The following is a 57,671-nucleotide window of genomic DNA, read 5'->3' as shown; positions in this document are numbered from 1 at the left end:
AAACTCATCTATATTTTCCTTTGGTATAGACATTCCGGCTGCCATTGGATGCCCACCAAACTTTCCTAATAAATCTTTACATTTAAGCAACTCTTCAAACATATTGTATTCTTCAATAGATCTTCCAGATCCTTTAGCTCCATCATGTGCCTTTGTTAAAATAATTGTAGGAAGATTATATTTTTCTCTAACTCTTCCTGCTATTATTCCAGCAATACTTTCATGAACATCTTCTAAATATACAACTAACACCTTATCCTTAGCCATATTATTTTTTTCTATTATTTCAAGTGCTTCCTCTAATCCTTCTTTAGTTAGCTCTTGTCTTTCTTTATTTAAATCATTAAGCTTTTCTGCTAATTCCTTAGCTTCAATTTCATTATCACTTAGAAGCATTTTCAATGCCCACTCCGCTTGTTCAAGTCTCCCTGAAGCATTAATACTTGGCCCTATAACAAAGCCTAAAGTATAAACTGTTATAGTCTTATCTTCTAATCCCGTTTCCTTAAATAAAGCTTTTAATCCAATATTATTTGTTGAATTTATTCTTTTTAAACCTTCTTTAACTATTATTCTATTTTCAGATGTTAAATCAACAACATCACAAACAGTAGCTATTGCAACATATTGAAGCAAATCATAAAGTTCTTCTTTATTTATATTAAATTTTTCGTAAAGACATTCAACAAATTTATAAGCTACAGTAGCTCCACAAATTTTATCAAACTTATATTTGCATTCCTCCTGCTTAGGATTTAAAACAAAATCAGCATTAGGGACAACATATTTTCTTTCACCATTTTCTTCAACAAAAGGAACATCATGATGATCTGTAATTATTACCTTTAATCCCAATTCCTTAGCAAGCTTAGTTTGCTCTATTGCAGCTATACCATTATCACAGGTAATTATAATATCAACATTATCTTCACTAGCTTTTTTAATTATACTTTCATTTATTCCATATCCTTCTTTAATTCTATCTGGAATATGGAAAGTAACATTTCCACCACATTTTTTTATAGCAGTATAAAGAACATAGGTACTAATAACACCATCCACGTCATAATCTCCCACTATAAGAATCTTTTCACTAGAAATTATGCTATTTTGCATTAATTCAACAGCACCATTCATTCCTAGCATATCCTTAGGATTATTAAACTCACTTATATTTCCTCCTAAAAATTCCTTTGCTATATCTATATTATAAATTCCTCTATTAACTAATAATCTTGCAACCACTTGACTTATACCAAGCTGATTTGCAAAGCTTAAAGTATCAAACTTAACGTTTCTAACCATCCACTTTTCCAAATAACCACCCCGTTCGTTTAGTTAGTAATTAATAGTTAACAATTAATATAAATCAAAAATAAAGTCAGCTTAAGCTGACTTTATTTTTTCATTAACTACTAACTACTAAAATAGCATTGCGTTTTTTATCTGATCTACTTTATCTGGTGCTACATGCTTTAATATTTCAAATGCAAATGGTATTGCAGCTGCTGGACCTCTTCCAGTAATAACATTTCCATCAACAACTACAAGTTCCTCTTTATAATTACATCCTACTAATTGATCGTCAAACCCAGGATAGCATGTTGCATTCTTTCCATTAACTATTCCAAGCTTTCCTAAAGTAATTGGACCTGCACATATTGCAGCAACAATCTTACCCTCATCATAAAACTTCTTTACAAGTTCATTAACTTTTTCATCATCTCTTAAGTTTACTGATCCTGGCATACCACCTGGTAATACAACAACATCATAATCATAAGCTTCTTCATTTAAAACTTTATCTGCCTTTATTGTTACTGAATGAGATGTTGTCACCTCTAAACTCTTTGTTCCAAAAGTACTACAAGCAACACCTGCTCTTCTTAAAATATCAACTGTTGTTAATGCTTCAATAGTTTCAAAACCTTCTGCTAATAAAACTGCAACCTTCACTTTTAACACTCCCTTTTATTTATTACATTTATAAGCAAATAACGCTTCTGTTATTTCGTCATCTAAATTAATAACCATAATATTAGTTCCTCTTCCAGCTCTATTTTGAACTCGAATATCTCTTATTTCTACTACCTTTTTTTCTTTATTTTTTGTTAATAAGGTAATTTCTTCATTTCTATTATCATCTATAGCTATTTCATCCATAGTATTACTTAATAATTTAAGTATATTTCCTGAAAGTACTTGATCATCTTCTTTTAAGCTTATTCCTGTTACTCCTGAGGCAACTCTTCCCATAGCATTTACACTTTCACTAAGGAATCTAATTGCCATTCCTTTTTTACTTATAATTACTATTTCTCCATCATTGGCTTCTATGCATACTGAAATTAATTCATCATTTTCATATTTAAATTTATACGCTTGGCATGATGAGTAATTTCCATCATATTCTTTCAATGAAGTCTTTTTTATCATTCCCTTTTTACTAAAGAAATAAACCATATCTTTTTCATTAAAAGTCTTAATTGAATAAACATCTATTATCTTTTCTTTTTTTGAATATCCATCAATTATATTTTCTATTGCAATTTCTTCCTTAATAACATTAGAAATTAAAAATGCTGGTATCTTATAAACATTTCCCTTATCAGTAAACATTAATAATGTACTTAAAGTATCTGTATTAACTTTTAATCTATCATTAGCCTTTGCTCTTGCAAATCCCTTTAATATACCCTTTGCTGTTACTCCAACGCTAAATGTTATAAATTCAAATTCATTTACATATTCTACATTTACTATTTCATCACTTTCAATTAAGTTAAATAATTGAGTTCCTAAAATATTTCTTTGTGTATCTTCTATCTTAGGTAATTCTAAACTAAACTTTAATCCTAATTTAGTTTTTACTTCTAAGAATTGCTTATCCTCTTCGCTATCTAATAAAATTATGTTTAATACATATTCATTCTCTTTTAATTTTAATGCTTGAATTTTACTATAACTAGTTTGGAACTTATCTAAAGAACTCTTCTTTATTATACCTCTATTAGTTATAAATTGAACACTCTTACTTCCATCTAACACACCTATAGAAAATGCCTCTACTATATTTTCATCATCTAGATTTAAAGTTTTTATTATAGAATCTACTCTTTCGCCCTTTTCCTTCCACTTTCCTTCTGGAATATTTATGCCTTTAATTTGATACATATTCCCTTTATCAGTAAATAAAAGAATATTTTCTGTAGTATTAGATTTAAATAAGAATTTAAGCTCGTCACCTTCTCTATACTCTATATCTTCAGCTTTTGCATTTGATCTTTGATAATTTTTAAATGGTATTCTTTTTATAAATCCATCTTTAGATAATGTAATCATAACATCTTCAACAACAATAAGTTCATCTAAATCAATTTTAGCTTCACTATCGTCTTCTACTAGCATAGTTCTTCTTGGATTTCTAAATCTATCAGTAATCTCTTTTAATTCAGATTTTACAACTCTTAATAGCTCTTTTTCCTCAGATAATATTTTTCTTAATTTCTTTATAGTTTTTTCAAGCTCTGCATATTCCTTTTGGAACACTTTAATTTCTAGCCCTGTTAATCTATAAAGCATAAGCTCTAATATTGCCTCTGCTTGAATTTCTGTAAATCCAAACTTTTCAATTAAGTTTATACCTGCATCTTTTTTAGATTTTGACTCCCTAATAGTCTTAATTATCTCATCTAAAACATCAATTGCTTTAATAAAACCTTCAACTATATGGAATCTTTTTTCTGCCATGGCAAGTTCTTTTATAGTTCTCTTTGTAACTATATCCTTTTGATGGTTAACATAATGCATTATTATAGTCTTTAATCCCATAGTTTGCGGTTTACCATTTGCAAGTGCTACCATATTAAAACTTATATTACATTGTAAATCCGTTTTCTTAAATAAGTACTTTAATATCTTATCTGCAGTATCATAATCTGCAGCCTTTTTAAGTTCAACAACAGCTCTAATACCACTTCTATCTGATTCATCTCTAATATCAGTAATTGCTTCTAAAGCCTTTTGATATCTCTTATCACCAGTCATTTCTGATATTGTTTGAAGTATTTTTGATTTATTTCTTCTATAAGGGAATTCAGTAATTACTATTCCATATCTACCATTTTCAAGTTTTTCTATATTAGTTTTTGCTCTTAAAGTAACTTTTCCTTCCCCTGTTTCATAAGCAGACAATAAAGAATTTTTACCTATAAGTACACCACCTGTAGGTAAATCTGGTGCCTTAATATACTCCATAAGTTCTTTAGTTGTTATTTCGGGATTATCTATATAAGCAAGCACCCCATCAGTAACTTCTCCTAGATTATGAGGTGGTATATTAGTCGCAAGCCCAACAGCAATACCAAATGTTCCATTTACTAAAAGGTTTGGATATCTTGCTGGCAATACCTTAGGTTCCATTTCACTATCTGAATAGTTTGGAACCATATCAACAGTATCCTTATCTATATCTCTAAGCATTTCCATAGCTATTTTTGATAGTCTAGCCTCTGTATAACGCATAGCAGCTGCTCCATCACCGTCCATAGACCCAAAATTTCCATGTCCATCAAATAAAGGTTCCCTAGTGGAGAAATCTTGTGCCATAAGTACCATTGCATCATAAACTGATGAATCACCATGTGGATGGAATTTACCAAGTACATCTCCAACTATTCTTGCACTTTTATAATAAGGTCTATCTGGAAATGCCTTTAAAAGATATGCTCCATAAAGTATTCTTCTATGAACAGGTTTTAATCCATCCCTTACATCTGGAAGAGCTCTGTCCTTTGCAACTTCAACCGCATATGGAAGGTAATTGTCTGGCATAGCCTCTTCAAGAGGTATTCTTAATATATTATTATCTCTTGGAATGTCGTGTCCCTTCTTAGCCATAATTTAACTCCTTTCTTTTCCTAAAATTCTGCATACTTATACATATAATTTTTTCTTGGTTCAACAACATCACCCATTAAAAGTGATACCATTTTTTCTGCTTTAGCTGCATCTTCAATAGTAACTTGGAAAAGAGTTCTTGTTTCTGGATTTAAAGTTGTATCCCAAAGTTGATCAGGATTCATTTCCCCAAGACCTTTATATCTTTGAATTAATGCTCCTTTTCCTATTTCTTTCTTTACTTTTTCTAACTCTTCATCACTATAGGCATATTTTGATACTTCTTTACCCTTTACAAGTTTATAAACTTTATATAAAGGTGGTTGTGCTAAATAAAGATGACCATTTGCAATTAACGGTCTCATATATCTATAAATATAAGTCATCCATAAAGTTCTAATATGGAATCCATCAACATCTGCATCACTCATTATTATAATTTTATCGTACTTTAAATCTTCTTCTTTATAATTATCTAAAGTTCCTGTTCCTATTGCTGTATTGAATATTTTAAGTTCTTCAGATGCTAGTACATTTTCAAGCTTTTGCTTTTCTGTATTCATTATTTTACCTTTTGAAGGCATTATAGTTTGGAATCTTCTATCTCTAGCTTGTTTTGCAGAACCACCGGCAGAATCTCCCTCAACTACAATAAATTCATTTACAGTATTATCTTTTAATGTACAAACTGCTACTTTACCAGCAAGTGGAGCAGTTCCTTTTCCTATCTTTTTCTTTTCAGCTTCATTTATTTTTTTAATTTTTTCTCTTCTTTGAGCTGCAGCAAGTGCATTATTTATAAGACTTGTAGCAACTTCCTTATTATCTTCAATCCATTCACAAAGCCTAGTATACGCTAAATCATTCATCATAGTATATGCTTCTGAACTTCCTAGCTTAGTCTTAGTTTGACCTTCAAATACAGCATTAGTAATCTTAATTCTAACTATAGCTGTCATTCCCTCTCTTAAGTCATCACCTTCAAACTCTTTATCCTTTTCCTTAACAAGCCCTAACTTCTTTGACCATTCTTTAAATGCCCTTGTCATACCTGTTTTAAATCCTGATTCATGAGTTCCAGCTTCAGTAGTAGGAATATTATTAACATAACTTGCAATATATTCAGTAGTGGAGTCTGTAAATTGCATGCAGACTTCTCCATACATTGAAATATTATTTATTTCTCTTTCACCTTCAAAAAGAATTGGTGTAGCATGAATTGCAGTTTTACTTTCATTCAAATAATCTATAAAATCAAGCAAACCTCTTTCAGAATAATATTCTTTTCTTACTTCTTCATCTTTTCTTTTATCTATAAGTTCAAGGTGTATTCCTTTATTTTGGAATGCAAGCTCTTGTAATCTTTCATCTATAATATCAAATTTAAAATCTGTTGTAGAAAAAATTTCTCCATCAGGTTTAAACGTAACTCTAGTTCCTGTATTTTTTGTTTTTCCTACAATCTCTAATTTACTTACTGCAGTTCCAGGCATATCTCTTTTTAATTCTTTATCATAAGCATATTCAAATCTTTGCTTATATACATTTCCATTTTGATGAACTTCAACTTCAAGCCATTTTGAAAGTGCATTAACAACTGCAGCTCCAACTCCGTGAAGACCTCCTGATGTTTTATAGTTCTTATTATCAAACTTACCACCAGTATGTAATTCGGTAAATACCATTTCAACCCCTGATTTTTTCTTAACAGGATGAATTCCTGTTGGTATTCCTCTACCATTATCTATAACAGTAACACTCTTATCTTTATTTATAATGATTGTAGCTTTATCTCCAAATCCATTAGATATTTCATCTATTGAATTGTCTAATATCTCCCATATGCAATGATGTAATCCCTTTGTCCCTGTAGAACCTATGTACATCCCTGGTCTAACTCTAACTGGTTCAAGTTTTTCTAATGATGTCAAATCAGTTACATCATATTTACTATTAACTTCATTATTCATATAAACCTCCAAAATTATAACCTATTCACATTTAAGTAATAATTTAGATATAATTATACAATTTCATAATATCAAAATCAAACTAATGTTCTTTATTAACTTTTTAATTCTATCACAATTTTTAAATTATTAAAAATTTCTATCTTTTACGGTATTTAATTATAATCTATTTTATAATAATAAGTCATCTAAAAAATTTTTCATGTATATATATATATAAATAATTATTTAATTATTTATATATTATCCTCATTATTTAAATTTACAAATTATTTTACTTACAATACTTCATTTTATTATATATTTTAAAATAAATTAGTAAACTTAAATTTCTAAACTACCTAATATACTTAAAAGAAAAAATCAAATTACTTTGTAATTATATAAACTACAAAGCAATTTGATTTTTATAATAAAATCTACTTTTCTAAGTCTTAGCTTCTCTTAATAGCTTTAGTTATAAAACTATACTATACCTTGTGCCATCATAGCATCAGCAACCTTTTTAAATCCTGCTATATTAGCTCCCATTAAAATATTTCCTTCATGTCCATATTCTTTTGCAGCTATTGCTGAATTATTATAAATATTAATCATAATATTTTTAAGTTTAGCATCTACTTCTTCAAAACTCCAAGACATTCTCATACTATTTTGAGACATTTCTAAAGCTGAACAAGCAACTCCACCAGCATTAGCAGCCTTAGCTGGTCCAAATAATACTCCATTTCCTTGGAATACTTCTATAGCTTCTAATGTAGATGGCATATTTGCACCTTCAGCCACGACTTTAGTTCCATTTTCAACTAAAATCTTAGCTGACTTTTCATCTATTTCACCTTGAGTTGCACAAGGAAGTGCTACATCACATTTTATTGTCCAAATATCTCTGCATCCTTCAAAATATTTAGCAGTAGGAACATAGTTTAAGTAATCCTTAATTCTTCCTCTTTTAACTTCCTTAATTTCTTTTACAGCTTCAAGATTAACTCCATTTTCATCATAAATATATCCATTTGAATCGCTTAATGCAACAACTTTAGCTCCTAATTCTGTTGCTTTTTGAGTTGCATATATAGCAACATTTCCTGAACCAGAAATTACAACAGTTTTTCCTGCTAAAGAAAGTCCATTATCTTTCATCATTTCTTCAGTAAAGTACACTAATCCATATCCTGTTGCTTCAGTTCTTGTTAAACTTCCACCATAAGATAATCCTTTTCCTGTTAAAACACCTTGATCATTAGCATTTCTAATTTTCTTATAATATCCATACATATATCCAATTTCTCTACCACCAACACCAATATCTCCTGCTGGTACGTCTGTGTCTAACCCTATATGCTTACATAATTCAGCCATAAAACTTTGACAGAATCTCATTACTTCTCTATCTGATTTTCCTTTTGGATCAAAATCTGAACCACCTTTTCCCCCACCAATAGGTAGTCCTGTTAATGAATTCTTAAATATTTGCTCGAATCCTAAAAATTTAATTATGCTTGAATTAACTGTTGGATGGAATCTTAATCCACCTTTATAAGGACCTATAGCACTGTTAAATTGAATTCTATATCCTCTATTAACTTGTACTTTTCCTTCATCATCTATCCAAGGAACTCTAAACATAATTTGTCTTTCAGGTTCTACAATTCTTTCTAATAATCCTTCTGAAATATATTCTGGATGCTTATCAAAAACTGGTGCTAATGAAAGTGCAACTTCTTTTACAGCGTCTAAGAATTCCTTCTCGTTATTGTTTCTCTTTTCTACTTGCTCTAAAACACTTAAAACATATTCTTTTCCTGTCATAAGTTTTTCCCCCTTAATTTTTATTACCATTTATAATTAATATTTTTTTGGATTTTTTCTACATATAAATGTATTATTTATATGATTTTTTTCTTATATTAATAAATTTATATTAATATATTTATTAATATAGTAATCCTAATTAATATAATAATCCTATTTTTATAATTTTAAAAGATAATTTTAAAAAAAATATAAAAAAGTTGTGCAATATTATTAAGCACAACTTTTTCAAACTATTTCTCATTCATTATAAAATTATTTTCTATTAATTCATTAATTAATAGGAATATGTTCTTTGTAGAATCATTTTTATCAAAAGACTTGCAAGCTTCCTTCATATCCTCTAGTTTTTCACCGTCTTTTAATAATTCTACAATAGCTTCTCTACAGCTATTTCCATCTTTAATTCTTACAGCCATATTATGCTTTAATAAAAACTCTGCATTTTCTTCCTCTTGCCCTGGAATCGCATCAAAAACTGCCATTGGAATATTACAAGCTAATGCTTCTGTAACTGTTAATCCTCCTGGTTTTGTAATTATTATGTCTGATGCTTGCATAAATTTATTAATTTCATCTGTAAAATATATAAGCTTTGTTTTTTTAGGGCTATTACCTATTACTTCTTCAAAATGCTTATATAGCTTTTGATTTCTTCCTGTAACTAATATTATTTGAAAATCTAAATCTATATCGATTATATTTTCATAAACCTCAAAAACATTTGATACTCCAAAACTTCCTGCCATCATTAATATTGTTGGTAAGTTTTTATTAAGACCTAATTCTTCAATTACTAATTGTTTTTCTTTCTCTTCAAAAAACACTTCATCTACAGGTATTCCATAAGGATAAATACATCTTGCATCTACTCCCTCTGAAGCCATTTTAGCAACCATATCATCATTAGCCACAATATATGCATCTACCTTATCATTTATCCATGCCTTATGTGGTGCATAATCAGTCATTATACATATTAATGGTATATTTATTTCTCTTTTAGACTTTAATCTTGATACCATTTCAGTTGGAAATGGATGTGTTGTTATAATAACGTCTGGCTTAAAATCATCTATTAACGGTAATAACTTATTTGCAAATATATTGTTAAGTCTAGTTACAAAGTTAGCTAACTTATGATCCTTATTAGTTAAATCATATAGCTTTCCATATAATCTAGGAGTCTTAGTTGCTAAATAAACATATCCACTTGTTACTGTTTTATTTAATATTGGACTTATATACAATAAACTATCTACTATTTTAACATTTATATCTTTATTTTTTTGGGTCATATAACCCTCTATCGCTTTAGATGCCCTCATATGTCCGCCACCAGTCGATGCTGACAAAATAAGAATATTCATTTAAGGTCCCCCTAACAATATAATTTCTATAATCAATTTACTATTATATCACATAATTTTAAATATTAAAAAACCATTCTCCCTAAAAAAGAAACTACAGTTATACCACAAGTAAATCCTAAAAGCATTCCAAAAATTACATCCGTTGGATAATGTACTTTTAAATATACTCTTGAAAATGCAATTAATGTTGCAATTGGACTTACTATTAATCCTAACTTCCCATTCATTTGTAAAAATACTGCTAAAGCAGCAAAGGATGATGCTGTATGCCCTGATGGAAAAGAGTATGTTATAGGTTTATTTATCAATAACTTTTCTTCTTTATCTTGAAATGGTCTGCTTCTTCTAACTATATGTTTTATTATTCCTTCACCAATTATTGTAGTTAGTGCCACTGCTAAAATAACACCTATACCAATAATTCTATATTCAACCTTTAAGAACATTAAACTTGATATAACAAACCATATTACTCCTAAATTCCCCATCATAGTTATAATTGGCATCATTTTATCAAATGTTCTATTTTGACATTTTTCACTTATGTACTTTAAGCCCTTATTATCTATTGCTTTAAAAAATTTCACCATCCCAATATCTCCTTATTTTTATTTTACCCCTTTTAATATTTCACATACTTTAATATACAGCTTCATTATACTCTTATTATATAATAAATTTATTATATAAAGTTAATTCTTTGTTAACATTTAGCTTATATTTTTCTTAATCTTTTCTTAAGAAAATGCAAATAAGGAGTAGAAATAATAAAATATTATTTCTATTCCTTATTAATATTCATTAATCTCTTTATTTAAATTTTCAATAAATTTGATTTTTTTACTTTTTATATAGTATAAATAAATAGGAATATTTGCAATTACTCCCATTAAACTACCGCATATTATATCCCACATTGTGTCATGCAAACTATTATTTTGAGAGGCAAATCCAAATAATTGGTCTGTTGAAAATTCCCATATTTCCCATACTGCTGCACCTGCAATAGAAAATATGATTGAAAATAATATAGGCATATATCTTTTAAATGAGCCTTCAGTTGCTCCATTACTTACATGTACAAACAATATATATCCTATCATTCCAAGAATAAGGCCTGATAGTAAATGTAATATTTTATCATACATAGGTATAATTAAATAAAAATCAAATACATTCCCTAAATACATTGCTCCAAATATAAAAGAATATATTAAATAAAAACTTATTCTTGTCTTTCTTAAGAAAGTTTTTTTATACACACCATACATTATCCATAAAGTAATCGCCATTAAGCCTATTCTAAAAAGCTTTTCTCCACCTCTAAACATAAAATCGTATATTGCAGTAATAATTAATATTACCATTGATATTAAATTTAAACCAAGTGCTTTATCCTTTAATAAACTCATTAGCATTACTCCTTTATAAATTAATATATTTTTCTATCCTTTAACATCAAAGCAGAAATTCCACCAAATATTAATCCTCCTATATGAGCACCATTATCTATATTACTTAGTGTAACTCCTATAAATATATTTATGAGTAAAACTTTTAATAAATTAATTATATATTCTTTACCAACTTTATTTTTATGTTTTATACCAAATATGATCATTGCTCCTAAAAGTCCAAATATAGCTCCTGATGCACCTACGCTTATTGAATCTGAATTGAAAAGGTAGCTAAAAATACTTCCCCCTAAAGCTGAAATTAAATATATTACTATATATTTAACTTTTCCATATACATACTCTACTTCTGATCCAATAATTTTAAGAGCATACATATTAAATGCTATATGAGCTAATCCTCCATGTAAGAAAGCACATGTTATTAATCTCCATGGTTGTCCATTATTTATTAAAACATTAACCTTTGCCCCTAATTGCACTAAAGTATATGAATCAATATTCTGTATATTCTTAGAAATAAAAGCTGTAACTATAAAAATTAATATATTTATACATATTAATATGTATGTTATTATACTTTCCTTATACTTTAATTTTTCTTTGCTTTTCTTTTCCATACTATAATTAAGTATAGAAACAAGTGGTTTACAGCTACTATCACTGTAAACTACTTGTTTTTCTTTTTCTGAATAAATTACTTTATTATAGTTTTGATTTATTAAAGATTCATACTTATCTGTTGCATATATAACTATGTTTAAAGCTATTCTTTTTGAATACATCTTTTCTAAAAAGCTCATAGCTTCATAATATATAAAATCACTTTTATAACTATTAGATACTACAACTGCATAAATAAAATCTTTATTTTCCATTATAGCTATCCACTTCTTTTCTTTTAAAGAATCGCTATAATAATCCTTTATATAAAATCCACCCTGCTTTGTTAGCTCTCCAAATAACACATTTTCTAATTTATTCATTCTTAAATTTCTTTCTCTAACATATCTAATAATTCATTAAATCTATCAATAGTTGATTCTAAAGGTTTAGGTGTAGTCATATCTACTCCTGCTTTCTTTAATATTTCTATTGGATAATCACTTCCACCGCTCTTTAAGAATCCAACATACTTTTCAACAGCATTTGGTTCATTATCTAATATGCTCTTTGCAAAAGCAGATGCTGCTGCATACCCTGTTGCATATTGATATACATAGAAGTCACTATAGAAATGAGGTATTCTTGACCATTCAACATCTATTTCGGAGTCTACTACCATATCTGGACCAAAATACTTAACATTTAATTCATGCCATTTTTCATTATAATCTTCTGCAGTTAATGGAATTCCTTTTTCAAAACTTTCATGAGTATAAAGTTCAAACTCTGCGAACATTAATTGTCTAAATACAGTAGTTCTTATTTGCTCTAACTCTTGATTTATTAAATATAATTTTTTCTTTTTATCAGTTTCTTTATTTATTAAGTAATGAATTAATAAAGCTTCATTAGTAGTTGAAGCAACTTCTGCACAGAATAATGTATAACCTGCATAATAATAGCTTTGTTCTTTTCTTGAATAATAAGAATGAATTGAGTGACCCATTTCGTGAACTAAAGTTGATACATCATTAAGTTCATAATTATAATTTAATAAAACATAAGGTTTTGTATCATATCCACCCCATGAATATGCTCCACCACGTTTTCCTTTATTAATATATTTATCTATCCATCCACCATTAATTCCTTCTTGGAATATATCTAAATACTCCTTTCCTAAAGGTTGTAATCCTTCAACTGCCATTTTAACTGCATCATCAAATTCTACTCTTTCTTTAGGAATTTCAATTACAGGAACATATAAATCATACATATGCATTTCATCAAGTCCTAATAATCTTTTCTTTAATGATACATATCTATGAAGTGATGAAAGATTGTCATCTATAGTTTTTATAGCATTAGTATATACTTCTAAAGGAATATCATTTGGTTTTAATGATGCTTCTAATGCACTATTATAATTTCTTACTCTAGCACCAAAGTTAAATACCTTTATTGAGCTAGAAAGAGTTGTTGCTAATGTATTTTCAAAAGCTTTATATTCTTTAAATAATCCTTTAAATGCTTCTTTTCTAACTTCTCTATTCTTTGATTTAATAAATGAAGAATAATTTCCTTCTGTTAATTCAACTTCTTCACCATCTTCATCTTTTATATTACCAAACTTCATATCTGCATTTGTCATAATATTATGTATAGATGAAGGTGCATCTAAACAATCTGAAGCTGCTGCAAGTAATTCCTCTTCTTTTTTATCTAATACATGAGGTTTTTCTTTTAAAACATTTTCTAATAAGAACTTATATGGTTCAAGACCTTTTAATTCTTCCATTTGTTTTTCTACTGTTCCATCAGGAAGTGCTAAAATTTCTGGTACAACATATGCTGTATAAGTAGCATATTCAGCCATATAAGCATCTATTTTATTCATCATTGCTTGATATTTTGTATTACTTGTATCTTCATCACATCTTAAATGCGCATAAACATAAATCTTTTCTGCTTTTCTTGATATTCTTTCATTTTCTTCGAAATATCTTATTAAAGTTTCTCCATCTCCAAGCTTACCTTCAAAGTCTTTAAGCTTTGGAGCTTCTTCTTGTAATTCCTTATATTCTTTTTCCCAAGCTTCATCACTAGAGTATACTTCATTAACACTCCACTTGTCTTGATTTTGTATTTCCTCTCTTTTCTTTAAAACCTTACTTTCCATAGCTCAACTTCAGCCTATCTATATAGGCATCTCCTTTCTATTCTTATTTATAATCTTCTTCTTTTCCTTCAATATCATTAAAGGCTTTTTCCATAGCTTCTTCTATTAACTCTATAGCAAGAGATAATTTTTCTTCAATATATTGATGATCATCTTTATAAGTAAAATTAATTAAAAATGTTGGATTATATTCATCATCTACTTCTTCAATTTCAAATCCTTCATTTTCAAATAACTCTGCATTAAATACATCATATATTGCAGAGTATTCCCATTCTTCAACGTCTTTATTTGTATCAAATTTTATATAAACATTATCACCTTTTACATAAAATCCTTTTATATGTTCTGCTCCCTCTGAAACCTTAAAGCTTCCAAGTTCCTTTGATACAAATCCTGTTTCATTGTCTCTTTCCATTAATATTAAGCTTGAATAATCCATAATAATATTCTCCTTTTCTTCTTATCCGTATTTTTTATTCATAAGTTTATGAATTTAATCATTAAACATAATTATAAAAATCTATTATTTTGCTAAAAATGTTTATTTAAAGTTTGTAAAAATATTAATCCTATTCTAAAGGATGTTTTATATTAATTATATTGTTAGTATTACAAATATACAATATTTTCTTTACTTATTTACATAATATGGTAATATATAATTATAAGCGAGATTCTAAATATTGATTTAGCTAAAGTAATTTCTTTGTGGAGGTTAACATATGAACACTGTCCATGCAGTAAAAAAACAAAATTTAATTAAAATGAAACATAAAAAAAGGAAGATACAAAGAAATAGAAAAATTATCGCAATAGCTATTTTATTATTAACATTATTTATTATAGGAACCTCCATAAAAAATATGTATGTATATTTTAGATGTTCAAGTTTTATTTATTCCGTTGATTATTATTTTACTCACTGGGATGATAAAAATTTAAGATTAATAAATGTTGAATCTATATCTGTTTTATCTAAGATTGATAATAGTATAGAAGTTGAAGCCTATGGATTTGGATATGAGAAGCCTTATAAAAAAACCTATTTAATAGGTACTTTTACTGAAGATGACAAGGGTAGATGGCGTATGGAATCGGTTAAATTTAAAGAAGCAGAAGCTAAATCTGATGATACAGTTAATGACTTAAGTACGAATTGAAATAAACTGCAAAGCAGTTTATTTAGTGAAGAGTGAAGAAGTAAGAGTGAAAAGTTAAGTAAATAATTCAGCTTAGCTGAATTAAAAAAATATATATTTTAAGAAACTGCCATAGCAGTTTCAACCTTAACTCTTCACTCTTAACTCTTCACTCTTACCTTAAATAAAAGTGTTTCGCACTTTTATTCGCTTATGATAGTAATAAGTTATCAAATGCTCTACTAAGGTGCCATGTATGATAATTATTTCCTTGTAGTGAGTGGTTCTCTATAAACTCATCTAAGTCTACTTCAACTTCATTGAACTCATCTAACTCAAGCTTTACAATATCATCTTTAGTAAATTCAATACTTGTAATTTCACCAGTCGAAACACTTTCACTTCCATAATAAAAAGTTACACCTAATTCTATTAATGTATCATAATACTCAATTAATTTTTCAATTTTATCTTTAGTCATATTTTCTCCTTATATTATTCCTTTTAAAAATATTATACTAAAAATAGTTCCATTTCCAAGTTCACTTTCTACAGTTATACTTCCACCATTAGCCTCTATAATTTTTTTACTAAGTGATAAGCCTATTCCTATACTCTTTGGATTTATAGAATTTTTACCCTTATAAAATCTTTTAAATATATTTTTTAGTTCAGATTTTTCAATTCCTTCTCCGTTATCACTTATTGTAATAGTAAGAGAAAGTGGAGTCTCATCTAAGTTTATTTTTATTTCTCCATTATTGTTAGTATGCTCAATAGCATTTTTCACTATATTACTTATACTTTCTGCAATCCATTTTTTATCATGAGTGTAATACCCATCACTATTAAGCTCTAACCTTATACTTTGATTTTTTTCATTTGCACTTACTTTTAATGGTGCTATAGCATATTTTATAGTTTCACTAAGTGGTATTAACTCTTTATGGTAGCTTATAGCATTACTTTCTATTCTTGCATATTTAAGTAATGTTGTAATAAGCCAGTCCATTCTATCCAACTGTTCTGATGTTAATTCTATAAACTTACTTTTTGTTTCACTATCCATATTTTCATGATTTTTTAATATATCATTATAAGATATTAACGCTGAAAGTGGCGTTTTTAATTGATGAGATATATCATTAATTATATCTTTTAAATGTACTTTTTCATCTTTAAGATCCTTTAATGCATTTTCAAGTCTTTCTCCCATATAAGTAAACTTATTATAAAACACATAAAAATCACCTTCTTCAAACTTAAGCTCTGTAGAATTAAATTTTCCTTCTACCATTTCATCGGCTCTTTCACCTAATTTTTTTATAGTATTAAATATTGGTGAAATAATCTTTAAAATAAATGCCATAACTACAACAAAAAATAATATCCATAATAATATTATTATCACCTTAAATTTCTTATAGCTTTCACTAAGAATTGGATTTTTTATATTACTTAAGTTTTCGTTATAATAATATTTGTCTAAAATATTACTTCCTATTTCATAATACTCTTCTATATTTCCTTTAGTTATAATAGGTACTATCTCTTCTTCTAACTCTGGATTATTTTCTACAATTGCTCCAACTAAAGCTATATTTTGATTAATATATTTTAAGTTTATGTTATTAAACCAATTATTAGTTATTAAAATAACCCCCAATAAAAATACTAAGAAAGTTATGAAGCTAGTTATTATAATAAGCTTTACTTCCTTATTCTTTAATAACCTCATTTTTATGCCTCCCTAACTTCTTTTGCCCATCTATAACCTATTCCCCTTACTGTTTCTATATATGTAGGAGTTTTTATATCATCTTCAACTTTTTCTCTTAATCTTTTTATATAAACAGTTAATGAATTTCCATCAACAAAATTTCCATCAGTATCCCATAATCTTTCTAATAATAAATTTCTTTCTAATACATTTCCATTATTCTTAATTAAAAGTAATAATAGCTTGTATTCAATAGTAGTAAGCTCTATTACTTTGTCATTCTTATATACTTTATATTTTAATAATTCAACAGTAATATCTCCGCTTATTATTTTATTTTTATTTTCTTCTTTTTTAGGTACTACACCTTTTCTTCTTAAAACTGCATTAATTCTAGATACTAATTCTTTAACTCTTATAGGCTTAGTTATATAATCATCTCCCCCCATATCTAATCCCATAACTACATTCCCCTCTTCATCACAAGCAGTCATAAAAATTATAGGAATTTCACTACTTTCTCTTATGATTTTACAAAATTCATATCCAGTTCCATCTGGTAGCATAACATCTAATAATATTATATTAAACTCATTATTTTTATATTGTGCTCTTGCCTCACTTAAATTTTTAGCATGAATTACATCAAACCCTTCTTGCTTTAATGTATATTCCATTCCTAATGCTAATGGTAAATCATCCTCTACAAATAATATTTTTATCATATTTACTATTTCCCCTTTATTCTAAAATAGGAGCAGAAAGTTATTCTGCTCCTATCTTTTTATACTCAATTGAATAATTTACTAATCTTTCCTAATTAATCACTATATATATTATAACCTATTAATTTCACTTTATAAATAAGTTACTACTCAACATTTCTTATAGTTTCTACTAAGCTCATCTTTTTAAGTTTATTTAATGGAATTAATGATGCTATAAGAACTACCAATAAATTAATTATAAAACCTATAATAAAAGGTTGCCAGTAAATTTTGTTTGACATTGTAAAACCATATGATACCATTTTAACAACTAATAAAACTAATGGAATTGAAAGAACTCCTGCTAATATAGATGAAAATATACCATGTAATATACCTTCAAGTAAAACCATCTTAGTAAGCTGCCCTTCACTCATTCCAATTGTTCCTAACGTTCCAAATTCTTTCTTTTTAAGAAGTATATTAAGAGAAATAGTGTTTACAACATTAACTACTCCTATTAAGGTTATCATTACTATAAACCCATAAATAAATACATTTATTACATTCCACATTTCTTCATCACTTTGATTATCTTTATTTATATCACTAAATGTTATTTCATTATTTTCTGCTATATTATTAATCTTTTCTGCTGTTTTCTCAATAGACTTTTCATCATTTACATCTTTATATCTAAATCCAATAGTAGTGCTATAATCATTTTCATCATAAAAGTTATTAAAACTATTAAAATTCATTATTATTTTAAATGTAGTACTAAAGTCATAATCAAATGGACTTCTATTTATTATTTTCTTAACTTTAAATTCTATAAAATCATTACTTGTTTTATCTTTTTCTAAATTTTCATTTACCTCATCTAAATTTTCTACCGCATGTACCTCAATAGAACTCCTAGCTACTTTAATAGTGTCTCCTTCTTTTAAATTAGTAAAATCAATATTTTCTAACTGCCCCTCTGCATTATAATTTGCCAGACTATTAACTATAACTACTTCGTCACTTTCTAAATTTCCATCAATCCCTAACTCATTTAATGCTTCATCACTATATCCTTCAATTTCTGCATTTTCTATTAAACTATTATCTAAAGTATTATACCTATAGTTCTTATATTTATCAGTTACTACATCTCCATCCAAATATAAATAAGGTATATATTTATTTGAAATTTTATATACATAATCAATACCATCTATTGATTTAACTTCATATTCAATCTTATCAATATTTTTATAAGGGTATAGATTTCCGTGTGCTAAACTATTCTTTTTTATATAATCTAACTCATCTATTCTTTTCATATTTAATGTAGTAAATGTAATAAACATAATAAGTGAAATACTTAATGAAAGTATTGTTACTGTAAATCTTTTCGAATTTTTTCTTATATTTTTATAAGCTATCCATCCTTCTATTCCAAATATTTTTCTTATAATATTTCCTTTATAATACTTATTTTTTTCTTCTCCATTGTTTCCTTTAATAACACTTATAGGTGAAACTTTTCCTGCTTTCCTTGCTGGCCCAAAAGTTGCTAAAAATATCGTTAATACTCCTAATATTATTGTAAATAATATTATACTTGGATAAAATTTAACAACTAATTGTCCTCCTCCAAACATATTTGATATTTTACTATCTAATATCTTAACAGTTATCCAAACACCCAAAAATCCAAATATAGTACCAAATGGTATTGAAGTTAAACACATTAATAAGCCTTCTCTTATAACAATATTACTTACTTGCCTTGGAGTTGCCCCTACACTTCTAAGTATTCCAAACTGTGTCATTCTTTCAGTTACTGATATGTTTATAGCATTATAAATTAAAAATATAGTCGCTAATACAATTATAGCTAGTACAAAAATGACCATACCTTTAATTGCTGTATTTATACCAACATATGAACTTTCACCTTTTAAAGATAATAAGTCATTATTTATAGAAATATGATTAAATTCCCTATCTAAATTAAAATTATCAAATTTTTCATTAACTAAGTCTGTTTTATTTTTATTATTAACTACTGTAAAAAATACATTATACTCCTTATTATCTTCAAGATTATCTAAAAGTGTTTCTCCTGAAAATACTGAATTACCAGTTTCATATTGCTCTTTAATAAAGCCTACAACTTTATATTCCTTATAATTATCAGTTAATACTTCATTTGCATCTTTATCATATTGAACTTCTCTTAATCTTACAGTATCTCCTATACTAATTCCTAAACCTTCTTTTGCATTATTATTTAAAATAAGCTCTTTACTACTCTTAGGATACTCTCCTTCTGTTAATTTTGTTGTAGTTATATCATTTGAATAAGTTGTATCTTGCTCTGTTATATAAATACTATTTTCGCCTTTTCCTTCTAATGTTAACTTTCCTAAAACTACATTGGCAATTGTACCTACCTTTTCTAGATCAACATCATTTCTTAGTATCTTTACTACCTCTGCATTGACACTTGAAAATCCAAATTCATAATCCCCATTATTATCTATAGCTCTATCATACATGTAATCATTAAAACTTAATCCTAGAAATCCAACTCCACTAATAAGTGATAATGAAAGAATTATACCTATAATAGTAAATAATGTTCTTTTCTTATTTTTCTTTAAATATTTTAAAGTAATATCACTATAGCTTCTCATTATTTAATCACCTCATAAGTAGTGATTTGCCCATCTTCAATAGTAACAACTCTATCTGCCGATTTTGCTATATTAACATCATGTGTAATTAAAATTAATGTTTGATTATATTTTTTAGCACAATATTTTAATAACTCTAATACTTCCTTTGAATTTTTAGAATCAAGATTACCTGTTGGCTCATCTGCTAATATAATAGAAGGCTTATTAGCTAATGCTCTTCCTATTGAAACTCTTTGTTGTTGTCCCCCTGATAATTCTGATGGATGATGATTTCTTCTCTCTTCTAAACCTAATAGCTTTAAAAGCTCATTCATATATTTTTTATCTATTTTATTTCCATCAAGTAATACTGGCATTTCAATATTTTCTTCTGCTGTTAATACTGGTATTAAATTAAAGAATTGAAATACAAATCCTAACTTTCTTCTTCTTAAAATAGATAATTCCTTTTCTTTTAATTTATAAATACTTTCACCTTTTATAATTACTTCTCCTGAACTAGGCTTATCTACCCCACCTAATAAATGTAATAATGTACTTTTACCAGAACCTGATGGTCCAACTATTGCTACAAATTCACCTTGCTCAATATTTAAATTTATATTCTTTAAGGCTTCTACCTTTGTTTCTCCACTACCATATACTTTACATAAATTCTTAACTTCTATAAGTGCCATCTTACTCGTCCTCCACTTGATTTTCTATTATAACCATAGTATAAAATTCGAATATTACATTAATATAAATTAAATTATTACAATTTATTAATATTAAACATAATAAAAGTGAAGTAGATTTTCTTCTTCCACTTCACTTAATTCATATTAATATATTAAAATTTTTAATTTTAACTAATACCCAATATTATTTATGCTAATTTGTAGTCATTACCCTGTTCGTTATATATCTCTAATTCATTTATGGATTTTCCTTCTATATATAATTCATACCATAAACAAAACATAAATACAGTCCAAACCTTTCGTGAATTATCCTTTTTACCTTGAATATGCTCATCTAATAAATTTAATGCATATTTTTTATTTATTAATTTATCAACATTTGCATTAGTAATTATTGTTCTAACATACTTTCCTAAATCATTCTTTAACCATACTCTTATAGGAGTTGGAAAACCTAATTTTTTCTTTTCTTTCATATAAGGTGGTACTATATCTTTAAATGCTTCCCTTAATAAAACCTTTGTATTATGTTTGCTTACCTTTTGATCTAATGTTAAGCTTTTAGCACATTGTAAAACTTCTTTATCTAAAAATGGTACTCTTAGCTCTAAGGAATGTGCCATAGACATTTTATCTGCCTTTAATAAAATATCACCTTCTAGCCATGTATTAATATCTATGTATTGCATTGTTGTAACATTATCATAATTATTTATATTACATTCTTCATATAAATCTGTTAAAATACTATTAAAAGTATTGTTCTCATCATAATTGCACATTATATTTTTTACTTCTTCATCGCTAAATATTTTAGCATTTCCTATGTATCTATCCTTTAACTTAGTAGTTCCTCTTAACAAATAACTTTTTCCTCTTATATCAGGAAGTAATTTAGCTAACTTATTAATCCTATCTTTTATATTATCTGACAAATATGAAAAAGGCTTAAGACTATAATATTCCTTATAAATATTATATCCACCAAATAATTCATCCGATCCTTCTCCTGATAAAACTACTTTCACATGTTTTCTAGCTTCTTGTGATAATAAATAAATTCCAACACAAGACGGATCCGCTAATGGATCATCCATATAATAAGCAACCCTTGGAAGGGCTCTTATATAATCATGTTCTGATACATTTACTGCTATATTTTCTACACCTAAATAATCTGCAGTTTTCTTTGCTACAGATAATTCATTGTATCCCTCTACATCAAATCCAATAGAAAAGGTCTTAATTTTAGGATTAATTTTTGCTGCTAATGCTGTAACAATAGTAGAATCTATTCCACCTGAAAGAAATGTTCCAACTTCAACATTTGCTATCATATGATGCTTTACTGAATCATCTATAATATTATAAATATCCTTTTCAGTTATATCTTTATTATTAAATTTTAAATTATAATATCTATTAAATTCTATATCTCCATTTTTTATTGTAAAATATGTTCCATTAGGAATCTCTTTAATTTCATTAATAATAGTGTTGTATTTTGGTGTGTATTGAAATGATAAATAATTTTGTAATGCAACTTCATTTACATTTAATTTATCAACTAAACTTACTAATGACTTATACTCAGATGAAAAAGCTATAAACTCACTATTATTAATGTAATATAGAGGTTTTATTCCAAAATGATCTCTAGCTCCAAATACTATATCTTTAACTTCATCATATATAATAAATGTAAACATACCTCTTAACTTATCTAAGCATTTTTCTCCATAATTAATATAAGCTGTTAAAAGAACTTCAGTATCTGAATTTGTACTAAATTCATTATTATTAAGTAATTCTTCTCTTAATTCTTTATGATTATATATTTCACCATTAAATATAATAGTTCTTTTTTCTTTTTCTAATGGCTGTTTACCATACTCTAAATCTATTATACTTAATCTATTAAATCCAAATGCAATATTATCTTTTATAAAATATTCCGTATCATCTGGGCCTCTATGAATTATTTTTTCTGTTAATTGTCTTATAAGTATTTCATCTGCTTCTTTATTTTTATAATATATCGATATATGACCACACATTTTATAACCCCCTACACGCATTAAGTTTTTCAAATTATTTTTAAGGTACTTAAACTATTTCTTTTTTATTCTTCCCATTTTTTTCATATTTAAAATTATACACTGCAAAAATTTTTTTTGTTTAAATTTATGTATTCTTAATGCTATTTTAAGACAGTAGTAATAAAACCTTTTAAATAAAAAAAGTGAAGTAATCCTAAGTTACTTCACTTTTTATTATTTACATTTAATTGATTTATAAATATAAAATCCAATACTTCCAAATAACACAAACATGGATATAGGTAAAAATGCCATTGATAACCCCTTACCACTATTCATTGCTGCTCCTATACTAATTTGAATATAAAAAAATATAGATAATGTCTCTATATTAACAATTCTAATAAATATTGATGCCATTAAATATTGCTTTTCTTTATTTCTTGGATTTATTTCAACAGGATAATTATATATATTAGGAAACTTAGCTAAAATCGCTATTCCTATATAAGTTATTACTGCTATAGGTAGTAAAATAAATAATGTATTTTTAGAGCCATATGCATCAATTTCACCTTTAAAATTATAATGAGTTGGCACAACTTCTGGTGCCTTCCCCCAATATATAAAAGTCATAACAACTAATGATATAACTAAAATCATTCCTATTATATCAAGAGATTTATTTATTTTTGAATATTTATCTAAGCTTTTCCATTTCCCCATTATTACTCACCGCCATTAATATTATATCTACTATTATATTCCTTATTTATAAATAAAAAAAGCTGAGCTTACATTTCTGTAGCCCAACTTACATAACTTTACCTATATACTTTTTCTATGTCTTTTATTGAATATAAGAAATATATTAAACTTACTATAAATAATAATGAAAATAATATTATTACTGGTATAAATCCTTCTATTGAATTTAATCCCGTATCTATATTTGATTTAACTATAAAAAATACTGTACCTGCAATTAACCCACCATTTATTAATAATTGAACAATAAAAATAATATACCACTTTATTTCTTTAGCAAAGCAAATTATCATAGAACCTATAATTTGCATATCAATTATCATCATAAATATAGATAAAATTATTATTTTAGATATATTAAATAAAACTAAACCCTCTAATGAAGATATTGAAAAACTAGATGCCATTGTTGTTATGGAATGACTCATTGCCCTATACTCATATAAAACACTTACAAAGCTACCTATTACAATCCACATTGGATATGCTAAAAGCCACATCTTTATACCTTTCCATGCTAATTGCTTGTTGCTAAAAGGCAAATGATTAACTTTAATCTTTCCACTAAATGACTTTTCACTTGTAGGAAAAATATATCCAAAGCTCATTAAAGGTATAAAGCATACAAACATAGTTCCCATCATTACTAATCTATCAACTATTTCATAATTTACTTCCCAAAATATTTTTCCATTTATATTTCTAATAAATAAAAATATTATTGCTAAAAATACCATTGGTATAAAAGAAAATAAAAAAAAACTTCTATTTGTTCTTAACCAATCCTTCTTAAACTTGAACATTTTCATACACCTCTTTATATAAATCTACAACTGATTTACCATCAACTCTTAAATCCTCAACTAGCTTATTAACAACAATTTCTCCACCTTTTAAAAGTAAAACTCTATCTAGCATCCTTTCAATATCAGATACTAAGTGACTTGAAATAATTATAGTACTATCTATATTAAAATTATCTAATATCATACTTATAACTTCTTCTCTTGCAATTAAATCTATAGCTGCTAAAGGTTCATCCATAATATATAACTGCCCCTCAATTGCCAATGCTAATGATAAGTGATATTTTTCATTTTCACCTTTTGATAATGTCTTTACTTTTCTTTTAAGATCAATTTCAAAGTGCTTTAACATCTCCAAACACTTTTCTTCATTGAAAGTCTTAAAATATTCATTATAATATTCAATTCCATCTCTAACTTTCCAGCTTGGAGGAATTATTGATGTATCATTCATATATCCTATAACTTCTTTATTTTTATAAGTGAACTCTTCTCCATTAAAGAAATACTCTCCACTATCAAAAGTTATTTGCCCTCCAAGTATTTTTAAAAGTGTACTTTTTCCTTCTGCATTAGGAGCTAAAAGCCCTATTATTTCACCCTTGTTTATTTCTAAATTTAAATTTTTAAATATTTTTTTATCTTTGTATTCTTTATTTAAATTAACTAATTTAATCATAAAATCCCCACCCTAATTTATTTTTACATCTTCTATATTTTTAAATATATAAAAACACTGTATTACTATAATTATGATACAAATTAAAGACGTTCCATTCTCTACTCTTGTAACTTTTGATATTAACATACCAATAAACATAAATATAAACATTGAAATAAAAATTATAATAACATACCAAATAATTTTGTTTTCTGTATTCAACTTACTTTTTCTTATTAACATATCTGCTATAATTACATTAAATAATGTAAAAACTGACCCACATATCTTATATAAAATCCCAATAATATCGTTTAACATATTACCCGTCCCCAATGTTATCCATCCAAATCCACAGGTAATAACAATATATAATATAAATGAAACTACTCCCACATAAACTATATTTTTAAGTTTATCTATATTTGAAATTGGTATAATATTTATAAGATTAACTTTTTTATAATAACTCTTATTATATTCTTTAAAAATTGTTACACTTATTATAATAGGAATTAGTTGTTGTAATAAGCTATATATAAAAGCAAATGGTACAAGTAAACTTTCCGATATACTTCCTACTGAAAATTCAAAATATCCATCTAAAGTAAAATCAATTATACCTATCTTATATGCTATAAAATTTATTAACCCAACTGCTAGATATACTCCAATTACTGCTAAACTTGAATCAACATACTCTCTTAAACAGCTTACCCTTCTATAAACCTTATTCATTTTTATTCCCCCACTGATTTTAATATTTTTATTGCTTCCTCTTTTTCTATACCTATAGATTCCATATCCTGTATAAATTTTTTAGCTAGTTCTTTTCCCATATCAATTTTCAAGTTATTCATAGAATTATCACCCTCACTTATAAATGATCCCATTCCTCTTCTTGTGTAAGTTATTCCTAATCTTTCAAGCTCCCCATAAGACCTTTGCAGCGTATTAGGATTTACTCCTAAGTCTTTAGACATTTCTCTAACTGACGGTAACTTTTCTCCTGGAACAAGATCTCCTGTTGCTATATTTTTCTTAACTAACTCAACAATTTGAAGATATATTGGCTCTTTATTATTAAACTCAAAATTATTAATATTTAATGTCATTTTCAACCTCCGTTCTACTGCACTATTTAAATAGTACAGTATTACAATTTATTTGTAAAGTATTTCCTAAAAAATATAATAAAAAAATAAATAAGCTAATTAAAGCTTTCTATTTCTGCTTTAATTAGCCTATTTATCAAAAGAGCCTAACTACTCTATTTATACGCATCTAAAATTTTAATAAATTCTTTATTATTTTTCAAAAAACTTAATTCATTATCACTGCTACTTTTAAGCATATTAATAAGATTTAAAGCATCCTTATCCCTATTTTCTTCTAATGCAATTTCCATCATGCTAGTTAAACTTATAAATATTTCACTTGTAACTGATAGTAACTTTCCTTCATATATTTCTGAAGCTTTCTATTTTAATAAGCTCACCAGATAACTGTTGTGGAGTTAATACTTTAACTAAAAAAACAGAAAACTTAATTGCTCTTTATAATAAGGGATATAAAGATGCTGAAGCCTTAATCCCCTTTATTAATTCCAACACATAACTAAAATTTTCTCCACAACTAATAATAGAAAAACCCTCTGTTTTTCAACAAAGGGTTTTTTCTGCAAACTGATAAAAATATTGATTTGCAGTATTTTTCTATAACGTTATGTCTGACGTAGTAAATCTTATAACTTTCGAAAGATCATTAAGTGACATTTCTACTTGGTATCCAATTTTCCCAGCACTAAAAATAATAGTTTCACACTCTTCAGCGGAAATATCTATTACAGTTTTAAAAAGCTTTTTCATTCCAATTGGTGAGCAACCACCATGAATATATCCAGTCAAAGGTAATAATTCCTTTGATTTTATCATTTCTATAGATTTTTCACCAACTGTTTTTGCAGCCTTCTTTAAATCTAACTCTTTTTCAACTGGTATTACAAATACATAATTGCTTTTGCTTTTACCTATAGTAACTAAAGTTTTAAAAACACATTTAGGATCTTGACCCAACGCTTCTGCAACTTCAGTTCCACTAATAGCTCCTGTTCCTACATAGCTATGTGTTTGATGTTTTATTTTCTTTTGATCTAGAATTCTCATTACATTTGTTTTTTCATCCATACCTAATCATCCTCTTATTAGTTAATTGATATGATTATTATAACACAAAAAAACTTTACTTTATTTATGATAAGGTTCTCCGTATCAGTATAAAGTGAGGTTTTTTATATAAAAATAAGAACTCTGTATTGCGAGTTCTTATCTCCTTATGTCTTATTGATAGTTTAATTTTTATACATCACTTTATATAATCTATAATATGGCAATCAATAATAGTATCTCAACTATGATAATAAGTGCTACTCCAGTGCACCTATTTCAAAAGTTTTTAATTCACCAACTTTTTCTTTTCTATAATTATAAATGTTACCTGAAAATGTTCCAACGTAAAATCCTCTCACTCTATTTCCATTATTCCATGATGCACTTCCTCCATAGCATAGCTCCCCTTGAATTATCTCTTCTAAATCTTCATCTAATCCAATTCCAACAGAGCTATATACTCCAAACCTCGATTTTAGTATAGAGTCTATTTCTTCTCTAGTATATCCATTTACATTACTACTATCTATACTGCTCTTTTCCTCATATTCCTTTAACGTTTTTTCAAGCTCTTTAATATTGAAATCATAATCTGATAATACTCCTAGCTTATACCCTTCAAACGCTTTAATGTGTTCTAAACATTCCTTAGCCTTATCAATGTCATAGTCAAATAAGTATTGATTATACATACTTATTAGCTCTGAAAGACTTATTTTAAGTTCATCAACATACTGTGTTAATTCACTAGTTACCAAAGTTGATTCAGTTTTTTTGTCATCAAATATCTTGAAATACTCAAAAAGTGTGTACATGCCATTAATAGCATCATCGAAACTTAAAAACCCAAAATTTTCTTCCATATTTAGAGAATCAATTTTACCTTTAATGTTTCTAAAAGCTTTTACTTGCTCATACAACTTATCAGCTTCTTTATCCTTCTTTTCATCCATTGCTAGTTTTAATATTCCTTCAGCTTTTTCATATTCTTTTGAAGCAAATGCTATTTTTGCCTCTTCCATTACTCTGCTGTCATCTTTTTTACCCCCACAGCCTATAAGTATTAAAGAACATAAAGTTACGCCTAGTATTTTGACTATTTTCTTCATAATTTTGCTTCCCCCTCTTTCCATATATTAGACTTTTATTATAAGGTATTTGAGCTTTTAACTATTAACTTGTTTTAATATTCATTTACTATTTTCATTTTTATAAAATTATCATAATTTGTGCTTTTCTATGATAATCATTGGATTTATGTGGAATTGAGTTCAATAGACTTTTTTACATACTCTTTCCACAACTTATAAATCCTAACCATAATGCTAGAATCATCATTATCCAATATTGTTATTTATTATATTTTTCATTATTATTTTACAATACATCTTATTATTTTTCTACATTTTTATTTAATTTCCACCTTTTTCATCAATTTTATGAATTAAATCAAAAAATATATCTTATATTACAATATCTAAATTCAATACACTCATTCCAATATTTCTTAACATAAAAGAAGAAGGAGCATCCTTTATAGATACTCCTTCTTCCTTATTTATATAGTCAACCAAGCTATCATTTATTTTTAGTTTTATTGAATCTATTTCTCTTGCTTCATTTATAGTTATCTCTGATATTATCATATGAAGCAATTTCTTCTGTTGCTCTCTAGTTGCACTTTCTGTTAGAACTTTACTGAAATTCTCTAATATACTCTTTATGAATCCATAAGGTATTTCTTCACTTACATCATCCGAAAGTGTAACTAGCAATGGTTCTTTTTCCTCTTGAAGACTTTTTGCTCTTTTATTTAGCTCATCTTTTCTCTCCTTGAACTCTTCCTTAGATATTAGTTCTTCTTCATATGCTTCGAAAAGTTTAGTTTTCTTTCTATCTATCTTTTCAAGCTCTTTATCTATTCTTTCTAGCTCCTTCTTAGCTGGGTTTATCTTTTTATGTCTCTCTTTATTAATGTTATTCACTATAGTTTTAACCATTTTCTCATTAGAAAGTAATTCTGAAATCTTAGTGAATACATACTCATTAGCTTTATCAACTCTTATTGTATTAGAATTACACACACTTGTGCCTTTATTCTTCCATGCCCCACAACAGTAGTAAGCTATTCTCTTCTTAGTGCCATCAGCTAACTTATTAGTAGTTCTTGAAATCACCATACCAGCTCCACACTTAGGACATCTTAGTATTCCTGTTAGTGGATATTCACCATCATATATTCTTGAAGGCTTACCTTTCTTACTTTCCATGATTGCTTGTACCTTATCCCATAACCCCTCATCTATTATTGCTTCATGTATTCCATCTGTTATTATTGGATTTGGATTTATTGCTCTTCTTCTCTTTTCTGACCAATCCTGTCTAACATTATATCTTATCTTTCCTATGTATACTGGGTTAGTTAAAATATCTCTTATAGAGCCTACAGAAAAATCATTTCCTTTCTTAGTCTTATAACCTAACTTATTAAGTTTATTGGTAATTGCCTTATATCCCTTTCCATTAGAATATTCATTAAATATTAATCTCACAGATTCTGCTTCCTTTTCATTAATTATAAGTTGTGTATCTTTTCTTTTCTTGTTTTCTGTACCTTCAATTGGAACTATGTCATATCCTAAAACCCTATTTCCACCCCATCTTCCATCTCTGGCACGTGCTAAGCATCCCATTTTTACATTCTGAGAAATAGTATTTCTCTCTAGCTCTGCTACTGCTCCCATCATATGCAATGAGAATTTCCCCATAGGTGTCTCTGTCTCAAATTGCTCTGAATAAGACCTAAATGCTATCCTTCTTCTATTTAAAATATCTATAATTTCTAATAGATTTAACATATCTCTCGCAATTCTGCTTATCTTCCACGTTATTACAATATTAAATTTTTCTTCCTGTGCATCTTTTAACAATTCTTGCATAGCTGGTCTACCTTTTATACTCTTTCCGCTTATACCTCTATCAGAATAGCACTTATAAATTTCATAATTCATTTTCTTACACCATTCGGTTAATAGTCTTTCTTGCTCATCTATACTGTAGCCCTCTTCAGCTTGTTCTGACGTAGATACCCTGGAATATATTGCCACCAGATTTTTCTTAGTTCTTTTTGAATCATTCATGAAACTATCAAACTTCATTATTGTATACCTCCATTATTACTTATCATTATCTATCAAATTTATAATATATACTTATCCCATTAGTTTATAATGGAAAATATCGTTATTATTGAAATAACAATAACAACGGTATTTTCCATAATTAATTAATCTCTCCAAGTGTAGAAGTTACATAGTAATTTAAAATTATCTATTTTAACATTACTTAATTTATTTCTTATACTATTTACCATAATTCTAATATGTTCTTGGATTTCACTCACTGTTCTTATGAATGTAGTTTCACCTGTAAAATAATCCATACTAATTTTCTTTTCGGTTATCTTAACATTACTTATACCTGAATTGAATTCTTTATCTAATTCATCTAGTGATACTTCTTCTGCAATAGCTTCAGTTGGAATTATTATTGTATATGTATCTATTGCCATCTCACTTTCCCATTTTCCATTTTCATTAATATCCATATCAAAATTTATTAATACCTTTTCTTTAATTATTTCATTTATCATGTTTATCTTCTCCTTTTACATTGGTTATTTATTTTTTCATTTTCCCAGTACCCCTTAAATTTTCAATATCTACTAAAAATTTAATTAATGTAAGTTAAATAATTGATAATTTATTAATATATACTTATCATCTTATTTTATAACGGAAAATATCATTATATTGTCATTTCAATAACTAGACATTTTCCGTCATTAATTAACTATACAGCTTGTACTTACTTACTCTAATCATTTACCTCTATCTCTCCAGTATTATTAAAATTTTCTACTGTAAATCTAGGGTTAATTATCACCTCTGAGTTATTAAATTCAACTGGTAAATCATCACCTAGACATCCTGTATCAAATATCCATTCATCAAACCCTATGCTATCTACATAATCTAAAAATTCTTCAATTAATTTAATAAAATTATTAGAATCAAGAATAATTTGACACCTCATTGTCCACCACTCTATTATAAGTCCACGACTAGTCTTAAATATTGCTCTTGGTACTATAGATAACTTTTTAAGTTTATCAACTAATTCTTTTATATTTTCATTAGGTATTTGTATTGATAGTCTAAATAGAAGTTGTTCTCCAGTATACATATGCTTTCCTTCTCCTTTCTCTATCACTTCTTTAGCTATTTTCATTTCTCTTTCTTTCATATTAATTTCTCCTTTTTCTTCTTTTTTTGTTATGCTATTATTGTTTTTTACTATGTAACTTACTGCCTTTTAAACTTATCTATATTATCTATACTCATCGTTTTTGATAAGTGATTAATTATTATTTCTGAAATTAAATCTATTATTTCATTACTCTTATTATTGGAACTCATTACTTTCCTCCTCAGTTGTATATTTTTAATAATGATACTCTTTCATCCAATTTATAAACCATTCACTGTCCATTATTTCTTCCTGTTCTCTTGGTTTTACATCTTCTGCTATAACTTCTCCATATATTAAATTTTCCATATTGCTATTTCTTACTTTATTATCTAAACTCATTTACTATTCTCCTCTTATGTTTATTTCACTAAGCATTGTGCTATATTAGCTCAATGCTTAGTAATTAATACACTTATAAATTTTTCTAATTACATCTACTCTACTGTTATTATTGCGACAACATTCTCTTCATATTTAACATATTCAACATCCAAAAATGTAATAGAAGTCTTATTACTGAAATCTAACTTATATAAATCTGTTATTTCCTTAACTATTCCTGCTGAATAAATAACTCCCTTAGATTTTAAAACTTTTATATTTATGTAATTATAATTATTGGGTAGTTGTTCACCTATAGCAATTTTATCCTCTGAAAATGACATTACTACCCTTTCTGGCTTATTTAACTTCTCCATTATTTCATTAGACACTATTATTCTTTTTCCAGTCTTAGAATTTATTATTGACATTACTCCTGCTTCAGCAATACCTTTTTTTATAGATTTACTTTCTGATGGTTTAAATGAATCTAAATCTATACTTTCTTTAATCTCATAATCATCTTCAAATAATTCATTATTACTACTTACCATTTTATTATCCTCCTTATTTTTAGGTCTTAGCTTTGGTGCTGGTCTCCTTGCTCTTAATGCTGGTACACCTGTCTTTTTTCCTATAACCATTTCTGACATTTCTATTCCTCCTTTTAAATTAAGATGACTTAGTAAAATCTAAGCCACCTTATAAATGTTAAATTCCGATAAATTCCTCATATTCATTACCAAATGTAACTTCATTTTCATTTACTTCTACCTCTTGTGTATTATTAAAGTTACTTGCTATCTCTGCTCTTCTCTCTTTCACCATTTCTATAAAATTCATACCTAACATCCCATTTCTTCTCTTTAACTCATCTCTTGCTTTTTGGTACTGTATGAACTCCTCTGCCTCTTCTAAACTATATACATTTATTACATTTAAGTATCTCCCACCTCTAACTGACTCATAATCAAGTTCTACTACAATCTCCTTATCAAACATTTCATAAAAAGGGAAATCTACATACTCATCTATCTTATGCTCTAATCCTACCGCTTTAACAAACTTATAAAAGAGATACTTATTATATGGTGATACCATAATATATTGACTTAGAGATACTCCATTCTTTAAAAGAATTTCTAAGTTTCCACATTCAAAAATATCTCCTTTTTTAGTTTTCTTGAGTCCTCTAGACTTAAAGTCTTTTATCTCTCCTAGTTGTAGTCCTCTTGATAAATCTACTGCTTTACCATCTTTTCTTAAAATAGCCACTTTACCTTCCTCCCTATAATTAAATTGCTGCCGTAGTTAGATAATACTCTTACTTATCATATCTCATCAAATTCTCCAATTTTGATTACATTAAATTAGCTTTTTCGTAATTTTCACATAAAAAAAAAGTAACTTCCAAAAATTAAGCATAATTTCTTCCTGGAGTTCCTTAACTAAAAAGTTTTAAAAATTTTTAACTCTCAACTTCTAGGATTCCATTTTTTCAATTTAATGTAATTACTTCCTGTAAATTTATTCCTTTTTATTAACTGTTAATATTTTCAATATTGTTTTTTCTCCTGTTTTCTACTACTTTTGATTATTACTTTTTACCATTTAACTAGTTAATTTGAGATTATGAATTATTGTTAATAAAAAAGAAGTTTCCCTCTTTTTTTAATCTACTTGACTTACTAATTAATCACAAAAAAAAATAGATAAATTTGTTTTTACACAAATTTATCTACTCTCCTAAAAATCACTAAATACTTATTAAAAATCTAATAAATATTTAGTGAAATTCTATTTAGTTTGTATTCTTCATAATTTTAATATACTTTTGGATTATAACCTTTATGTTTTAATATTATACGTTTCTCATTTTTATCAATTATATATTCATAATTATCTAAATCACTTTTAGATATTACACCAAGAAACATTGAACTTAACGCAAGTGGTATTGTAAAAGGACTCATTCCAGCTGTAACTACTCCACTTACTAGTGCTGTATTTTTTCCTATCTTAGACATTGTCTTTCCAAAACTATTTAATATTTTTTTATAATCCTTCTGCTCCATTTCATGATATAGTTCTCCCTCTATATATATTAAATTATATTTTTTCTTTAAATAATATTCTAAGCGCTCTTTTGTAGTAACTATACTTGGATTAGCTTCTTGCTTTGTTTTACGAATATATCTATTGGTTTCTCTTTCTCTATGACTTCCTACAATATCTGTTTTTATATCATTCAATTTACATTGAATAGATGTTTTCCATACAAAAAATGACATTTTTTATTCTCCTCTCAATCGTTCTTTTTAATTTCATTTTTCTTTATTACTTTTTGTAGCCAATTGCAAGTGTATCCTAAGTTTCTTGATATCTGTTTTAAGTTCCTTCCATTGTAATATTTATTTAGATAATCTATTACTTATTTATCTGAATATAACCTCATTGGAAATGTTATCTGTTACCTCTTATAATTTTCATATACCTTTATAGTTATATCATGTCCTAGAACTTCAACCATATCTTTATAGATACCTCTGTAATTTTCACTCTTTTTACTCATGTTTTCTTGTTCAATCAACTCCTTTTCTTTCACATTAAATATTACCTCCTTTCAAAAGTTTTCATAATATTGAAAAGACAAGTGATTTTTCATTGTAAAATCACCTATTTAATATAAGGCTATGTTAGCCATCTTCGTGATAGATATGACATAAAAACAACCACGCCTTAGACTTTTCAATACATTGAATTATAAGATGTGGTTGTTTTTATGACTTATTATAAATTCTTCGTGATATAGTAATATTATTAAATCTACAGATTATAATTTATCGCTAATTTAAAAATTTTCATATTCTTTAGGTATTGGAATGTTAAATTCTTTACATAATAATTTTACATCATGAATATCACTTTCTCCAAATTCATACCCTAAGTGAAATAAGACTTGATTTTTAGCATTTATACAAGAAACCATAATATTTCCTATTTTTCCAACACCATCGAATATATTTTTTTGAAAAACTTCGCCTTCATAACATATGGTTCCATCACAGTTATCTTTAAACATATGTAAATCAATAATTCGTAATTTATTATCAGACCAAATAGTATGTACTTCACTTGTATACTCCACTACAATTTCATTAAATCCTTTATTTTTAATTATTTCAATAAATTTATTATAGTTTTTTTCTTCTACAAATAAATCAATGTCATTATGCTGACGTGTTTCTTTTCCAAGTAAAGCATCTACACCCCAACCACCATCTAACCATATTTCTATATTATTATTATATGCCCAACTCAATATTTCACAAGCATCATTTATTCCAATCACTTTATCACCTCTAAAAATTTCTATTTATATATAATATTAATAATATCTTCACTTCACATTATATAACAATTGTGAACTTAATTATATTATACAAAGTATTCAATTATTTTACAATTATAAAATGGTTTCATTAATTCTAAGTAAAGTTCCTTATTTTATATTAACTCAATGAATCTATTTCTAATAGTGGCTCTAGTTACATATGTATCCTTAGTAGCTACATTCACTAGCATATCTTTAATTCGGTCATTCTTTTTATTCTTCTTACTTAGTTGTAGAAATTTAAACCAAGCCAAATAATTATTGATATATTTTGTGGATACACCATTAAAAGTCATTAACCATCTCTTAAAGCTACTGTGAAGAGCATTTATATGCTGTAAATGATAAACACTATCTATCATTGATTTTCCCCTAGGAACTTGCTTTAACTCTATATTCAACTTATCCTTTATTGCCATATATGATTTATGTGAATCTACGCAAAAAGTAGCATCTTCACATATTTTATTGTCAAAGAAGTTAATTATTTGATTTGTTGTAATTCTGCCATTACAAACAGCACCCATAAGGATATTTCCTTTTCTATCAATTGCTGTCTCTATACAAATCTGCTCTTTTGATATTCCTCTTTTCTTCTTATCATTTTTACCTTTACCTCTTTTTCTAGGGTTTCTAGGCATTACAAATTTAGTACTTTTAGAATGATTCCCTTTAAAAGACTCCTTAATAAAGCATTCATCTACTTCAACTATACCTTCAACTTTATCATTTTTTAATGATAGATTGATTACATCAAGTATCCTATGACGCATGTAAAAAGACGTTTTAACACCTACTCCGACTTCTTCAGCACATTTTCTTATAGAAAGTCCTAATATCATTAATTCACAGTATTTTAGCCATTTATCTAAGCCTAATTTTGTATTAGAAAATGGAGACATAGTAAACTCATCAAAACTTGTGCGACAACGTTTACATATATATCTTTGTCTTCCGTTAGATTTCCCATTTTTATTTACATCTTTACATTGACATTTGGGGCATTCGTATCCTTTAGAAAATCTACTTTCTTTAACATTATCTCTAATTTCAGAAGAATTAAATAAAGTACTTAATACTTCTTGTGCTACTGAAATTAACTCTGTAAGTTCATTCTTTTTTAAATCTTTTATCATAGCTTTTATATCTATTTTTGACATAATATTAGGTATCCTTTCTGCAAATTAGTTGAAATATAGTTTATACCTATATTATAGCCTATTTTAGATATAATTAATCACAAAGTTAGCTAACATAGCCTAATATAAAAAGAGTTAATGCTTCTTCTATTAGAAACATTAACTCTTTATCAGATTTATAATATATATTTGACTACATCAATTAAAACGGTTGATTTACTATTTCTTTGTTGTTTTTATTTTGAGTGTTATTATTTATTCTCATTTTCTTAAATCTCTGTTTTCTAGTATGTTATTGTTGCTTTTTAATGTATTTCTCTTTTATTGCTACATTACATTTTTATCTACTCTTATTATTATATATAATTCTTTTATTGGTATATCTATTTCTTTATTATTATTTTATTATCTATTGTAATTGGTTAGACATTCTTAATTTTATTTATATGAATTGATATAGTTATTATATATTCTTAATTAATTACTTTTGTTGTTATATTATCTTAATTATATCATTATATATTGATTAGATTTTCTTTATCTTATTGTATCTATTTCTTATCACTTTATATCTTCTTTATTATCAGTAACTTTAATTGTTATAGTCATTAATTATTACTTGATATTATTGAAATTTCTTTATTAATTATCTTTATCTTGTATCATTCTTAATTATCTTATTATTGTAATTTTATTATTATATACTTATTCCTATCATTTTTATTTATTATATTTATTCTTATTATTTATTTTTATTTTTTATTGAAATAGATTTTTATTAATCTATTTCAATTCTTATTTCATTATAAGGCTTTAGCCCCCCTATCCCCCCGTTACTCTTTCCAAGTCCCAAGTCCTTAGTTCCTATTCCCTAGTTCCAAGTTTCATTATTTTTATGTTTTATCATTTCAATTCTTTTTATTTTTGAGTGAATTTAGATTTTTCCTGTACATATTATATGTTATGACTTATCCTTGATTTCAAGTGGAATTATTGAGCCTAGGATTTCCTATGACTTCAACACCTCATAGTCTTTCATGACTTGTTATCCTAGCTTGTATAGTTATGAAGCTATTATTTACTGATTTATCTTTATTGCTTACCATCTTATTTAGAAAACATTCAATTTATCCTCTCTTCGCAGTTTTTCATTCCTATGGCTACATTTATTCACATTTTCTAAAATATCTGTTTTCTGATGTGTTAACGTTGCTTTTTAGATGTACTTAGATTGATTGTAGTTACAGTTTTTCTATTTACTCTACGTTCAAGATAAATTACATCTTTACTTAGACTTCTTCTATTCTTTCTCCTCAATCTTATTCTTACTGAAAATATCGTCACTATCGTTACATCGACACTACTATTACAACGATATTTTCTAGTAGTTTATTATTGTTATAAAAAAAATTAGCTTATTGTTATAATATCATCACAATTAATTTATTATTCTTATTAATTGTGATGATACCTTATTTCATACTACTTCTTAGTTGTTGCTTCTATTGAAGTTGCCACAACTGTTAATACTGTTCCAAGTACCTTTATTACTGTTACTATATCCATGACTTTCTCCTCCTATTTCTTAAATTATTACAATCTTCATTTATCATTACTTTTTAATCAATACTCTTCTGCTAAAAGCATGATATTATAATCATTCTCATCAATTATGAATATTTTTAAATCTTCTTCTACTAAGCTACTTAACTTATTAAATGTATAGATTTTCTTATATTCTGATACTTCTTGTGTATGATCTATTATTAATTCTTCATTACTTCTTCTTATCTTAAATACTTGTAGATAATCTAACTCTATTTCTTTGCTTTCTTTTAAATCATCAACCATTTTCCATAACATCATCTGTAATGAAATATCCAATGTTTCTTTAATCCCTCTCGTCATATACCTATTATTTTTATTAAACATATTCTTTTATCTCCTTATTATTAGCCTTTCATCTTTATCTAAAAGTAAAAAAGGCTATACCTTATTAACTAAGATATAACCTCTTAACAATCTATTTCAGAATATAAATATTTATTATATTCATCTTCATATACTGTTTCTGGAACAAGCCCTAATAGCTCTTCAATATTATTTCCTCTAATTAAGTCATCTATTACCTCTTCTTTACTTGTTTGATCTATCCAATATTCAACTAGTGAGTCCTTATCTATTAAGGCATCAACATGAATTGCATCATCAAGCATATCATCTAATAATTCTATTGCAATATCTTTTAGATTAGCTGAACTTTTATAAATTATGCTATAATCATCAATCATTACATAACCTTGTTCATCTAACTCATTACACCAATTAATAACATGACCTATTGATAATTCTTCTAATCCATTACCTTTTAGATTTTGGTACATAGAAATTATCCTGTCATCAACTTCATTTTCTCCAATTTCTTTTGCTATCTTTACTGACATCCTCCAATCATTTAGGAATTCCTCCTTTAACTCTTCATTGCTTATACTATTTATTAATTTTTCTATACTACTTATTTCTTCTGTTGTTATACTCTTGTATTTATCCAATACCTTCTTAATTTCTCTTATTATATACTGCTGAATTATTGAAGAAACTTCTTCATTAACTGCAATGAACACATTATCTTTATTAAACATTTATACTCTCTCTTTCTATACTTTTATTTAAATGTAAAAAGTCTTAATCACTATTCTTATAGCAATTAAGACTTTTTAGATTTGGTTTATTTCTTGTTTTAACATTTCAATGAATCCTTCTGAAAATACTTTTTCTCTTATTGATTCTTTTATTAACTCTATTAGCTCTAGTTCTGTTACATCAAGACTTCTTGGAATGTATGTCTCATCACCTCTTCTAGTTGCCTTGTAGACACAGAATCTTACTTCATCTCTCTTTAGCTCCTTGATGTAGATTTTCTCTATTGAGTATGTGTACTCTCCCTCTCCAACTTTTCCTTGATTTATTATCTTACAATACTTAGTTTCCTTGATTATCTTATCCTCTTTTATATTCTTACTCACATTAAATTAACCTCCATTTATTCTAATAGGAACTTAGAAAGTTCTTCTGTTGTTACTACTACAATTGCATAATCACTTGAAAGCAAAAATAAGGAAGAAGTCCAATTAACTCCTTCCTTACATTCAATAATATCAGTATATTCTGGTATTAAACCTTGTAACTTATCTTTCTTTAACATTTCGATAACAACGATATTTTCTGCTATAACTATATATCCTCCTAAATCTTTCTCTATATCTCTATTAGCTCCATAATTTTCACCTAATACATTAATGACGTCTAAAACATTACTGATTACTTCTATAGGATATCCTTTTAATTGATTTTTTAAATAAACCTTTTTCATTATAAATTTCTCCCTTCTAAGAAAGTAAAAAACTTTTACTTGTATACATAAATACAAGTAAAAGTTTGTTTTTCTAAGTTAATAATATATATTTAATTTATCTTTTAATACAGTAATTAACCTAATTCTAATATTGTAATTTAAAAGTGTTTTTGAAGATTTCTACAAAAAATTTACGAACCTTCTTGTATTGTTCAATCAAATTATCTTCATTTTTAATCCCTTATATTTATGATATTTTTTTATCCATTATCATAGAAATAATATATAACACTAATACTGGTGCTACTAATAATGAAGTACATACTATACCAATACTTACTGAAATATTTGTAGCTATGATTCCTATAATCGGTCCACCTAAAATTTGACCTAAGGAATTCATTTGTCCATTTATAGAAAGCACAGTAGCTCTAGAATTATCATCTATATGCCCATTTAACCACGCACTGAATATAGGTTCATTTATAATTCTAAAGGTATTTGTTGCCAAATAAGCTATTAACATTAAACTAAAGTTTCTTGTAAGAGCAAATATCAACATAGACGATATATAAAGTATATTTATGCATAATAATAGTTTTCCATTTTTCCTATTATCCTCATTCTTAAGATTCTTTGCCATAAAATGCATTACTATGAAGCTCAATATCATTCCTAAAATTCCAAAAATTCCAAACCAAGTCACTGAACTAAGGTTTCCAAGTTTAGGAAGTGTAGTATCTTGTAAAAAATGCGCATTAGAAAGTCTATCATAACCTTCACTTGATAATCCATAAAATAAAGTTACTGCAAGTAAAATCATAATTATAGATTTACTTTTTACAAATTTAAGACCAGATTTAAATGTATATACCATCTTTTTGAATGTATTTAAATCCCCAGGAGCAGATGGTTTAAAATTATTTTCTGGCATATATAACCATAAAAATAATGCAAGAATTATAAATAAAACTCCACTAACTATAATAGGAAGCCTTACAGAGAAATTAGCTATTACAGTGCTTAGTACTATTCCAATAAATGCTCCTATCTGCCCTGCTTGTGCTCCCTTTATATAAATTTCATCTAAATCTTTATTCTTCTCTTCTTCCGCAATCCAAGCTTCAAGCGAGCCACTGATAAAAGTAGACCCTAATCCCCATACAATCTGTGCTACAAGTACGAAAATAAAACTAGAAATAGAACCTTCTAAAATAAATCCCACTCCTGTTAAAACTCCCCCAATAACAATAGATAGTTTACGACTATACACATCTGCAACTATACCTGTAGGAATTTCAAATATAAAGCATGCTAATTCCAAAGTAGTTCCAACAAGTATAAGCTGAAGTGGATTTAAATGAACTATTTCAATGTGATACACTATCATAACTGTAGCTACTAACGAAAAACACATTGCTGTAATAGCTGAAAATAATAAATAAGTTTTATATGCTGAAAGTTTATTAACCATTAATCATCACCATCCTAGTATTTCTTAAAAAATTTGTTTGTTTTTCATAATCTTCATATTTAAATATATAAATCATCAAAATAATCTCCTTAAACAAAAAAAGCTGTAAATGAACATAATTCACTTACAGCCTCATAATCATATAACCTAAATACAAACATAAAATATAGAACTTTAATTATATAACTTATGATTAAGCTATTCAAATTAAAATCTTATACCATATCTATATATAGCAAAAATAGACATAAAAATACCGTGTTTAGAACACGGTTTTCCTATCCTGCAAATAAAGATGTAACATGCTCATTATAATACTGATTATTTTTAGAGTACACAAATAAACATGGTAATATCAATATTATCAATAATTGATTCTACCACAAATAAACCTTGAGTTATTCAAGATTTTTCATATACTTTTAAAAATAATCCTTATTCAGTTAATTTAATTAAAAATTACCTCTTTGCGCATATTTACAACACCTTTACATTTATATTTTTTATGCTTATATTTTAGTATAATTATATTATATATAATTATAAAAATTTTTTCAATGCTATAGATTCTGAAAAACAAATTCTAATTTTCTCAAGTAGTGAAAAATGAAGAATCTATAAATAAAATTAAAATACCCAACAAAAATTCAAACTTTAGATTTTTGTAAGTTTCATTGCAAAAATTAAAGCACACCTATCGTCCATTTATATATCCAATTCTATCCAAAACCTCATTTATTTATGATACGGTTCAGTTTTCATAATTCTAAATTATTTAGAATTTTCTTTTCTATTATTACTTTTTCCCTTAGGCTTATTACTTCCTCTATTATTTCCTCTATATCCTCTGTAATTTCTATTTTTATTATTTTTATTACCTTGATTATTACTTTTCTTTTGAACTGGCTGCACTACTGGCTGAATTATTTCGTACTCTTCTTCTGCTAATACAGGTATAGATTTTCCAATAACTTTTTCAATACTTCTAAACATTGCTTTTTCTTCCTCATCACAGAAAGTTATTGCAACACCTGAAGCTCCTGCTCTTCCTGTACGTCCAATTCTATGTACATAAGTTTCTGCTACATCTGGCAAATCATAATTTATAACATGAGATAATTCATCAATATCAATACCTCTAGCTGCAATATCAGTAGCAACTAAAACTCTTATATTTCCTTATTTAAAATTATTTAAAGCTAATTGTCTTTGATTTTGTGACTTATTACCATGAATAGCTGCAGCAGCTACTCCTGCCTTTTCAAGATCCTTTGCTATCTTATTTGCTCCATGCTTAGTTCTTGAAAATACTATAACAGATTTTATACTTTCATCTTTTAATAAATGTATAAGTAATGACTTTTTATTTTTCTTCGGAACATGATATACACCTTGTGAAATTATTTCGGCTGTTGATGATACTGGTTGAACTTCAACTTTTACAGGATTTTTTAAAATAGAATTAACAAGCTTCATTACTTCCTTAGGCATAGTTGCTGAAAATAATAAGTTTTGTCTTTCCTTAGGAAGTCTAGATATTATTTTTTTCACATCATGAATCATTCCCATATCAAGCATACGATCAGCTTCATCAAGTACAAAATATTTTACATTTTTTAAATCAACATGCTTTTGGTTAGATAAATCTAAAAGTCTTCCTGGTGTTGCAATTAATACATCTACTCCAGCTTTAATTTTTCTAACTTGTGAACTTTGATTTACTCCTCCAAAAATAACTGTATCTTTTATATCTAAATACTTAGAATACATAGCAAAATTTTCTTCAATTTGAATAGCTAATTCTCTTGTTGGTGCAACTATCAAAGCTTTTATATTTCTTTCATCATTTTTTTCTTTATCTCTAACTATATTTTGTAATATTGGTATTGCAAATGCTGCTGTTTTTCCTGTTCCAGTTTGTGCACACCCTAAAATATCTTTTCCTTTTAATACTACTGGAATTGAGTTTTCTTGTATTTCTGTAGGTTGTTCATATCCAGCCTCTTCCACAGCTCTTAATATTGGTTTTATTATATCTAAATCTTTAAATAACATATTTTCTCCTTTGTAATTGAAATAAAAAAGAAACACTATTAAATGCTAAATCACTAAAATAGCATCTATATAGCGTTTCTTTTTATAAGTATATACTATTTTTCTATTAATATCATTAACTTTTTATTTATACCATTTATTTACATTTAGTGTTATTATATTAAATAGGAAATATATTCATAAAATAAAGGAGGAAAAAGAAATGTTTATTTATAATAATGAAAATGAAAAAGAAGAGAAATCAAAACCATTATCTGACTTAGCTATGGAAAAATTATTAAAATCAAGAACAATAATTATTTCTGGTGAAATCAATCAAGCTTTAGCTGAAAAAGTTACTACTCAATTATTAATTCTTGAAGAAATGAGTAATGATCCAATTAAAATTTTTATAAATAGTCAAGGTGGTCATGTTGAATCTGGAGATACAATACATGATATGATTAAATTTGTTAAACCTAAAATTATAATGATAGGAACTGGTTGGGTTGCAAGCGCTGGAATAACAATATATCTAGCAGCTGATAAAGAAAATAGATACTCACTTCCTAATACTAGATATATGATACATCAGCCATTAGGTGGCTTTAACGGTCAAGCAACAGATATAGGAATTGAAGCTAAAGAAATATTGAGAGTTCGTAAAAGAATTAATAATATTATAAGTGAATCTACTGGTCAGCCTATAGAAAAGGTTAATAAAGATACAGATAGAAATTATTGGTTAAGTTCAGAAGAAGCTTTAGATTATGGAATAGTTAATAATATAATTTCAAGCCATTCTGAATTAAAGTAATTAAAATAAAGGGGTTGTATCAAAACTATCAATTCATCTAATGAATAAATTGCGAAGCAATTTATTTCAAGTCTGTAGAATATATTTTGATACAACCCCTTCTTTACTTATATATATTTTTCCTATTTTTTAATCATAGGTAAAAGAAATCTCTCCTTCTCCTACTATAATTGTAGTATGCTCTGATAGTGGTTCTGCTAAATACATCTTTATTTCTGGAGACTCCTTAGTAAACTCTATATAATACTTTAAAGTTCTAGTATCATTTTCTATAATCATCAAAATCATAGGTTTATTTGGACTTGTTAGCTTTAAATCAAGATTTTTACCAGAACCTTGAGAAAAATGGTATATTCCCTCTTTATAAATATCAGCTAATGGTGGATCACTACTTTTAATAGAAGAATTAACATCAGCTAATATGGGAGATGATATTAAAAATATACTTACTACGACTGCAAAAATTATTTTTTTCATCATTAGTTATTAAACCCTTTCCTTAAAATATTAATTATCTATTTAAGCTACTGATATTTTCTGTATATATCCTTAAATATATTCTCTATTTTTCAAAAAAGATTTGTATTACACATTATTTAAAACTAATTATTATAACTTTTTAAATATAGTTTTTCCCTCCTTTATTGTTTCAAGTACTTCTATATTTTTAATATCTATAGGGTTAACTTTTAGTATATTTTTATCTAATATAACTAAATCAGCTAATTTTCCTTCTTTTATAGTACCTTTAATATCTTCTTCAAAATATTGATAAGCAGCATTCTTAGTAACTGCCTTTAAAGCTTCTAATGGAGCTATTCTTTCATCTTCTCCTAATAAAACTCCATTCTTAGTTATTCTATTTACTGCGCACCATATAGTTTCTAACATATTTGGCTCTATAACTGGTGAATCTTGATGGAATGTAAATAATATTCCCTTATCTAATGCATCCTTTGCTAAGCTTACTCTGCTTGCTCTTTCCAAACCATAATTCTTTATATGTATATCTCCCCAATGATATACATGTGCAACAAAGAATGATGGAACCATTTTAAGCTCTTTTACTCTATCTAATTGATCTCTATCTAATAATTGTGCATGTATTATAACAGGTCTTATATCATTATTAGAATTTATTTTTTCTTTAGCTATAGCATATTGGTTTATATATTGTTCACAAGCAGCATCACCATTACAATGAACTAAAATTTGCATATTATCTTGCAATGCTAATTCTAATTTAGCTTCTATTTGCTCATCTGTTTGAGTTCCATAAGCATAATAGTCTTTTTCTTCGCCTAAGTATGGTGTACGCATCCAAGCTGTACGACCTTGTGGAGAGCCATCTAAAAATGTTTTATATCCTCCCATTTTTAAATTATTATTGTATTTATTTAAACAATTAGCAAAGTTTTCTTTTAACTCATCAGCTTTAGAAATATCCATAAATCCTATTAAGTCTATTTTTAAAAGTTTTGCTTGCATCAAATATTGAAATATAGGAGCTAATTGAGATACAACAAAGCCTTCCTGTACAGTTGTTATTCCATAGCTCGCATAAGATTCTTGGGCCTTAACTAAGTTACACATAAACTCTTCATTAGAAGCCATGGGTAACTTTTGAATATACTCCATAAATGCAGCTTCCTCTAAATAACCTGTAAGTTTTCCATCTTTTTTTTCTATCATTCCGCCATCAGGATTTGGTGTATCTATAGTTATTTCCATTTCCTTTAACCCTAAAGAATTAAATACTCCCATATGCCCTGATTTATGCTTGCATAAAATTGGATTTTTAGGTGATGCCTCGTCTAAGAGTTCTAAAGTTGGTTGTGATTTTTCCTCTAAAAAGTTTTGATCATAGCCATCTGCTTGAATCCATTTTCCCTCTGGAATGTTATTCTTCTTTATAAAGTTTTGAATAGCCTCTTTAATTTCATTAAAGTTTACAGCTCCTGATAAATCTACTTGTGTAAAAGAAATTGCATATCCTGAAAAATGAGAATGTGCATCTATAAAAGATGGCATAAGTGTTCTTCCTTTTAAATCAACTAATTCCACATCTTCACTAGCTTCTTTAAGAAGTTCATCTTTTTCTCCAATTTTATATATTTTATCATCCTTAATTAAAATAGCATCAACATATAATTCTTCTTCAAGTGTTAGTATATCTCCATTAAAATATAACTTCTCCATTTCAAACTCTCCTTTATATAATATAACTTTACTTTATTTAATAGCATTCTCTTTGCTTAAAAATAATATAAAAATTCTACTATTGTTTACTTTTAAATTAATATTAAATATTATTATATCACCTTATTAAGCTTATTATGGTGAATAATTATGATAAGCTAGTATACTCTCTTAATATATATTCTTCAAGTTAAATTATTCTATTTAATACTTATTTAACAAATTAATAAAAGAGCTAGGTAAAATACCTAACTCTTCAATTCAAAACTAACATTTTAATTTAAATTTTACGATGCTATATCATCATTATTCTGTTCAATACTATTACCTTTTTTCCTACTTATAAAATAATCTACAATTATAGCTATTGCTCCATCACCTGTAACATTAGTTGCAGTACCAAAACTATCTTGTGCTGCATGCAACGCAATCATAATTGGCTTTTCTACTGCTCCAAATCCAAGCATTGATTCAAGCAATCCTAATGCTGCCATGACTCCACCACCTGGAACTCCTGGTGCTGCAATCATTGTAACTCCTAGCATAAATATAAATGGAACTATCATTCCAAAAGTAGGAGTTTGTCCATTCATGTACATCACTGCCATAGAAGTAAGAACTAAAGTAATAGTATCACCTGCTAAATGTATTGTTGCTCCTAATGGTACAACAAAATCTAAAACTTCTTCACTAACTTGATTTTTCTTAACACATTGAAGTGTTACTGGAATTGTTGCTGCTGAAGATTGAGTTCCTACAGCAGTCATGTATGCTGGAATCATATTTTTTATTAATTTAAAAGGATTTTCCTTTTTAATAGCCCCTGCAATACAATATTGAAGAACTATGTATAGTAATTGTAGTGAAAATAATATTACATATACTATACCAAATGATTTTAATGTATTAAATATTTCACCACTATAACTTAACTTTGCAAAAACACAACCTATATAAATAGGAACTAATGGTATTAAAACCTTCGTAACAATCATTAAAATAATTGAATTAAATTCATTTACTACCTTTAACATTTGACTATTTTTAATTTTTGATAAACCTATACCAAGTACAAATGCTAATACTAATGCAGACATTACTCCCATTATTGCTGGTATTTCAATAGTAAAATATGGCTCTATTGATTGGCCTGCTTCACTTAATGAAACTCCACCTTTTATTAATTTAGGCAGTATTCCAACTCCTACTAAATATGCTGCGAATCCAGCTACTAATGTAGAAACATATGCTATTACTGTAGTTATAATAAGTCCTTTTCCTGACTTACTTCCTAATGATGCTATTCCCGGAATTATAAATCCAATAATAATTAGAGGAATTACAAACGATAAAAAGCTACCAAATAATCCACTAAAAGTTGCTAATAATCTTACTGGAAATTGAATATTATTTGCCCCACATAATAATCCAACTGCAATTCCTAATACTAAACATAAAAATATCCTTGTAATTAAAGATAATTTTTTCATTAAATCCCCCCTTGTCTTTCTATGAAACACAAATGTCTTTCATTTAAATTCACTATAACCCATTTTTTAACTATTGTCAAATTAATTTAAATAAAAAAATCTATAATAATGAAAAATTATCATTATTATAGATTTATAAAGTTTAACTTACTTATAAAAAAAGTAACTTTTAAAAGAAAATCATCTTTATAGCAAAAATAATTAATGTTATTCCACCAAAAAAATTTGCATATTTTGATATAAATTCTATTTTTCTTATATATCTGCATGAATAAAAAGCAATTGTACACAATATCAAAGTTATAAGCCCAACAATTGAACAATCTAACATCATAATTAAAGGATTACTTATGTAATTAAATGCTGTAAATCCTACTACAAATGCATCAATACTAACGGATATTCCAAGTACTAATACCATTCCTTTTTTTAATAATAAACTCTGACTCTCTTCATCACCATCTACTCCTTCCTTTATCATTAGCATTCCTACAATAGCTATAGCTATCCCTCCAACTACATTTGGAATAGTAGTTATATAGGTTTCAAATAAATGTCCTCCAATCCCTCCTAAAAGAAAAAATAAAAATTGAAATATTGCAAAGGACATAATAAAAGCTATTTTATTATGTCTTCTAACTATCGGATTAACTCCAATACTAATAGTTACTCCAACAGCATCCATAGCTAAAGCAATACCAACTATAATTACATCTTTTATATTCATCCCAGCCCCCACTTTTACATTATTTGTATAATTTTATTATTAAGTTTATCAACCTATGATTCATATTGTAAATTTTATTTTTTATGTCTTTTATTTAATACTATTTTGTTGTATAGTATATATTGTATTTAATAATAAAAGAAATAGTATATCACATTAATATAAACTTTCTAGTAATTAATGTATATTTTTTATTTTTATAAATTAAAATTAATTTCAACTTTAAAGGAGCGTATTTTAATGGCAAATTGTATCATAGCACAATCTGGAGGTCCTACAGCAGTTATAAATTCAAGTGTTGTTGGATTAGTAGAAGCAAATAATACTTTAGGAGTTTTTAATAAGGTCTATGCAGGTTTAAATGGAATTGAAGGAATTCTTAATGGTAATATAATAGAACTTTCATCATTCTCTAAAGATGATATAAATAGATTTAGATATACACCTTCATCTGGATTAGGTTCTTGTAGATATAAAATGAAAAAACTTGAAGAATCAACAGAGGAATATGATAGACTACTTGAAATTTTAAAAGCTAATGATATTAAAGCTTTCTTTTACGTTGGTGGTAATGACTCTATGGATACTACTGCTAAACTAAGTGAATATGCAAAGGAAACTGGAATAGATGTTAAATTTATAGGTATTCCTAAAACTATAGATAATGACTTAATGTATACTGATCACACACCTGGTTTTGGTAGTGCTGCTAAATTTATTGCAACAAGTGTACTTGAAACTTATTTAGATTCATCTGTATATATAAATAATGGAATATTTATATTAGAAACTATGGGACGTGATACTGGTTGGTTAGCTGCTGCCGCTTCATTAGCTACATTAAACGGTAAACAAGTAGCAGATTTCATTTACTTACCTGAAACTGCTTTTGATGTAGATCAATTTTTACTTGATGTAAAAAATAAATTTGAAGAACAAAATCAAGTTTATATAGTTGTTTCTGAAGGTGTAAGAACTGCTGAAGGCAAATTTGTTGCTGAAGCTCATGCACAAGCTCATGATAAGTTTGGCCATGCTCAACTTGGTGGTGTTGGCTCATATTTAAAAAACTTAATAATATCTTCTGGTATAACTACAAGAGTTAAATCTCTTGAACTTGGTGTTCTTCAAAGATGTGCTATGCACTGTGCTTCTAATTTAGATTTAGAAGAAGCCTATGAAGTTGGATATGAAGCATTAAGACAAGCTAGTCTTGGGAAATGTGGATATATGATCGGAATAAAAAGAGAAAATAATGTACCTTATAAATCTTCTTACTTCTTAATAGAAGCTGATAAAATTGCTAATAACGTTAAATACTTCCCAACTGAATGGATAAACGAAGCTGGAAACAACGTAAACGAAAAAGCTATTGAATATTTAGCTCCACTAGTTTCTGAAGTTCCAACAGTAATTTCAGCTGCACCAATGCCAGACTTTAAAGTATTTAACAAATAATTTTAAAAGTGAAAAGTTAAGGGCCTAATGGCCAAGATAAAGTGATTAATATAGCTTGTGCTAATTAATCACGGGTAAATGTTTGCTGAAGCAAACGGTAAAAAGTTAAGAATAAAATTATTTCATAATTTCTTGAATATATATTTTTTGAAACTTCGCAAGAAGTTTCTTCCTTAATTAGCCGTAAGGCTCTTACCGTTGATAAAGTCAACATTTACCTTTTTGAACTAGCGAAGCGCTGTTCAAAAAACTTACCTGGCCGTAAGGCCCTTAACTATAAATTGCTTCACAATTTATTTAGTGTATCTTCGGCAAATATATTCAACGGTGTCTAGGAATATATTTGCTTCTTTTTTAGTATTATAAATTCCTAAGCTTACTCTAACCAATCCAGGAATTCCAACTTCACTCATATATCTTTGAAGCTCATCATCTTTTATTCCAAGAACTCTTCTTGTATATGGATGGGCACAAAATCCACCTTCTCTAACCCCTATTCCTCTTATATCAGCAAGGGCTCCTCCAACTTCTTCATAAGTCATTCCATCAATATTAAATACTAAAATTCCCAATCTATCATCTATATTTTCATTATCTGCATATAAAGTTACCTTTTCAAACTGCTTTAATTCCTTAATTAAATATGATAATAAGTCTTTTTCATTATTTTCAATAACTTGAAATCCTATTTTATCCATTTCCTTTAATGCTTCTGCTATTGATATTGCTCCAAAAAGATTAGGCGTACCTGCTTCATTTTTCTCTGGTGTATCTAGCCATAGCTGACGTTCATCAAGAACTATCTGAACAGTTCCTCCACCACTTGAAGCTGGATCCTTTTCATTAAATATTTTTCTCAAACCAATAATAACTCCACTTCCAAATGGAGCATATATCTTATGTCCAGAAAACACTAAAAAATCTATATTTTCAGTGATATCATCTTGTATCATGGATATTTTTTTATGAGGAATTAATTGAGCTCCATCAACAATTATTTTTGCTCCATATCTATGAGTTGCTTTGGCTATTCTTCTTATATCATTCACATAACCAGTAACATTAGATGCGCCTGTTACTGTTACATATTTAACTTTTTCTTGATACTTATCAAGTAATTCTTCTATATCTTCTACCTTAATTCTTCCATCCTTATCTACTTCAACATGCTTTAAATCACATTTATTTCTCCAAGGCAAATCATTTGAATGATGTTCCATTCTAGTTGTAATAACTATATCTTCTTTACTTTCAATTAAAATATTAGATAGCTTATTCAATCCATCAGTAGTATTTCCTACAAAAATTGCTGTATATATATCTTCAGGTGCATTAAAGTATTCTAATATATATTTTCTAGAACTATCATATAAATCACTGCAATATTGAGACTTCTTACCATCCCCCCTTGCAATTGATCCGTAATACTCGCTAGTTTCTAATACCTTTTTCATAACTCTTTTAAAAGGTGGAGTGGTAGCTGCATTATCAAAATTTATAGGAATTAATCTTCCTTTTCCATCTACATTAACCTTTTTATCCAACCCTATAAATAGCTTTCTTAAATCATCTATATTTTCTTTATGCATAATAATCCCCTCCAATACAATATATTCTTACCTTTTTGCTATTGTGATTATTTACTAGACATTCTATTGTTCAATAGTAATATACCTCTCACTATAGTCATATTCTATAAAGTAACATATGTGTTTAAAATACATATATTATTAATAAATTATTATTTGGAGGGTAATAATGAGTTCTAAAAAAACTAATACACAAAAATATAATGATGATGATTTAAATTTTATACCTTTAAATATTGATTCCTCTTTAGCACCTAATAGTACAAAATTTCCATTACTATTTAATATGGATGGAATTTCTAGCACTAAAACATTTGGTACTTTATCATTAGGTTTTCCAAATTTAAATATCAACCCAACACCAATTCCATTAAATACCAACCCAATGACTGAGCTAGCTCCACTTACACCGTATCCTAAAAATGTACCGAATATAGACTCAAATACCTCACTTAAAGAAAGTAACAATAACACTAATATTACAAATAACACTAATACTGAATTAGAATATCCAACAGAATTAGATGATAGTTTTCTCTATTCTTATAATGAAGAAAAGGTTAATAAAAGGTATTTAGATGACTCCATCAACACTCTTGATATCTTAAGAAATTTAGATATCTCCTTAGACTTTTCTTTAAATGATTCTAGGAAGTATAATTGTACCGAAGATGAGGTTAATGAACTATTTGCCTTAATAGAAAAGGATAATCCAGGAATATTAGCTACTATGAAAGCTTATAGAATCCCTTATCCTATTACTAAATTATTAATAAAAAAAATAATAAAGATATCTCTTGATAATTGTAAAAGGTAGGTGATTTTTATGGAACAATTCTCAAAATCACTTCCTCGAATTGAGCCTAGTGTAAGAATTCTTCATGCAGTACCTAATGCCCCAAATGTTGATGTTTATCTAAATGGCTCTCTTATAACAAGTAACTTAGCCTTTGGAAAAATATCTAAATATAGTCAATTATCATCTGGAGAATATGAATTTCAACTATTCAAAGCTGGCACTTATGACAAGCCTTTATTAAGTCAAAATATTCAATTAATAGCTAATGCTAACTATACAGTTTCAATAGTTACATTATCCAATAATTTGTATTTATTTAGGCTAAAGGATGATAATGTTCCTATAAATAAATCTAAGTCATTTTTGAGATTTATTAATTTATCTTCAAACGCACCTTTACTTACTTTAGGATTACCTAACGGTATTATACTATTTAATCAAGCTGAATATTTAGAAACTACGGGATATTATCAATTATCCCCTGGAATATATAACTTTGAGATTCTCTTAGGAGCTTCTGAATCACCTACAAAATATATTAAGAATATTACATTAGATGGTGGAAAATTCTATACTATCTATATTATGGGACTATTTAATGGTAAACCACCACTTGGCTATCTCTTTGTAGATGATGCAATCTAAAAAAAGGAGTTGTTGAAAAACATCTCCTTTTTTTAATTTGATATAGATTTACTATAATAGTATAATTATAAGGAAAACTTCGTCTAACTGGAGGAAATTATGATAATACTAAGTTGTAAAGATATATGCAAAAGTTACGGAATACGCGATGTCCTTAAAGATATTACTTTTTCAATCAATGAAGGTGATAAAGTAGGAATTATTGGTGCTAATGGTGAGGGAAAATCAACCCTTTTTAAAATAATAACTAAAGAAATATCTCAAGATTCTGGTGAAATATTTATAGATAAAAATAAAACTTTAGGTTATTTATCACAAAATTTAGCATTAGACTCTGATAAAAATATTTATGAAGAAACTCTTTCTGTATTTGATGAGCTTCTAAACATTGAAGAAAGACTCTCATCCTTAGAAATAAAAATGAACGAACCTTATGATGAAAATAATGCTTCATATCATGACAAGCTTATAAAAGACTACACAACTCTTCAAGATATATATTCACATAAAGGTGGTTATATCTACAAAGGTGAAATATCAAGAGTATTAAAAGGACTTGGATTTACTGAAGATGACTTTTATAAATCTATAAATACTTTAAGTGGTGGACAAAAAACAAGAGTTGCATTATGTAAATTACTATTACGTAAACCAGATATCATTTTACTTGATGAACCAACTAACCACTTAGACTTAGAAGCAATTAGTTGGCTAGAAGACTATATGAAAAACTATAAAGGAACTGTTTTAGTAATATCCCATGATAGATTCTTTTTAGATTCAGTAACAACTAGTACTTTTGAAGTTATTGCGGGAAAAGTTGAATGTTACAATGTACCTTACTCTAAATTTATAGATCTTAGAAAAAAGAATTATGAAGCTAAACTTAAAGCTTATAATCTACAGCAAGCTGAAATTAAACGTCAAGAAGCAATTATCGAAAAATTCCGTTCTTTTAATAGGGAAAAAAGCATTCGTGCTGCTGAAAGTAGAGAAAAAGCATTAGATAAAATGGAAAAAATTGAGGCTCCTACACATGAAAAAGAAGGCTCTAAAATTAAATTTGAAGCTTCTGTAAAAAGTGGGTATGATGTTTTACATATAGAAGATATGTCTAAATCTTATGGCGAAAAAATACTATTTACTAACTTAAATATTGATTTAAAACGTGGTGAAAAAGTTGCTTTAATCGGTGAAAATGGTAGAGGTAAAACTACTTTATTTAAAATAATAATGGATAAAGTTCACTCGGATAAAGGTGTTAAAGTACTAGGAACTAACGTTAACGTTGGATATTATGATCAGGAACAATCTGATTTAAATTTAGATAAAACTATAATAGACGAAGTGTGGGATGAATTTCCTAATTTAACAACATCTAAACTTAGAAGTTATTTAGCATCTTTCTTATTTACTGGTGATGATGTATTTAAAGTTATAAATACCTTAAGTGGTGGTGAAAAGTGTAGAATTAATTTATTAAAGCTTATGCTTTCAAAATCAAACCTACTTTTATTAGATGAGCCCACTAACCATCTTGATATAATGTCTAGAGAAGCACTTGAAGATGCTATATTAGAATATGATGGTACTTTAATGGTTATATCACATGATAGATACTTCTTAAATAAAGTAATTGGTCGTATACTTGAACTTAAAGAAAATGGTGTTTCTGAATACCTTGGAAACTATAGTTATTATCAAGAAAAGAAACTTAATCCAACTCGATTTGAAGATTATGAAGAATTAGCTAATGGTAAAACCAAAACTCAGCTTAAGGATGAAAAAAAGAAAAAACGTGAAGCTGAAAAAGAAGCTAAAGCTCTTCAACTTAAAATTAAAACACTAGAAAAAACAATTTCAGAAAAGGAAGATGAGCTAACTTCTTTACAAGAACAACTTTGTTTAGAATCAATTTATTCTAATCCAACTGAAAGTCAAAGAGTTAATAATGAAATAAAGAAACTTGAGGATTGTATTGCTCAACTTTACGAAGAATGGGAAAATTTAGTTTAGCTAATACTTATGACTTTTATACTATAATTAAATAAATTAAAAGTAAGCTAATAAATAATGGGTACTTAAGTTCGAAACTCCATAAGGAATTTCATTCATTAATTACCCATTTATCATTTTTGCAATATTTTAAAATTTAAATTCTTTTATACATCTTTGTATAGCTTCTTCTGTATCATTAAAGTTTATATTTAATTTCTTTAATTTACTATTACTTATCCTTAGATCCCTTTTTTTGTCCTTAAATCTTTCAATATCTTTAATTATTATATCTTCAAGTCTATTCTCTAATCCCATATGTTCAAGTACTTTTTCACCAATTTCATATGTAGAAAGATTATTTTCTGATCCATAATTATAATCACCAAAGGGGATTTCAATTAATTTTTCAAAATTTTCTATAACTTCATATACATATGTCATCCCCCTAAATTCATTAATTGATAAATTTAAAGGTTGCTTTTTTAACGCTGCATTTAAAATATTAGTTATTATATTAGTATTAACTTTTTTATTTCTTTCTGGCATTGAAAAAAGCCATGTTAATCTCAAATTATAATAATTATCTAATATATTTTTAATTTCATTTTCAGCATAAAATTTACTTTCTGCATAAACATTATTAGGTTCTATTATAATTTCCTCACTATAAGGACCCTCTTTCTTATTTCCAGCATAAATTTGATCACTACTAGCAAATACCAAAGTTGATTTTTTTAATTCACATCCCTTAGCTATATTTATAGTTCCCTGTAAATTTATTTTATTAGCTAAATCTGGATTACTTTGACATTTGCCAGTATCTGAAATAGCTGCTAAATGTGCTACTATATCAAACTTATTTTCTTTAAATATATTATATACTTTAGATTCATTTGAAATATCTAAATCATTTTTATTAAAGCTAATAATTTCATATTTATCTTTATAAAACTCTATAAATCTTGATGCTAAAAATCCATTATTTCCTGTAACTAATACTTTCTTCATATATCTCCTATATCCCTTTAATATAATTATTTATATACAAACAACATTTCTACCATTTATTTTTGCCTTATATAAATTTTCATCAGCTATACTTATTAATTTATTCATTGTATTAACTTTTTTACTTAAATTAGCTACTCCTATACTAATAGTTATTTTTATTTCTATATCATTATATTTAATTATCTGCCCTTCAACTATTGACTTTATTCGAGTTGATAAACTATAGGCATCTTCTTTGGAAGTATTATTAAATAATACTATAAATTCTTCTCCACCGTATCTTGCTATCCAATCACTTTTTGTTCTTATATTATTTTTAATTAATTTACTTACTTCTTTTAACACAAAATCCCCTACTAAATGTCCATATTTATCATTTATATTCTTAAAAAAATCAATATCTATCATAGCGATTGATAAGTCTAGATTATTATTAATTGCTAAGTCTATATCTATAGGTAATCTCTCATTTATATATCGTCTATTATAACATTGTGTAAGTTCATCTGTAATTATTAATCTATTCATTTTATTAAAGGTACTTTTTATTTCATCAATTTCCTTTACTTCAAGACTATCAATTATTTTACAATCTGTTACATCTCTAATTGTTTCTATAACATAACTATCTTCTTCTCGATTTAAAGGCGTAGCCATAATCATATATACTTTATTGTTAATATATTCAAATTTAATAACACTAGTATTCTCATTATATGCTCTAATAGAAATACAATTTTCACATACGGAATCTCTATTACATAACTTAAAGCACTTAATATTTTCTTCTATTACTTCCCCATTTTTTTCAATTACTATTTTCTTAATCGGATCAACTATTCTTATAATATCAAATAGTTGTTTTAGATAATTAACCTCTAAAAGTTTATTATTATTTTTGCTCACAGTGTTAATCTCCTATTTTGTAGTTGTGATTATTCTATTATATTATATAATTTTCAATAAATATTTCAAATATTTCCTTATTAACATATTTATTAATTCACCATAAAAAGCCAGTCTTTAGAACTACCCCTGTTAAGTAAACAGAGAATAACTCATTAAAACTGACTTTTTATATTAATCTATTTATTTTTATGCAGCTTCTACAACATTTTGTTTAACTGTTTCTTTATTAAAAATATTAACTATGGCTTTTCTTATCATATCTACTGGAATAATTGTAACTGCCATAAGTATTATAACCATCCAATGATTTATTGAAATTGGAGTACAACTAAACATTTCTCCACCAACTATTGTTAATAC

Annotated in this window: 54 protein-coding genes and 1 pseudogene (2 of these 55 cut by a window edge); 6 read left to right on the top strand and 49 right to left on the bottom strand. The window is 26.9% G+C overall.

All coding sequences use genetic code 11. The features are described 5' to 3' along the window. From recJ to HCG76_RS05130, 11 genes are all read right to left on the bottom strand, one after another. Positions 1-1,305 carry the 5' portion of a single-stranded-DNA-specific exonuclease RecJ gene (gene recJ, locus HCG76_RS05180; protein ID WP_221700368.1) on the bottom strand. Its footprint begins 450 nt before the window's first position, so 1,305 of the gene's 1,755 nt are visible here — the first part of the coding sequence; the start codon lies at positions 1,303-1,305; its stop codon lies beyond the left edge, outside the window. A gap of 117 nt (positions 1,306-1,422) precedes the next feature. Then, positions 1,423-1,956: a DJ-1 family glyoxalase III gene (locus HCG76_RS05175; protein ID WP_221700344.1), complete on the bottom strand. Its 534-nt coding sequence runs from the start codon at positions 1,954-1,956 to the stop codon at positions 1,423-1,425. 15 nt (positions 1,957-1,971) lie between these two features. Continuing rightward, the gene (locus tag HCG76_RS05170) at positions 1,972-4,899 is read right to left on the bottom strand and encodes a DNA topoisomerase IV subunit A (RefSeq protein WP_221700345.1); all 2,928 of its coding nucleotides are present in this window, start codon (positions 4,897-4,899) and stop codon (positions 1,972-1,974) included. Positions 4,900-4,919: 20 nt separating this feature from the next. After that, positions 4,920-6,869: a DNA gyrase/topoisomerase IV subunit B gene (locus HCG76_RS05165; protein WP_221700346.1), complete on the bottom strand. Its 1,950-nt coding sequence runs from the start codon at positions 6,867-6,869 to the stop codon at positions 4,920-4,922. 465 nt (positions 6,870-7,334) lie between these two features. Then, positions 7,335-8,681 (bottom strand): NADP-specific glutamate dehydrogenase, encoded by a 1,347-nt coding sequence (gene gdhA, locus HCG76_RS05160; RefSeq protein WP_221700347.1) that lies wholly within the window; start codon positions 8,679-8,681, stop codon positions 7,335-7,337. 236 nt (positions 8,682-8,917) lie between these two features. Then, positions 8,918-10,054: an MGDG synthase family glycosyltransferase gene (locus tag HCG76_RS05155; protein ID WP_195467794.1), complete on the bottom strand. Its 1,137-nt coding sequence runs from the start codon at positions 10,052-10,054 to the stop codon at positions 8,918-8,920. Positions 10,055-10,119: 65 nt separating this feature from the next. Next, on the bottom strand, positions 10,120-10,647 hold the full coding sequence (locus HCG76_RS05150) for a phosphatase PAP2 family protein (RefSeq protein WP_221700348.1): 528 nt from the start codon (positions 10,645-10,647) through the stop codon (positions 10,120-10,122). 201 nt (positions 10,648-10,848) lie between these two features. Next, positions 10,849-11,469 (bottom strand): hypothetical protein, encoded by a 621-nt coding sequence (locus tag HCG76_RS05145; RefSeq protein ID WP_221700349.1) that lies wholly within the window; start codon positions 11,467-11,469, stop codon positions 10,849-10,851. A 20-nt stretch (positions 11,470-11,489) separates the two neighbouring features. Next, a complete protein-coding gene (locus tag HCG76_RS05140; protein ID WP_221700350.1) occupies positions 11,490-12,458 on the bottom strand; it encodes a rhomboid family intramembrane serine protease in 969 nt (322 codons plus the stop codon). A 2-nt stretch (positions 12,459-12,460) separates the two neighbouring features. Continuing rightward, positions 12,461-14,257: an oligoendopeptidase F gene (pepF, locus tag HCG76_RS05135; RefSeq protein ID WP_221700351.1), complete on the bottom strand. Its 1,797-nt coding sequence runs from the start codon at positions 14,255-14,257 to the stop codon at positions 12,461-12,463. Positions 14,258-14,300: 43 nt separating this feature from the next. Then, positions 14,301-14,699, bottom strand: a complete 399-nt coding sequence (locus tag HCG76_RS05130; protein ID WP_221700352.1) for a DUF6762 family protein — start codon at positions 14,697-14,699, stop codon at positions 14,301-14,303. A 283-nt stretch (positions 14,700-14,982) separates the two neighbouring features. Between HCG76_RS05130 and HCG76_RS05125 the strand changes: the two genes are divergently transcribed. Next, positions 14,983-15,420 carry a hypothetical protein gene (locus HCG76_RS05125; protein WP_221700353.1) on the top strand — a complete coding sequence of 146 codons (438 nt, stop codon included), beginning with the start codon at positions 14,983-14,985 and terminating at the stop codon, positions 15,418-15,420. A gap of 190 nt (positions 15,421-15,610) precedes the next feature. On the opposite strand, the gene HCG76_RS05120 is transcribed toward HCG76_RS05125, so the two are convergent. The 30 genes and pseudogenes from HCG76_RS05120 to HCG76_RS04975 form a co-directional block, all read right to left on the bottom strand. Further along, entirely contained in the window at positions 15,611-15,880 is a 270-nt protein-coding gene (locus tag HCG76_RS05120; protein ID WP_221700354.1) for a hypothetical protein, read from the bottom strand. A 9-nt stretch (positions 15,881-15,889) separates the two neighbouring features. Continuing rightward, positions 15,890-17,137 (bottom strand): sensor histidine kinase, encoded by a 1,248-nt coding sequence (locus tag HCG76_RS05115; protein ID WP_221719002.1) that lies wholly within the window; start codon positions 17,135-17,137, stop codon positions 15,890-15,892. 2 nt (positions 17,138-17,139) lie between these two features. Continuing rightward, positions 17,140-17,844 carry a response regulator transcription factor gene (locus HCG76_RS05110; protein WP_221700356.1) on the bottom strand — a complete coding sequence of 235 codons (705 nt, stop codon included), beginning with the start codon at positions 17,842-17,844 and terminating at the stop codon, positions 17,140-17,142. Between the two features lie 146 nt (positions 17,845-17,990). Further along, positions 17,991-20,513, bottom strand: a complete 2,523-nt coding sequence (locus HCG76_RS05105; protein WP_221700357.1) for an ABC transporter permease — start codon at positions 20,511-20,513, stop codon at positions 17,991-17,993. Further along, the gene (locus HCG76_RS05100; RefSeq protein ID WP_221700358.1) at positions 20,513-21,193 is read right to left on the bottom strand and encodes an ABC transporter ATP-binding protein; all 681 of its coding nucleotides are present in this window, start codon (positions 21,191-21,193) and stop codon (positions 20,513-20,515) included. The genes HCG76_RS05105 and HCG76_RS05100 overlap by 1 nt, the downstream gene beginning before the upstream one ends. A 191-nt stretch (positions 21,194-21,384) precedes the next feature. Then, complete coding sequence (gene asnB, locus HCG76_RS05095; RefSeq protein WP_221700359.1) at positions 21,385-23,256, bottom strand: asparagine synthase (glutamine-hydrolyzing); 1,872 nt, start codon at positions 23,254-23,256, stop codon at positions 21,385-21,387. A gap of 216 nt (positions 23,257-23,472) precedes the next feature. After that, positions 23,473-23,964, bottom strand: coding sequence for a DUF1648 domain-containing protein (locus HCG76_RS05090; protein WP_221700360.1), 492 nt, complete (start codon positions 23,962-23,964; stop codon positions 23,473-23,475). 98 nt (positions 23,965-24,062) lie between these two features. Next, entirely contained in the window at positions 24,063-24,809 is a 747-nt protein-coding gene (locus HCG76_RS05085) for a hypothetical protein (RefSeq protein WP_221700361.1), read from the bottom strand. Further along, positions 24,796-25,491, bottom strand: a complete 696-nt coding sequence (locus HCG76_RS05080) for an ATP-binding cassette domain-containing protein (protein WP_221700362.1) — start codon at positions 25,489-25,491, stop codon at positions 24,796-24,798. The genes HCG76_RS05085 and HCG76_RS05080 overlap by 14 nt, the downstream gene beginning before the upstream one ends. A 12-nt stretch (positions 25,492-25,503) precedes the next feature. Then, positions 25,504-26,211: a hypothetical protein gene (locus HCG76_RS05075; RefSeq protein WP_221700363.1), complete on the bottom strand. Its 708-nt coding sequence runs from the start codon at positions 26,209-26,211 to the stop codon at positions 25,504-25,506. Between the two features lie 2 nt (positions 26,212-26,213). Further along, positions 26,214-26,588, bottom strand: a complete 375-nt coding sequence (locus HCG76_RS05070; protein ID WP_221700364.1) for a GntR family transcriptional regulator — start codon at positions 26,586-26,588, stop codon at positions 26,214-26,216. Positions 26,589-26,743: 155 nt separating this feature from the next. Next, complete coding sequence (locus HCG76_RS05065; protein WP_221700365.1) at positions 26,744-26,884, bottom strand: hypothetical protein; 141 nt, start codon at positions 26,882-26,884, stop codon at positions 26,744-26,746. A gap of 304 nt (positions 26,885-27,188) precedes the next feature. Beyond that, entirely contained in the window at positions 27,189-27,659 is a 471-nt protein-coding gene (ybaK, locus tag HCG76_RS05060; protein ID WP_221700366.1) for a Cys-tRNA(Pro) deacylase, read from the bottom strand. Positions 27,660-27,898: 239 nt separating this feature from the next. Then, on the bottom strand, positions 27,899-28,750 hold the full coding sequence (locus tag HCG76_RS05055; RefSeq protein WP_195955888.1) for a hypothetical protein: 852 nt from the start codon (positions 28,748-28,750) through the stop codon (positions 27,899-27,901). A gap of 354 nt (positions 28,751-29,104) precedes the next feature. Further along, the gene (locus HCG76_RS05050; protein ID WP_221700367.1) at positions 29,105-30,799 is read right to left on the bottom strand and encodes a recombinase family protein; all 1,695 of its coding nucleotides are present in this window, start codon (positions 30,797-30,799) and stop codon (positions 29,105-29,107) included. Between the two features lie 128 nt (positions 30,800-30,927). Continuing rightward, the gene (locus HCG76_RS05045; RefSeq protein WP_195949612.1) at positions 30,928-31,293 is read right to left on the bottom strand and encodes a hypothetical protein; all 366 of its coding nucleotides are present in this window, start codon (positions 31,291-31,293) and stop codon (positions 30,928-30,930) included. A gap of 224 nt (positions 31,294-31,517) precedes the next feature. After that, entirely contained in the window at positions 31,518-31,946 is a 429-nt protein-coding gene (locus HCG76_RS05040; protein WP_195949613.1) for a hypothetical protein, read from the bottom strand. Between the two features lie 198 nt (positions 31,947-32,144). Further along, positions 32,145-32,291, bottom strand: a complete 147-nt coding sequence (locus tag HCG76_RS05035) for a hypothetical protein (RefSeq protein WP_195949609.1) — start codon at positions 32,289-32,291, stop codon at positions 32,145-32,147. A 95-nt stretch (positions 32,292-32,386) separates the two neighbouring features. Continuing rightward, entirely contained in the window at positions 32,387-32,926 is a 540-nt protein-coding gene (locus HCG76_RS05030; protein ID WP_195955902.1) for a hypothetical protein, read from the bottom strand. A 58-nt stretch (positions 32,927-32,984) separates the two neighbouring features. Beyond that, complete coding sequence (locus HCG76_RS05025; protein ID WP_195955901.1) at positions 32,985-33,548, bottom strand: hypothetical protein; 564 nt, start codon at positions 33,546-33,548, stop codon at positions 32,985-32,987. A 548-nt stretch (positions 33,549-34,096) separates the two neighbouring features. Next, complete coding sequence (locus HCG76_RS05020) at positions 34,097-34,564, bottom strand: hypothetical protein (RefSeq protein WP_195951748.1); 468 nt, start codon at positions 34,562-34,564, stop codon at positions 34,097-34,099. A gap of 179 nt (positions 34,565-34,743) precedes the next feature. Beyond that, the gene (locus HCG76_RS18975) at positions 34,744-34,878 is read right to left on the bottom strand and encodes a hypothetical protein (RefSeq protein WP_260458101.1); all 135 of its coding nucleotides are present in this window, start codon (positions 34,876-34,878) and stop codon (positions 34,744-34,746) included. A gap of 246 nt (positions 34,879-35,124) precedes the next feature. Next, positions 35,125-35,625 (bottom strand): lincosamide nucleotidyltransferase Lnu(P), encoded by a 501-nt coding sequence (gene lnu(P), locus HCG76_RS05010; RefSeq protein WP_022071788.1) that lies wholly within the window; start codon positions 35,623-35,625, stop codon positions 35,125-35,127. Positions 35,626-35,780: 155 nt separating this feature from the next. Next, positions 35,781-36,827: an IS1595-like element ISCpe8 family transposase gene (locus HCG76_RS05005; protein WP_022071787.1), complete on the bottom strand. Its 1,047-nt coding sequence runs from the start codon at positions 36,825-36,827 to the stop codon at positions 35,781-35,783. A gap of 1,602 nt (positions 36,828-38,429) precedes the next feature. Beyond that, positions 38,430-38,738, bottom strand: coding sequence for a DUF960 family protein (locus HCG76_RS05000; RefSeq protein ID WP_087326177.1), 309 nt, complete (start codon positions 38,736-38,738; stop codon positions 38,430-38,432). A gap of 83 nt (positions 38,739-38,821) precedes the next feature. Further along, positions 38,822-39,448 carry a hypothetical protein gene (locus HCG76_RS04995; RefSeq protein WP_221719001.1) on the bottom strand — a complete coding sequence of 209 codons (627 nt, stop codon included), beginning with the start codon at positions 39,446-39,448 and terminating at the stop codon, positions 38,822-38,824. A gap of 75 nt (positions 39,449-39,523) precedes the next feature. Further along, a complete protein-coding gene (locus HCG76_RS04990) occupies positions 39,524-39,832 on the bottom strand; it encodes a hypothetical protein (protein ID WP_221700369.1) in 309 nt (102 codons plus the stop codon). Between the two features lie 17 nt (positions 39,833-39,849). Then, the gene (locus tag HCG76_RS04985; RefSeq protein ID WP_004455704.1) at positions 39,850-40,179 is read right to left on the bottom strand and encodes a hypothetical protein; all 330 of its coding nucleotides are present in this window, start codon (positions 40,177-40,179) and stop codon (positions 39,850-39,852) included. 229 nt (positions 40,180-40,408) lie between these two features. Then, positions 40,409-41,635, bottom strand: coding sequence for a tetracycline efflux MFS transporter TetA(P) (gene tetA(P) / locus HCG76_RS04980; RefSeq protein WP_075809651.1), 1,227 nt, complete (start codon positions 41,633-41,635; stop codon positions 40,409-40,411). Positions 41,636-42,406: 771 nt separating this feature from the next. Next, a pseudogene (locus HCG76_RS04975) lies at positions 42,407-43,690 on the bottom strand (DEAD/DEAH box helicase). 202 nt (positions 43,691-43,892) lie between these two features. On the opposite strand from HCG76_RS04975, the gene HCG76_RS04970 reads away from it, so the two are divergent. Beyond that, positions 43,893-44,486, top strand: coding sequence for an ATP-dependent Clp protease proteolytic subunit (locus HCG76_RS04970; protein WP_221700370.1), 594 nt, complete (start codon positions 43,893-43,895; stop codon positions 44,484-44,486). A gap of 129 nt (positions 44,487-44,615) precedes the next feature. Here the strand turns inward: HCG76_RS04970 and HCG76_RS04965 are convergent, their stop codons facing one another. From HCG76_RS04965 to HCG76_RS04950, 4 genes are all read right to left on the bottom strand, one after another. After that, on the bottom strand, positions 44,616-44,966 hold the full coding sequence (locus HCG76_RS04965; RefSeq protein WP_221700371.1) for a hypothetical protein: 351 nt from the start codon (positions 44,964-44,966) through the stop codon (positions 44,616-44,618). A 129-nt stretch (positions 44,967-45,095) separates the two neighbouring features. Further along, on the bottom strand, positions 45,096-46,685 hold the full coding sequence (locus HCG76_RS04960; protein ID WP_221700372.1) for an amidohydrolase: 1,590 nt from the start codon (positions 46,683-46,685) through the stop codon (positions 45,096-45,098). 287 nt (positions 46,686-46,972) lie between these two features. After that, positions 46,973-48,175 (bottom strand): dicarboxylate/amino acid:cation symporter, encoded by a 1,203-nt coding sequence (locus HCG76_RS04955; protein WP_221700373.1) that lies wholly within the window; start codon positions 48,173-48,175, stop codon positions 46,973-46,975. A 169-nt stretch (positions 48,176-48,344) separates the two neighbouring features. Next, positions 48,345-48,902, bottom strand: coding sequence for a manganese efflux pump MntP (locus tag HCG76_RS04950; protein WP_221700374.1), 558 nt, complete (start codon positions 48,900-48,902; stop codon positions 48,345-48,347). Positions 48,903-49,142: 240 nt separating this feature from the next. Here HCG76_RS04950 and HCG76_RS04945 point away from each other — a divergent pair, with 240 nt between their 5' ends. Then, positions 49,143-50,360, top strand: a complete 1,218-nt coding sequence (locus HCG76_RS04945) for a 6-phosphofructokinase (RefSeq protein WP_221700375.1) — start codon at positions 49,143-49,145, stop codon at positions 50,358-50,360. 293 nt (positions 50,361-50,653) lie between these two features. Here the strand turns inward: HCG76_RS04945 and HCG76_RS04940 are convergent, their stop codons facing one another. Next, positions 50,654-51,949 carry an aminotransferase class V-fold PLP-dependent enzyme gene (locus tag HCG76_RS04940; protein ID WP_221700376.1) on the bottom strand — a complete coding sequence of 432 codons (1,296 nt, stop codon included), beginning with the start codon at positions 51,947-51,949 and terminating at the stop codon, positions 50,654-50,656. Positions 51,950-52,118: 169 nt separating this feature from the next. Between HCG76_RS04940 and HCG76_RS04935 the strand changes: the two genes are divergently transcribed. The 3 genes from HCG76_RS04935 (at position 52,119) to HCG76_RS04925 (ending at position 55,409) form a co-directional block, all read left to right on the top strand. Next, positions 52,119-52,766: a hypothetical protein gene (locus tag HCG76_RS04935; protein WP_221700377.1), complete on the top strand. Its 648-nt coding sequence runs from the start codon at positions 52,119-52,121 to the stop codon at positions 52,764-52,766. A 9-nt stretch (positions 52,767-52,775) separates the two neighbouring features. Next, on the top strand, positions 52,776-53,393 hold the full coding sequence (locus tag HCG76_RS04930; RefSeq protein ID WP_221700378.1) for a DUF4397 domain-containing protein: 618 nt from the start codon (positions 52,776-52,778) through the stop codon (positions 53,391-53,393). Between the two features lie 99 nt (positions 53,394-53,492). Further along, a complete protein-coding gene (locus HCG76_RS04925; protein WP_221700379.1) occupies positions 53,493-55,409 on the top strand; it encodes an ABC-F family ATP-binding cassette domain-containing protein in 1,917 nt (638 codons plus the stop codon). Between the two features lie 129 nt (positions 55,410-55,538). On the opposite strand, the gene HCG76_RS04920 is transcribed toward HCG76_RS04925, so the two are convergent. The 3 genes from HCG76_RS04920 to HCG76_RS04910 form a co-directional block, all read right to left on the bottom strand. Next, positions 55,539-56,399 (bottom strand): SDR family oxidoreductase, encoded by an 861-nt coding sequence (locus tag HCG76_RS04920; RefSeq protein WP_221700380.1) that lies wholly within the window; start codon positions 56,397-56,399, stop codon positions 55,539-55,541. Between the two features lie 30 nt (positions 56,400-56,429). Continuing rightward, entirely contained in the window at positions 56,430-57,308 is an 879-nt protein-coding gene (locus tag HCG76_RS19365) for a GGDEF domain-containing protein (protein ID WP_221700381.1), read from the bottom strand. 189 nt (positions 57,309-57,497) lie between these two features. Further along, positions 57,498-57,671, bottom strand: the 3' end of a protein-coding gene (locus tag HCG76_RS04910; protein WP_221700382.1) for a calcium-translocating P-type ATPase, PMCA-type. 2,478 nt of this gene lie beyond the right edge of the window; 174 of the gene's 2,652 nt are visible here — the last part of the coding sequence; its start codon lies off the right edge, out of view; its stop codon occupies positions 57,498-57,500.

Source organism: Clostridium sp. K13 (assembly GCF_019734195.1).
Lineage (GTDB): Bacteria > Bacillota > Clostridia > Clostridiales > Clostridiaceae > Clostridium.
Note: the sequence above shows the minus strand (reverse complement) of the source record. Positions and strands in the feature narration are given on the sequence as shown.

Coding starts and splice junctions, on each gene's coding strand:
- pepF (WP_221700351.1), bottom strand. CDS start 14,257: ATGGAAAGTAAGGTTTTAAAGAAAAGAGAGGAAATACAAAATCAAGAC.
- HCG76_RS04940 (WP_221700376.1), bottom strand. CDS start 51,949: ATGCATAAAGAAAATATAGATGATTTAAGAAAGCTATTTATAGGGTTG.
- HCG76_RS04955 (WP_221700373.1), bottom strand. CDS start 48,175: ATGAAAAAATTATCTTTAATTACAAGGATATTTTTATGTTTAGTATTA.
- HCG76_RS05140 (WP_221700350.1), bottom strand. CDS start 12,458: ATGAATAAATTAGAAAATGTGTTATTTGGAGAGCTAACAAAGCAGGGT.
- HCG76_RS04920 (WP_221700380.1), bottom strand. CDS start 56,399: ATGAAGAAAGTATTAGTTACAGGAAATAATGGATTTTTAGCATCAAGA.
- HCG76_RS05040 (WP_195949613.1), bottom strand. CDS start 31,946: ATGAAAGAAAGAGAAATGAAAATAGCTAAAGAAGTGATAGAGAAAGGA.
- HCG76_RS05105 (WP_221700357.1), bottom strand. CDS start 20,513: ATGAGAAGCTATAGTGATATTACTTTAAAATATTTAAAGAAAAATAAG.
- HCG76_RS05005 (WP_022071787.1), bottom strand. CDS start 36,827: ATGTCAAAAATAGATATAAAAGCTATGATAAAAGATTTAAAAAAGAAT.
- HCG76_RS05110 (WP_221700356.1), bottom strand. CDS start 17,844: ATGATAAAAATATTATTTGTAGAGGATGATTTACCATTAGCATTAGGA.
- HCG76_RS05065 (WP_221700365.1), bottom strand. CDS start 26,884: ATGATGGAAATTGCATTAGAAGAAAATAGGGATAAGGATGCTTTAAAT.
- HCG76_RS05100 (WP_221700358.1), bottom strand. CDS start 21,193: ATGGCACTTATAGAAGTTAAGAATTTATGTAAAGTATATGGTAGTGGA.
- HCG76_RS05030 (WP_195955902.1), bottom strand. CDS start 32,926: ATGTCAGAAATGGTTATAGGAAAAAAGACAGGTGTACCAGCATTAAGA.
- HCG76_RS04950 (WP_221700374.1), bottom strand. CDS start 48,902: ATGAATATAAAAGATGTAATTATAGTTGGTATTGCTTTAGCTATGGAT.
- HCG76_RS04995 (WP_221719001.1), bottom strand. CDS start 39,448: ATGTTTAATAAAGATAATGTGTTCATTGCAGTTAATGAAGAAGTTTCT.
- HCG76_RS04945 (WP_221700375.1), top strand. CDS start 49,143: ATGGCAAATTGTATCATAGCACAATCTGGAGGTCCTACAGCAGTTATA.
- HCG76_RS04960 (WP_221700372.1), bottom strand. CDS start 46,685: ATGGAGAAGTTATATTTTAATGGAGATATACTAACACTTGAAGAAGAA.
- HCG76_RS05155 (WP_195467794.1), bottom strand. CDS start 10,054: ATGAATATTCTTATTTTGTCAGCATCGACTGGTGGCGGACATATGAGG.
- HCG76_RS05050 (WP_221700367.1), bottom strand. CDS start 30,799: ATGAAGTTTGATAGTTTCATGAATGATTCAAAAAGAACTAAGAAAAAT.
- HCG76_RS05035 (WP_195949609.1), bottom strand. CDS start 32,291: ATGAGTTTAGATAATAAAGTAAGAAATAGCAATATGGAAAATTTAATA.
- HCG76_RS05120 (WP_221700354.1), bottom strand. CDS start 15,880: ATGACTAAAGATAAAATTGAAAAATTAATTGAGTATTATGATACATTA.
- HCG76_RS05020 (WP_195951748.1), bottom strand. CDS start 34,564: ATGTCATTTTTTGTATGGAAAACATCTATTCAATGTAAATTGAATGAT.
- HCG76_RS05130 (WP_221700352.1), bottom strand. CDS start 14,699: ATGGATTATTCAAGCTTAATATTAATGGAAAGAGACAATGAAACAGGA.
- HCG76_RS05055 (WP_195955888.1), bottom strand. CDS start 28,750: ATGAAGAAAATAGTCAAAATACTAGGCGTAACTTTATGTTCTTTAATA.
- HCG76_RS05075 (WP_221700363.1), bottom strand. CDS start 26,211: ATGAATAAGGTTTATAGAAGGGTAAGCTGTTTAAGAGAGTATGTTGAT.
- HCG76_RS05045 (WP_195949612.1), bottom strand. CDS start 31,293: ATGATAAATGAAATAATTAAAGAAAAGGTATTAATAAATTTTGATATG.
- HCG76_RS05125 (WP_221700353.1), top strand. CDS start 14,983: ATGAACACTGTCCATGCAGTAAAAAAACAAAATTTAATTAAAATGAAA.
- HCG76_RS05170 (WP_221700345.1), bottom strand. CDS start 4,899: ATGGCTAAGAAGGGACACGACATTCCAAGAGATAATAATATATTAAGA.
- HCG76_RS04965 (WP_221700371.1), bottom strand. CDS start 44,966: ATGATGAAAAAAATAATTTTTGCAGTCGTAGTAAGTATATTTTTAATA.
- HCG76_RS05085 (WP_221700361.1), bottom strand. CDS start 24,809: ATGTTCAAGTTTAAGAAGGATTGGTTAAGAACAAATAGAAGTTTTTTT.
- HCG76_RS05090 (WP_221700360.1), bottom strand. CDS start 23,964: ATGGGGAAATGGAAAAGCTTAGATAAATATTCAAAAATAAATAAATCT.
- HCG76_RS04930 (WP_221700378.1), top strand. CDS start 52,776: ATGGAACAATTCTCAAAATCACTTCCTCGAATTGAGCCTAGTGTAAGA.
- HCG76_RS05000 (WP_087326177.1), bottom strand. CDS start 38,738: ATGTTTAATAAAAATAATAGGTATATGACGAGAGGGATTAAAGAAACA.
- HCG76_RS05080 (WP_221700362.1), bottom strand. CDS start 25,491: ATGATTAAATTAGTTAATTTAAATAAAGAATACAAAGATAAAAAAATA.
- HCG76_RS04970 (WP_221700370.1), top strand. CDS start 43,893: ATGTTTATTTATAATAATGAAAATGAAAAAGAAGAGAAATCAAAACCA.
- HCG76_RS05070 (WP_221700364.1), bottom strand. CDS start 26,588: ATGACATTAAATATTAATAATTTTGAGTTTAATAATAAAGAGCCAATA.
- HCG76_RS04935 (WP_221700377.1), top strand. CDS start 52,119: ATGAGTTCTAAAAAAACTAATACACAAAAATATAATGATGATGATTTA.
- HCG76_RS05165 (WP_221700346.1), bottom strand. CDS start 6,869: ATGAATAATGAAGTTAATAGTAAATATGATGTAACTGATTTGACATCA.
- HCG76_RS05115 (WP_221719002.1), bottom strand. CDS start 17,137: ATGAGGTTATTAAAGAATAAGGAAGTAAAGCTTATTATAATAACTAGC.
- HCG76_RS05145 (WP_221700349.1), bottom strand. CDS start 11,469: ATGAGTTTATTAAAGGATAAAGCACTTGGTTTAAATTTAATATCAATG.
- HCG76_RS04985 (WP_004455704.1), bottom strand. CDS start 40,179: ATGAAAAAGGTTTATTTAAAAAATCAATTAAAAGGATATCCTATAGAA.
- asnB (WP_221700359.1), bottom strand. CDS start 23,256: ATGTGTGGTCATATATCGATATATTATAAAAATAAAGAAGCAGATGAA.
- HCG76_RS04925 (WP_221700379.1), top strand. CDS start 53,493: ATGATAATACTAAGTTGTAAAGATATATGCAAAAGTTACGGAATACGC.
- ybaK (WP_221700366.1), bottom strand. CDS start 27,659: ATGGATGAAAAAACAAATGTAATGAGAATTCTAGATCAAAAGAAAATA.
- gdhA (WP_221700347.1), bottom strand. CDS start 8,681: ATGACAGGAAAAGAATATGTTTTAAGTGTTTTAGAGCAAGTAGAAAAG.
- HCG76_RS05150 (WP_221700348.1), bottom strand. CDS start 10,647: ATGGTGAAATTTTTTAAAGCAATAGATAATAAGGGCTTAAAGTACATA.